Origin of the sequence: Limosilactobacillus panis DSM 6035 (assembly GCF_001435935.1) — a bacterium.
GTDB lineage: Bacteria > Bacillota > Bacilli > Lactobacillales > Lactobacillaceae > Limosilactobacillus > Limosilactobacillus panis.
Map to the genome: position 1 here is coordinate 1 of NZ_AZGM01000016.1, position 57671 is coordinate 57671.

The 57671-nt window shown below is 51.0% G+C and carries 56 protein-coding genes and 1 pseudogene (1 of these 57 running past the window's edge); 8 read left to right on the forward strand and 49 right to left on the reverse strand.

Annotation, left to right across the window (positions count from 1 at the left end):
* Window positions 1-68: 68 nt before the first annotated feature.
* From FD32_RS00760 to FD32_RS00770, 3 genes are read right to left on the reverse strand one after another with little or no spacing between them, the layout of a single operon-like run.
* Entirely contained in the window at window positions 69-332 is a 264-nt protein-coding gene (locus FD32_RS00760) for a hypothetical protein (protein WP_047768592.1), read from the reverse strand.
* A gap of 48 nt (window positions 333-380) precedes the next feature.
* The gene (locus FD32_RS00765) at window positions 381-809 is read right to left on the reverse strand and encodes a winged helix-turn-helix transcriptional regulator (RefSeq protein WP_235803731.1); all 429 of its coding nucleotides are present in this window, start codon (window positions 807-809) and stop codon (window positions 381-383) included.
* Between the two features lie 57 nt (window positions 810-866).
* On the reverse strand, window positions 867-1589 hold the full coding sequence (locus FD32_RS00770) for a hypothetical protein (RefSeq protein ID WP_056962082.1): 723 nt from the start codon (window positions 1587-1589) through the stop codon (window positions 867-869).
* Between the two features lie 216 nt (window positions 1590-1805).
* Between FD32_RS00770 and FD32_RS00775 the strand changes: the two genes are divergently transcribed.
* The 4 genes and pseudogenes from FD32_RS00775 to FD32_RS00790 all read left to right on the forward strand — a co-directional run bounded on the left by FD32_RS00775 (window position 1806) and on the right by FD32_RS00790 (window position 5009).
* Window positions 1806-2369, forward strand: coding sequence for a sigma-70 family RNA polymerase sigma factor (locus FD32_RS00775; protein WP_047768587.1), 564 nt, complete (start codon window positions 1806-1808; stop codon window positions 2367-2369).
* Window positions 2366-2611: a hypothetical protein gene (locus FD32_RS00780; protein ID WP_056962083.1), complete on the forward strand. Its 246-nt coding sequence runs from the start codon at window positions 2366-2368 to the stop codon at window positions 2609-2611. Before FD32_RS00775 ends, FD32_RS00780 begins: the two co-directional genes overlap by 4 nt.
* 67 nt (window positions 2612-2678) lie before the next feature.
* Window positions 2679-3656 (forward strand): linear amide C-N hydrolase, encoded by a 978-nt coding sequence (locus FD32_RS00785; protein ID WP_047768583.1) that lies wholly within the window; start codon window positions 2679-2681, stop codon window positions 3654-3656.
* A gap of 111 nt (window positions 3657-3767) precedes the next feature.
* Window positions 3768-5009: pseudogene (locus FD32_RS00790) on the forward strand (oxidoreductase).
* 81 nt (window positions 5010-5090) lie between these two features.
* Here the strand turns inward: FD32_RS00790 and FD32_RS00795 are convergent.
* The 4 genes from FD32_RS00795 to FD32_RS00810 all read right to left on the reverse strand — a co-directional run bounded on the left by FD32_RS00795 (window position 5091) and on the right by FD32_RS00810 (window position 9283).
* On the reverse strand, window positions 5091-5603 hold the full coding sequence (locus FD32_RS00795) for a hypothetical protein (RefSeq protein WP_047768581.1): 513 nt from the start codon (window positions 5601-5603) through the stop codon (window positions 5091-5093).
* A 20-nt stretch (window positions 5604-5623) separates the two neighbouring features.
* Window positions 5624-7129: a glycerol kinase GlpK gene (glpK, locus tag FD32_RS00800; protein WP_047768579.1), complete on the reverse strand. Its 1506-nt coding sequence runs from the start codon at window positions 7127-7129 to the stop codon at window positions 5624-5626.
* Between the two features lie 62 nt (window positions 7130-7191).
* Window positions 7192-7380, reverse strand: a complete 189-nt coding sequence (locus tag FD32_RS00805) for a 2-hydroxymuconate tautomerase (protein ID WP_047768577.1) — start codon at window positions 7378-7380, stop codon at window positions 7192-7194.
* A gap of 73 nt (window positions 7381-7453) precedes the next feature.
* On the reverse strand, window positions 7454-9283 hold the full coding sequence (locus FD32_RS00810) for a cation:proton antiporter family protein (protein ID WP_047768575.1): 1830 nt from the start codon (window positions 9281-9283) through the stop codon (window positions 7454-7456).
* A gap of 155 nt (window positions 9284-9438) precedes the next feature.
* On the opposite strand from FD32_RS00810, the gene FD32_RS00815 reads away from it, so the two are divergent.
* Window positions 9439-10845 (forward strand): C69 family dipeptidase, encoded by a 1407-nt coding sequence (locus FD32_RS00815; RefSeq protein ID WP_047768573.1) that lies wholly within the window; start codon window positions 9439-9441, stop codon window positions 10843-10845.
* Window positions 10846-10977: 132 nt separating this feature from the next.
* Here FD32_RS00815 and FD32_RS00820 read toward each other — a convergent pair whose 3' ends face one another.
* From FD32_RS00820 to FD32_RS00845, 6 genes are all read right to left on the reverse strand, one after another.
* Window positions 10978-12438 (reverse strand): glycosyltransferase, encoded by a 1461-nt coding sequence (locus FD32_RS00820; protein ID WP_047768571.1) that lies wholly within the window; start codon window positions 12436-12438, stop codon window positions 10978-10980.
* Window positions 12439-13992, reverse strand: a complete 1554-nt coding sequence (gene asp1 / locus FD32_RS00825) for an accessory Sec system glycosyltransferase Asp1 (RefSeq protein WP_047768569.1) — start codon at window positions 13990-13992, stop codon at window positions 12439-12441. It abuts the gene before it with no gap.
* Between the two features lie 218 nt (window positions 13993-14210).
* Entirely contained in the window at window positions 14211-15866 is a 1656-nt protein-coding gene (locus tag FD32_RS00830) for an FAD-dependent oxidoreductase (protein WP_047768567.1), read from the reverse strand.
* Between the two features lie 21 nt (window positions 15867-15887).
* On the reverse strand, window positions 15888-16451 hold the full coding sequence (gene ahpC / locus FD32_RS00835; protein WP_047768565.1) for an alkyl hydroperoxide reductase subunit C: 564 nt from the start codon (window positions 16449-16451) through the stop codon (window positions 15888-15890).
* A 205-nt stretch (window positions 16452-16656) separates the two neighbouring features.
* A complete protein-coding gene (gene rpsN / locus FD32_RS00840) occupies window positions 16657-16926 on the reverse strand; it encodes a 30S ribosomal protein S14 (protein ID WP_047768563.1) in 270 nt (89 codons plus the stop codon).
* Between the two features lie 125 nt (window positions 16927-17051).
* Window positions 17052-17906: a metallophosphoesterase family protein gene (locus FD32_RS00845; RefSeq protein ID WP_047768561.1), complete on the reverse strand. Its 855-nt coding sequence runs from the start codon at window positions 17904-17906 to the stop codon at window positions 17052-17054.
* A gap of 127 nt (window positions 17907-18033) precedes the next feature.
* Here FD32_RS00845 and FD32_RS00850 point away from each other — a divergent pair, with 127 nt between their 5' ends.
* Window positions 18034-19398 carry an MFS transporter gene (locus FD32_RS00850; protein WP_047768558.1) on the forward strand — a complete coding sequence of 455 codons (1365 nt, stop codon included), beginning with the start codon at window positions 18034-18036 and terminating at the stop codon, window positions 19396-19398.
* Window positions 19399-19443: 45 nt separating this feature from the next.
* The gene (locus FD32_RS00855) at window positions 19444-20661 is read left to right on the forward strand and encodes an MFS transporter (protein WP_047768556.1); all 1218 of its coding nucleotides are present in this window, start codon (window positions 19444-19446) and stop codon (window positions 20659-20661) included.
* Window positions 20662-20698: 37 nt separating this feature from the next.
* On the opposite strand, the gene FD32_RS00860 is transcribed toward FD32_RS00855, so the two are convergent.
* From FD32_RS00860 to gmk, 30 genes are all read right to left on the reverse strand, one after another.
* A complete protein-coding gene (locus FD32_RS00860; RefSeq protein ID WP_047768554.1) occupies window positions 20699-21370 on the reverse strand; it encodes a beta/alpha barrel domain-containing protein in 672 nt (223 codons plus the stop codon).
* Between the two features lie 385 nt (window positions 21371-21755).
* Window positions 21756-22421 (reverse strand): TMEM175 family protein, encoded by a 666-nt coding sequence (locus FD32_RS00865; protein WP_235803732.1) that lies wholly within the window; start codon window positions 22419-22421, stop codon window positions 21756-21758.
* A 186-nt stretch (window positions 22422-22607) separates the two neighbouring features.
* Window positions 22608-22973 (reverse strand): 50S ribosomal protein L19, encoded by a 366-nt coding sequence (gene rplS, locus FD32_RS00870; protein ID WP_047768552.1) that lies wholly within the window; start codon window positions 22971-22973, stop codon window positions 22608-22610.
* Between the two features lie 114 nt (window positions 22974-23087).
* Window positions 23088-24521 carry an APC family permease gene (locus FD32_RS00875; RefSeq protein ID WP_056962084.1) on the reverse strand — a complete coding sequence of 478 codons (1434 nt, stop codon included), beginning with the start codon at window positions 24519-24521 and terminating at the stop codon, window positions 23088-23090.
* Window positions 24522-24532: 11 nt separating this feature from the next.
* Window positions 24533-25291 carry a tRNA (guanosine(37)-N1)-methyltransferase TrmD gene (trmD, locus tag FD32_RS00880; RefSeq protein WP_047770345.1) on the reverse strand — a complete coding sequence of 253 codons (759 nt, stop codon included), beginning with the start codon at window positions 25289-25291 and terminating at the stop codon, window positions 24533-24535.
* On the reverse strand, window positions 25291-25797 hold the full coding sequence (gene rimM, locus FD32_RS00885) for a ribosome maturation factor RimM (protein WP_047770347.1): 507 nt from the start codon (window positions 25795-25797) through the stop codon (window positions 25291-25293). The genes trmD and rimM overlap by 1 nt, the downstream gene beginning before the upstream one ends.
* Window positions 25798-25879: 82 nt before the next feature.
* Window positions 25880-26140, reverse strand: a complete 261-nt coding sequence (locus tag FD32_RS00890) for a KH domain-containing protein (protein WP_047770349.1) — start codon at window positions 26138-26140, stop codon at window positions 25880-25882.
* Window positions 26141-26152: 12 nt separating this feature from the next.
* Window positions 26153-26428 carry a 30S ribosomal protein S16 gene (gene rpsP / locus FD32_RS00895; protein WP_047770352.1) on the reverse strand — a complete coding sequence of 92 codons (276 nt, stop codon included), beginning with the start codon at window positions 26426-26428 and terminating at the stop codon, window positions 26153-26155.
* Window positions 26429-26514: 86 nt separating this feature from the next.
* Complete coding sequence (gene ffh, locus FD32_RS00900; protein ID WP_047770354.1) at window positions 26515-27963, reverse strand: signal recognition particle protein; 1449 nt, start codon at window positions 27961-27963, stop codon at window positions 26515-26517.
* A gap of 3 nt (window positions 27964-27966) precedes the next feature.
* Complete coding sequence (locus FD32_RS00905) at window positions 27967-28308, reverse strand: putative DNA-binding protein (RefSeq protein ID WP_047770356.1); 342 nt, start codon at window positions 28306-28308, stop codon at window positions 27967-27969.
* 12 nt (window positions 28309-28320) lie between these two features.
* Entirely contained in the window at window positions 28321-29856 is a 1536-nt protein-coding gene (gene ftsY / locus FD32_RS00910; protein WP_056962085.1) for a signal recognition particle-docking protein FtsY, read from the reverse strand.
* 2 nt (window positions 29857-29858) lie between these two features.
* Window positions 29859-33431, reverse strand: a complete 3573-nt coding sequence (gene smc, locus FD32_RS00915; RefSeq protein ID WP_047768943.1) for a chromosome segregation protein SMC — start codon at window positions 33429-33431, stop codon at window positions 29859-29861.
* 18 nt (window positions 33432-33449) lie between these two features.
* Window positions 33450-34148 (reverse strand): ribonuclease III, encoded by a 699-nt coding sequence (rnc, locus tag FD32_RS00920; protein WP_047768941.1) that lies wholly within the window; start codon window positions 34146-34148, stop codon window positions 33450-33452.
* A 200-nt stretch (window positions 34149-34348) separates the two neighbouring features.
* Window positions 34349-34609 (reverse strand): acyl carrier protein, encoded by a 261-nt coding sequence (gene acpP, locus FD32_RS00925; RefSeq protein WP_047768939.1) that lies wholly within the window; start codon window positions 34607-34609, stop codon window positions 34349-34351.
* Between the two features lie 36 nt (window positions 34610-34645).
* Window positions 34646-35677, reverse strand: a complete 1032-nt coding sequence (gene plsX, locus FD32_RS00930) for a phosphate acyltransferase PlsX (RefSeq protein WP_047768937.1) — start codon at window positions 35675-35677, stop codon at window positions 34646-34648.
* A gap of 16 nt (window positions 35678-35693) precedes the next feature.
* Window positions 35694-37730: an ATP-dependent DNA helicase RecG gene (gene recG, locus FD32_RS00935; protein WP_047768935.1), complete on the reverse strand. Its 2037-nt coding sequence runs from the start codon at window positions 37728-37730 to the stop codon at window positions 35694-35696.
* 81 nt (window positions 37731-37811) lie between these two features.
* Window positions 37812-39521 carry a DAK2 domain-containing protein gene (locus tag FD32_RS00940; RefSeq protein WP_047768933.1) on the reverse strand — a complete coding sequence of 570 codons (1710 nt, stop codon included), beginning with the start codon at window positions 39519-39521 and terminating at the stop codon, window positions 37812-37814.
* A 24-nt stretch (window positions 39522-39545) separates the two neighbouring features.
* On the reverse strand, window positions 39546-39911 hold the full coding sequence (locus tag FD32_RS00945; protein WP_047768931.1) for an Asp23/Gls24 family envelope stress response protein: 366 nt from the start codon (window positions 39909-39911) through the stop codon (window positions 39546-39548).
* 170 nt (window positions 39912-40081) lie between these two features.
* Window positions 40082-40267 (reverse strand): 50S ribosomal protein L28, encoded by a 186-nt coding sequence (gene rpmB / locus FD32_RS00950; protein WP_047768929.1) that lies wholly within the window; start codon window positions 40265-40267, stop codon window positions 40082-40084.
* 129 nt (window positions 40268-40396) lie between these two features.
* The gene (locus FD32_RS00955) at window positions 40397-41053 is read right to left on the reverse strand and encodes a thiamine diphosphokinase (RefSeq protein WP_047768928.1); all 657 of its coding nucleotides are present in this window, start codon (window positions 41051-41053) and stop codon (window positions 40397-40399) included.
* Window positions 41054-41308: 255 nt separating this feature from the next.
* Complete coding sequence (gene rpe, locus FD32_RS00960; RefSeq protein WP_047768927.1) at window positions 41309-41962, reverse strand: ribulose-phosphate 3-epimerase; 654 nt, start codon at window positions 41960-41962, stop codon at window positions 41309-41311.
* A gap of 10 nt (window positions 41963-41972) precedes the next feature.
* A complete protein-coding gene (gene rsgA, locus FD32_RS00965) occupies window positions 41973-42845 on the reverse strand; it encodes a ribosome small subunit-dependent GTPase A (RefSeq protein ID WP_047768926.1) in 873 nt (290 codons plus the stop codon).
* Window positions 42846-42859: 14 nt separating this feature from the next.
* Entirely contained in the window at window positions 42860-44785 is a 1926-nt protein-coding gene (pknB, locus tag FD32_RS00970; protein ID WP_047768925.1) for a Stk1 family PASTA domain-containing Ser/Thr kinase, read from the reverse strand.
* Between the two features lie 2 nt (window positions 44786-44787).
* Window positions 44788-45534, reverse strand: a complete 747-nt coding sequence (locus FD32_RS00975; RefSeq protein WP_047768924.1) for a Stp1/IreP family PP2C-type Ser/Thr phosphatase — start codon at window positions 45532-45534, stop codon at window positions 44788-44790.
* Window positions 45535-45552: 18 nt separating this feature from the next.
* On the reverse strand, window positions 45553-46899 hold the full coding sequence (gene rsmB, locus FD32_RS00980; protein WP_047768922.1) for a 16S rRNA (cytosine(967)-C(5))-methyltransferase RsmB: 1347 nt from the start codon (window positions 46897-46899) through the stop codon (window positions 45553-45555).
* A complete protein-coding gene (fmt, locus tag FD32_RS00985) occupies window positions 46892-47845 on the reverse strand; it encodes a methionyl-tRNA formyltransferase (RefSeq protein ID WP_056962086.1) in 954 nt (317 codons plus the stop codon). Before fmt ends, rsmB begins: the two co-directional genes overlap by 8 nt.
* A gap of 17 nt (window positions 47846-47862) precedes the next feature.
* Window positions 47863-50292, reverse strand: coding sequence for a primosomal protein N' (gene priA, locus FD32_RS00990; protein WP_047768911.1), 2430 nt, complete (start codon window positions 50290-50292; stop codon window positions 47863-47865).
* Entirely contained in the window at window positions 50293-51501 is a 1209-nt protein-coding gene (gene coaBC, locus FD32_RS00995) for a bifunctional phosphopantothenoylcysteine decarboxylase/phosphopantothenate--cysteine ligase CoaBC (protein ID WP_047768909.1), read from the reverse strand. It abuts the gene before it with no gap.
* Between the two features lie 123 nt (window positions 51502-51624).
* Window positions 51625-51843, reverse strand: coding sequence for a DNA-directed RNA polymerase subunit omega (rpoZ, locus tag FD32_RS01000; protein WP_047768907.1), 219 nt, complete (start codon window positions 51841-51843; stop codon window positions 51625-51627).
* Window positions 51840-52460, reverse strand: coding sequence for a guanylate kinase (gene gmk, locus FD32_RS01005; protein WP_047768905.1), 621 nt, complete (start codon window positions 52458-52460; stop codon window positions 51840-51842). The genes rpoZ and gmk overlap by 4 nt, the downstream gene beginning before the upstream one ends.
* 166 nt (window positions 52461-52626) lie before the next feature.
* On the opposite strand from gmk, the gene FD32_RS01010 reads away from it, so the two are divergent.
* The gene (locus FD32_RS01010) at window positions 52627-52968 is read left to right on the forward strand and encodes a hypothetical protein (protein WP_047768903.1); all 342 of its coding nucleotides are present in this window, start codon (window positions 52627-52629) and stop codon (window positions 52966-52968) included.
* Window positions 52969-53062: 94 nt separating this feature from the next.
* Here FD32_RS01010 and recN read toward each other — a convergent pair whose 3' ends face one another.
* The 6 genes in view from recN to xseA are tightly spaced (at most 17 nt apart) and all read right to left on the reverse strand, a layout consistent with a single transcriptional unit that may run on beyond the window.
* The gene (recN, locus tag FD32_RS01015) at window positions 53063-54751 is read right to left on the reverse strand and encodes a DNA repair protein RecN (RefSeq protein WP_047768901.1); all 1689 of its coding nucleotides are present in this window, start codon (window positions 54749-54751) and stop codon (window positions 53063-53065) included.
* 3 nt (window positions 54752-54754) lie between these two features.
* Window positions 54755-55213 (reverse strand): arginine repressor, encoded by a 459-nt coding sequence (locus FD32_RS01020; protein WP_047768899.1) that lies wholly within the window; start codon window positions 55211-55213, stop codon window positions 54755-54757.
* 11 nt (window positions 55214-55224) lie between these two features.
* A complete protein-coding gene (locus tag FD32_RS01025) occupies window positions 55225-56049 on the reverse strand; it encodes a TlyA family RNA methyltransferase (protein WP_047768897.1) in 825 nt (274 codons plus the stop codon).
* 11 nt (window positions 56050-56060) lie between these two features.
* Window positions 56061-56936: a polyprenyl synthetase family protein gene (locus FD32_RS01030; protein WP_047768895.1), complete on the reverse strand. Its 876-nt coding sequence runs from the start codon at window positions 56934-56936 to the stop codon at window positions 56061-56063.
* Between the two features lie 17 nt (window positions 56937-56953).
* Window positions 56954-57232 carry an exodeoxyribonuclease VII small subunit gene (locus FD32_RS01035; RefSeq protein WP_047768893.1) on the reverse strand — a complete coding sequence of 93 codons (279 nt, stop codon included), beginning with the start codon at window positions 57230-57232 and terminating at the stop codon, window positions 56954-56956.
* Window positions 57219-57671, reverse strand: partial view of an exodeoxyribonuclease VII large subunit gene (gene xseA / locus FD32_RS01040; protein WP_056962087.1) — the final stretch only. 900 nt of this gene lie beyond the right edge of the window; the window shows 453 of its 1353 coding nt (coding positions 901-1353); the start codon falls outside the window, past its right edge; it ends in the stop codon at window positions 57219-57221. The genes FD32_RS01035 and xseA overlap by 14 nt, the downstream gene beginning before the upstream one ends.

Below are 57671 nucleotides of genomic sequence, written 5' to 3' on the forward strand. Positions count from 1 at the left end.
CCGAAAATTTCATCTAACTCCATTAATTATTTGGGACTTATGTCACAGCCCCTTTAGTTTAAACATGTTTAATTAAACGCAATCGCCAAAATCTTTGCCTGGGCGCTTTCCAGCTCGTCCGCCGTCAAATTGATGAAGCGGTTGACGACCCGCTGGTCTGCCCCAATATCGTCGACCAGGAAATCATGGATAGTCGTGATGGCTACCCCCGCATGGCGCAGGTGCTGAACCGTCATTGCTACAGCAAGCTCCTCGACCTTCGCTGCTGATAGTGAAGCCGGTGCCACTTCCACGACTCCCTGATAATAACCAGTCATAAATACCTTATTCATGAACAGGCCTCCTTTAATGGTTATTATAGGTCCTTTTGCGGTTAAGGACTAACCAAGGTACTTCTCCACGGTATCATTGTACTTAACCAGGTCCCTTAAACTGGCTGTATTCTCCGGTTCAACAACGTTTGCCGAAATTAGGTCCTCATTATCGTCTTGCTGCTGAAGTCCCCACAAACTCGACGAAACAATCAACTGTCGTAACTGGTCGCCGTCATCCGTTAGTGAATACTGGTCCTCGTCATTCTTGACTGGATTTACAATCCGGAGGTTTTGCAGAGTGTGTAACTCTGCCGACAGCTGATCGTTACTTAATTTAGGGAGTAGCATCAACAGTTCCTTCTTCTTCAATGGCCGAAAGCCTAACCAATAGATCATCGTTGGCTGCCATTGATTGGCCATGATATTAAGAGTGTAGGCCAAACCACTTTCAGTCTTCCCTTCAGTCATCTTTCCACTTCCATTCCCAAAATCCATTTCCTTATCTACCCCCTATTATACTTGATTAAAAGACAAATATTTAATTTTAGTATATTAGCCACGGAAGCGCCGGTTAACGCTCCGCTCCAGCTGGTGCCGGAAGTCGGCGTCCGGCTCCTCGCCAAAGGTATTGATAAAGGAGGCCCGGGCAGCATTGAGCAGCATCTGGAAGCGGACATCTTGATTCAAGCGGAGGCCATCCTGCCGGCTGCAGTAAGTATCACTGGCCCGAATTAGGTTGCTTTCCGTCCGCCACATCCCGTAGAGGGCAATCTTATTTTGAATATTCTGCAACTGGAGGACGCTCACCCGGTCCGCCGCATTGACAATTCGCTTGAAGGACTTCAGACTGGCATCGATATATATCTGCAGGTGAAAATCCTCAAATGATACCAGCAGGCGGTCGCGCTCGGTCGAGTAACAGTAGTTACCAAGAAAGTGGGCCATGTAGTAAACCACCCGGGCGTTGCTGGTCCCCTGGCTGGGCACGAGCCGGTTATGACCCGCGATGAGCCCCTGCGTCCGGCACTTAACCCGATCATAGTAGGCGTCCATCTCATACTGGTAAATCCCGTTTTGGATGCAGAAACTCTTCAAACACTCCCGCAGCGGCTGCTTGAGGGCCACTACCTGCCCCTCCGTCGTTAGAATCAAGGTCTGCTTATGGTAGGCGGTCATCGCCAACGTATTGTCGAAACGGGGCTGAAAGCACTCCGTTGTCACGTCAACTGTTAATGAAGCTGGGTCACTAAAATCAAAAACCCGTATTTTATTCACGTAAATTCCCCCAAGTCAAATTTAAAAATAACGGAATTCTCCCGAAAGCATGAAACCGTTTCCACAAATATTAAGATATCAATTGTCTTTATCCCCGTCAACACCTTTTTCCCGGTCTAAACGTCTGTTTTATCGTTCGTTTGCCCACCCTCTTTCCAGATAAAATGATGGTACTCAAGGGCCCCTGAGAATTTATCCTCAGGAATGATGTAAATAATGAATTGTGAAAAAATTACTAGCGGACTGAATTTCTTGGTTAGCGATAAGCGAATCACCGTTGTGTACGGTGCCTTGAAGCGTCTGCATGTTTCCTACTACAGCACCTGTTACGATGACCTCTTCCAGGAGGGCTGCTTAGCCTTTGGTGAGGCCTTTGCTGCCTACCCCGGCTGCCCGCAGTTGGATGACCGTTTCATGGCCTACGCTTACCAGCGAATCTACTGGCGCCTACTCGATATTCTCCAGCAATCTAACCAGCACACCCAGCAGGTGGCCCTCAGCGATGCGGACCAGGACCCGGTTGAGCTCGTCGTCGACCCCCGGCCCGCTTGTGAGGAGCAGCACCTCATCAATGCCGACTACTTCACTACCCTGGCGGCCCACTGCTCTTTTAACCAGCGGCGCTACCTAAATGCCAAACTCAATCGACAGTGGAGCGATAAGGAGATTGCCGACCATTATAAAGTCAGCCCCAGCGCCGTTCACCAGTGGAAGACGGGCTTGATTGCAAAGGCCCGCCGGCTCAGCTACAATGGGAATGAATTTGAGGTGAGAAAATGAGTAAACACCAAGTTAATGGGGACCAGTATTGGTTCCACTGTTACTACCGGGGTGAGGACCGGGACGACGGCTGCGCAAACGAGCTCAGTCTGTCCACTGATCCCGCAGCGGACCAACTCGACCTGCTCGTTAGCAACCCCGGCTTTAACAACGAAAGTCATGATGACACCTTTGCCCTGCAAAAGGGAGACGTGAAGAAGCTCAGTGCTTTTTTGCAATCCTGGCTAAAGCGCCATAGTTGAAGCAGATTGCTTTGGTAATCGCACGCTTTCCCTTACAATAATCCTAAGATGAAAGTGAGGGGTAACCATGTGTACAAGCATTTACCAAGTAACTGACGACCGGACCCACCTCCTGGCGCGAACGATGGATTGGCCAGTGCTGGCCGTTTCCCCGCTCTTTGTTCCCCGGAACTTCCGCTGGCAGTCGGTCTATAACCAGCGGGTGTACCAGAACAAGTATGCCCTAGTCGGTGGCGGCAGCCTCTCTGCCCACCACGTCGACGTTTCCGATGGGGTCAACGAGTACGGCTTGATGGCCCAGAAGCTGACCTTTGACAACGGGGCCACCCTGGTTGACCAGCCGGATGACTCCCGGGTGCAGCTGGCAGCGTACGAGTTTGCCTTCTATATTCTGGGCAACTTCAAGTCGGTGGCCGACCTAGCGGACCACATCGGGGAAATCGATCTGATGAGCGACGTCCATAACGACATTAAGTTTGGGAAGTCGGAGATGCACTTTGCCGTGGCTGACCGGACTGGGCGAATCGTGGTCGTGGAACCAACCAGCCAACCGATGCGAATCATTGAGAACCCGTTGGGCGTGGTAACCAATAGTCCCGACTATGACCGCCAGCTCAAGCAGATGGAAAAATACGTTGACTTTACACCCGCCTTCCAGGCCGGAAAAGTCCCTTTAAACACGCCACGGGTGACCACCGGACGCCTCTCAGGAAAGGCAAACCCACCGGGGTACTATTCACCAAGTGCCCGCTTCATTCGGGCGGCGTATTTACGTGAGCGTTCCGATGTGCCCGAGGATAAGACTAGTGGGATCACCAGTGAATTTCACCTGCTGGATAGCGTGACTGTCCCCCAGAATAGCCGCCACCAGCCGACCTACTCGGTTTACCGGTCCGTGACGGTCTCTGAGGGGCGGGAATACTATTTCCAGTCCTACCACCGGGGCGACACCACCAAGCTCCAACTGACCGACGACATGTTGGAATGGTCCCATCCCAAGATCTACCACGTCCCCGATCGATTAGCGGTGCGGGAGGTTAAATAGAATTTAAGGCCACTAACAATTCGTTAGCGACCTTTTTGTTTGCATCGGTAGCGTTTTTAAGTTACTATTTATTTGTAAGTAAGTGTCGAAGCTTTTTAGGAGGTTTTTGCTATGGCTAATTTGAATGATGCGCTTACCTTTCCAAACGGGGCAACGGTGGCCAACCGCCTTGTCATGCCACCAATGCTCACCAACAGCGGTGAAGATGGTTACGCCACCCAGGACACCCTCGACTACTACAACGCCCGGCCCAAGGCGGGTGGAATGATCATCACCGAATACCACTACGTTAGCGAAAATGGTGGGCCCGCCATGACCTGGAAGCGGGGTCGGGAACAATTGGCCGTCTATGATGACAAGTTCATCCCCCAGCTTAAGAAGCTCGCTAAAGCAATCAAGCATTCCGGCAACAAGGCGATTCTCTAGATTGCCCACACCGGCCGGGAAGCCAACTACCGGGCCATGCAGGATAAGCCGGTCTACGCACCGAGCGCGATCGACTTCCCGTTCCTGCCGTATAAGGTCCATGAATTCACCAATGAGCAGGTTAAGCAGGTCATCACCGACTTCGGTACTGCCGCCAAGCGGGCAATTGAAGCTGGCTTTGACGGTGTCGAAATCCACGGTGCTAACCACTACTTGATCCAGCAGTTCTTCTCCCAGTATTCTAACCGGCGGACGGACCACTGGGGCGGCAACCTGGAGAAGCGGATGAACTTCCCGATTGCGGTCGTTAAGTCAGTAACGGATGTTGTCAAGAGGTATGCTCCGAAGGACTTCATCGTCGGTTACTGAATCTCTCCCGAAGAAATTCACGGCAAGAACGTTGGCTACACCTGGCACGAGGCTACCCAGCTGATTGATCACCTGACTAAGGAATTCAACTTGGATTACATCCACCTATCAATGCTGAAGTATGACTCCAAGCCAGGGGACGCCCTCCTGATGGACCGAGAACAAGCCGACCAGAAGTTTGACGACTCGGCTAAGCCATATGCAACCCTCTTCAAGCCATACCTGAACGGTGCTAAGGAAATCATTGTCGGTAGCATCACCAGCAAGGAAGATGCCGAAATGGCCCTTGCTCTCGCGGACCTGGTTGCCGTTGGACGGGAAAATCTGATTGACCCCTTGTTTGCCGACAAGGTCTTAAACGGCCATGCTGATGAGGTGGTCACCACACTAACCGCTGCCCAGGCCAAGGCAAGCCACCTGACCCAAGGGCTGATTGATACCTTCTCAGCCCCGCAACTGGGCATTCCAATTAACCGGGCTGACGACCTCAAGGCCCTTCACGAAGGCTTCGGTGCCTGGACCGAAATGAAATATCCACAAAACGACCAGATGAAGTAAGGCAGAAGGCAAGCATCATCTTAGCCACATTCACTAATATCGAATACAACAAAAAGCTGGAGGAAAATTTCCTCCAGCTTTTTAATTCACTTCTTCATCTTGCAGCCCGACCAGCTGATAAAGCTCGTGCCAGTATTCCAGCAGGAGCTCAAAGTCTGCAGGGGTCAAACCGTCCCGGTTCAACTGGTTAAATTCCAGGAGTTCAGTCCGCAGACGGAAGGCAAAGTCATTGATCTTAACCACCGACTGCTTGGTCTGACCATCTGGCAACATCAACAGGATATCCGTTGCCATTTGCTTAGCCGTCTGTTCAAACAGGTTGAATAGTTCACGGTTATTAAAAGCCTGTGGTTCTAAGACCTTATCCTGCTGACGAATGAACTTTTTAAACCATGAGTTCATCCCCCGCCAGTAGTCTTTGGCAAGCCTTTGACTTTTAGGATCCGCCCAGGCCATGGAATACCTATTCAGGTTTTCCCACTGTTTTAAGATCTCGACATATAACGACTCGTGGGGACCAAACTGGTCCTCCCGATTTTCTTTTACAAACGTCCGGAGTGCCGCAATCATCTGGTTAGGTTGTTTTTGTTCCATTAAATTCACCTATTATTAATTTATTTACCGTGACTGAAAAACTGTGCGGCCTTAATGGCTTGCTGCCAGCCAGCATATATTTTATCAGCCTGTTCTACAGTCATCTGCGGATCAAATTTATCGCCAATCCTGGAAAACTGGCGTAATTCATCCTGGTCAGCCCAAAAGTCAACTGCCAGCCCCGCCAAAAAGGCGGCACCCAGGGCGGTCGTCTCTTCCATGGCCGCCCGCTTGATTGGTGTCTGCAAGATATCTGCCTGAAACTGCATCATGAAGTTGTTTCGGGAGGCCCCACCGTTAACCGTCAGGGCAGTTAACGGGAGCTTGGTATCCTTGACCATCGTATCAACTACGTCCCGAGTCTGGAGGGCAATTGACTCTAATGTTGCCCGGACCAGGTGTTTACGATTCGTCCCTCGGGTTAGGCCAAAGATGGCCCCCCGGACTTCCTGGTCCCAGTATGGGGCGCCGAGTCCGGTGAAGGATGGGACCACGTAAACGCCACCGGTCGTTTGGGCATCTAAGGCCATCTGTTCGGACTCACTAGCATGTTTAAACAGCTGCAATCCATCACGTAGCCACTGAACAGCGGACCCGGCAACAAAGATGCTTCCTTCTAGGGCATAATAAGTCTTACCGTTGACTCCATAAGCAATCGTGGTTAATAAGCCATTATCCGAGAGGGTCGGCTCAAGCCCCGTATTCATTACGATAAAGGCCCCAGTCCCGTAAGTGTTTTTGACCGACCCCTTTTCATAAGCGGCCTGGCCAAAGAGGGCGGCCTGCTGGTCACCGGCAATTCCGGCAATTGGAATTTGGACCCCATAGAAGTGGTAGTCACCAGTGTAACCAAAGATAGCCGAACTAGGTTTGACTTCCGGCAGGATGGCTCGTGGAATATCCAGCAGGTCCAAAATATCCTGGTCCCACTCCAGCTTGTGAATGTTGAAGAGCATCGTCCGGCTGGCGTTCGTCACATCGGTAGCGTGGACCCGGCGTCCACTCAGGTTCCACAAGAGCCAAGTGTCAATGGTCCCAAACATCAACTCACCCTTGGCAGCCCGCTTCCGGGCTCCCGGAACCCGGTCTAAGATCCACTTGATCTTGGTAGCAGCAAAGTAGGAGTCGATTACCAAGCCGGTCTTCGCATGGATCATATCCTTATACCCGTCCTTGATCAGTTGCTCCGCAATCGCACTGGTTTGCTTTGATTGCCAGACAACCGCATGGTAAATAGGTTTCCCAGTCTTTCTATCCCAGATAACGGTGGTCTCACGCTGGTTGGTAATCCCAATTGCGGCAATCTTATAAGGCTTAATCTGGGTCTTAATCATAACGTCGGAGATAACCGCCTGGACACTATCCCAAATCTCCATTGCGTCATGTTCGACCCAGCCAGGCTGTGGAAAGTACTGGGGAAATTCTTTTTGGCTCATGCCAATCTTCTTACCGGCGTGGTCAAAGATAATTGCCCGGGCACTTGTGGTTCCTTCGTCAATCGCCATTATATACTGTTGCTCATTCAAAGTTGTTCATCCTTTCCAGCAAAAAAGCCCCCTAGGCATTACCCCGGGTGGCTTTTAATTAGTTATTTTTTGTCACTTACCATCGTCCCGCCAACGCTGTAACGGTCCTTACGCATTTCATTTAAGACAATGTGCACCCGGTCTGCTGGAACATTGGCGTTCTTTGAAATCGCTGCGGTAACATCTTTAACAAGGCCCTTGAGTTGTTCTTCGCTCCGGCCTTCAATCAGGTCAATATGAACCAATGGCATGAGTAATACCCTCCTCGATTAATCTTTCTTCATCTTACCATAAATATAGTAATAAAGATATCCCTGAAAGCGATTAATTCCGCCGTCGCAACTGCCTACGGGCTTCTTCAGCAGCTGCTCTTTCGCCAGTATAGATCATGTGATCGCCCTCTTCTAAGACCGTATCACCATGGGGCGAGATTGCCTGGTGGTTGCGGTAGATCCGGCTAACCGTAATCTGGTCAATGAACGGCAGGGTGTGTAACTCACGTCCAATAAACCGCTGGTTGCGAACTACAGCTTCATATAGGCCAGCATCAGTATCCGTTAACATTTCCAGAATCGATGGCGTCTCAATCAGGGAACGGAGGACACTGATCTGGACGTTAAAGGTGTTATAGATTTCCACCCCGATATCGGCCAAGGCACTAACCTTTTCACGGTTTCGTCCCGGCGCATTTTGTCCGGCAATTACCCGGCTTACACCGGCCTTCTTGGCCATCACTGCCAGTCGGGCATTCTTCTTGTCACTTGGGAAAGCCAGGACCATCACGTCGGTATCAAAGAAGTGGCCCTTTTGTAATGCTTCCTCAGTTAGTTCTGGCAGGTAGGTTAAGGCACTAACCTCGCTATTATAGGTCTTATAGTTTTCTGCACTATCCGTCAGCATCCGAACTTCGTACCAATTTCTTGAAAGCTGCTGGGCAACCGGCACACTAAAGGTATTGGTGCCGACAAAGACAACCCGTTGCTTAATTAGGTCGGCTTTTTCTAGCTTGTAAAGTGAGTTGAAAATCACGGGTGCAATCAAGCAAACCACCACGGCCGCCAAAATGAAGGCATCCGATTGGGTACTAGTGATGGCGTGGAGGTTGCGAGCAACTGTTAACGAAGGCAGGACCAGGGTAATTGTGGTTACCACCAGGAAGCTGCCGGCAAAGGAATTGCGGGGTGAAAAGCGCCGTTTATAAATAAACATGATTGGTAACTTGGCAATGATAAAGCAAGCAACCAAAACCGGGATCAGTACTAAAGCTTGCGGGTGAGTAACCAAGGTCCGTAAGTCGAGGCGCACCCCAGTCATGATAAAGAAGAACGGAATCAAGAAGCCATAACCAATCGAGGTCAGCTTATCCTTTGTTGCCTCCGTCGGTTCCAATAGTTTCATGACCATCCCGGCCAAGAAAGCTCCTAGGATGTTCTCGGCCCCCACAGTCTCCGCAATCGTCACCAAAATAAAAATTAATGAGAAGGCCAACCGAATATCGAGTTGCGTTGTCGATTTAGAGATTCGGTTGAACCAGATATAGGGCTGCTTAAACCGACGTAAGAGGACGATAGCGGCCAAAAACAGGAGGAGGATCAGCCATAACCGGCCAGCGTTGCCACCATTAATGGAAGCGTAAATGGTAAGGGAAAGCATCGGAACAACTTCCCCCAGCACTGCCGTCAACAGGATAGTCTGCCCTGCTGGCCGGCCAAGGATCTCCTTTTCCTTCAGGGTAGCGATGACCACCCCGAGGGCCACCGTCGAGAAGAGGATGGTGGCCAAGAAGACGTCCGAAAAGAGGCCGATGAAGTGCAGAATTGAACCCAAGATTACTGCAGTAATAATTACTACAAGAAAGGACTGGCTCGCCAGACTAACCGATGACTTGCTATCGCGCTTTTTTCCCGGCTGACGTTTGAAAAGGTCAAAGTTGATTTCCATTCCCGAAAGAAACATCAACATGATCACCCCAAAGGTCGACATCATATTTAGGATTGCGTTTGGGGATACAATGTTAAGCACACTTTTACCGAGAATGATCCCCATTACGATTTCCGCAACCGCGGTGGGCACGTTTGAAACTTTGAAGCGGGCCATCACGATTGGAATGATCAGCGCCGCTACCATTATGATTAATACAGAGATTTGCTCCATAGTGTCTTGCTCCCTTACTTTTTATCTTCACTATTATATTATCGGCGCCTTTAAATGAAAACAATTATTTTGCTAGCATCCCAGTCGACTTCCGGTGATTTTCAATGTACAATTGATAAACGTTAATAATCACAAAAAAGGAGTTTCTAAATTCCATGACAAATAAGTTAAGTGCCTGCACAAGCATCTTAATTGGTAAAAACGCAAGTATCGACGGCACAATCATGATTGGGCGAAACGAAGACGCCAAAGCCGCCTGGCCCAAACACATGGTCGTCCACCAGCACGGGGCCCTTGGCAAACGCTTCATCTCCAAGGACTCGAAGTTTGAACTGGAGCTGCCCACAAACAGCGCTCGCTACACGGCCACCCCGGAATGGACGGACAAGGAAGGCCTGTTTGAAGAAGACGGCATTAACGAATACGACGTGGCAATGAGTGCGACCGAAAGTGCCTACGCCAACCCACTGGTCCTGGGCTACGACCCCTTAGTACCGGATGGGCTGAACGAGGAGGCCATGATCACCGTCGTCCTCCCCTTTGTTAAGACTGCCCGTGAAGGTGTCCAACGGCTCGGGGACTTGATTGCCAAATATGGGACCGGTGAAACCAACGGGGTCCTCTTCGCCGATAACGATGAAGCCTGGTACTTTGAGAGTGGCAGTGGGCACTACTGGGTGGCCCAGCGGATCCCGGATGATTCCTACGCGGTGGTCGCTAATCAGCTGGCCATCCAGGAAATTGACTTTAATGACTTGGATAATTTCATGTTCCACCCCGGAATCCAGGACTTCGTGGCCGCCAACCACCTCAACCCGGCCAAGGAAGGCTTCAACTTCCGGCAGATCTTCGGCACCGCCGACCGGTCAGACGCCATTTACAGTGAACCCCGGGTCTGGGTTGGTCACCAGATGTTCAGCCCTAACGCTGCTAAGGACGAGCACCCTGAGGATACCGACCTCCCCTTCATCATGAAGCCGGAAAAGAAGCTGTCAGTCTTCGATGCCCAGCAGTACCTGGCCAACCACTTTGAAGGCACCCCTTATGACCCACTAGGTAAGGGCCCGGATGCCCACAAGTACCGGCCAATCAGCCTGGCCAAGACCCAAGAGTCCCACGTTCTCCAGATGAACCGGCAGCCGGGAGCCAATATCCACTGGCTGGCAATGGGCGTGGCGGCACAAAGTACCTACGTGCCCTTCTTCAACGGCATTACCGATGTTCCGGCGCCTTACAAGCGGGGCAAGCTTCCCGCCCAACTTAACTCGGCCTACTGGATTTTCAAGCACGCCAGCGTCCTCGTTGACAGCCACCTCCATGACTTCTTGCCCCTCTTAGAGGATGTCCAAAAGGAGCGCAAGAGTGCCGCCATTAAGATGATCCAGGAAACGGACGCCGTTGTTGCTAAACTGGCGGCCGACAAACGGCCGGCCTACCTGACCCAGCAGAGCAACAACTTTGCGGTCGACACCATGAATGCCTACAAGAAGCTGGTCCTGGAACTGATCACCAAGATGACCGATTATTCGCCGTTAAACTTCAATACAGATGAAAACCTTTGATAATTTTAATTACAAGGGGGCCGGGAGAAATAATTTTCTCACCAGCCCCTTTTCGAATGTTAGAAAGTCGTTACAGGAAATAAGCGCTTCGAACTCGCCCGTTTAGAGGTTAATTCCAGGTGCTAATATTTTTCAACCCAATAGTTCTTCCCATTGCCTTACAAAGTCGGTTTCGTTATACTGGCCTGCAATCTGGTAGGCCTTTTTCGATAAAGCCGCGTACCCTTGTGAATCACTTAAAGTGGCTACTACCCGCTTTGCGAGGGCTGCTGGGTCCCCGTTTGCGACCAAATTATTATTTGGCAATAAAGTATTTACGTAAGGAACGTCATAGCTGATCACTGGGACGCCGTGGCTCATACTTTCCACCATGTTCATCCCCAGCCCCTCATTCTCACTGGCGTTAATGAAGAGGTCGGTATGGTCATAGATGGTTGGCTGCACCTTGTAATTCAGTAAATCGACGCTATCGTTAAGGCCCGACTGCTTAATCAAATTTTCAACCGACGATTGATAACCAGCGGTAAAGTAGCCCTGCATGACAAAACGGGCATTTGGTAACTGCTGGTGAATAAGTTGAAAGGCGGAGATGAGGTCCAAAATCCGCTTCACTTCCGTTAGCATGCCGCGGTAGACCAGCGTTGGTTTGGCACTTAATTGACGGTCCTTAGTTGTCACTTTGTAATAGCAGTCCATTACATGATGCAAGCAGTTAGGGTAAGTAACGAACCGGCGAAGGGCCCGTTCCTCCTGCTTAGTAGGTAGGGCCACCTTGTCAAAGTGAGTGGTTGTATTTCCGTTTAACGCCAACTGGTAATCGGCATAAATTCCCTGCTTATCTTTGGCTTGACTATGGATTACCGCAATCGTCTGAACGGGTTGATCAACCGCTAAGACATTGGCATCTAAGCTTCGCCGGTCACTGATAAAGGTTCCTTGCCGTTGACGATTTAACTCGTTTAGAAAGAAGGTAAAAATTGCCGACTCGGAATCAAAAATACGGTTATGTCCCCCATAATTAAGGAGCTTCCACATTGTCGGCCGGACCTGGCCGTCAATATTCATGTGGGTAATCTCTAAAACGACCTGCCCGTGTGGATCAAGAAAACGCTGGCTCCCAATTGTCCCGTCTGGATGATAAGATTCAACCATTGATTTGAATCCCCGCCAGTCCCAGTACTCACGGACGGCAGGATGGCCCAGGTCATCGAGGTATTCAACATCCCCAACCAGGCCGACTGTTGCGGGCATCACGTGAATGTTGGCAATTGTTTTTCCCTGGTAGTGGACTTCTGACCGGTTATTATCAATTCCCACAACATGGTAGTCCTGAAGGAGAATGCTCTCGAGGTAGCGAAGACCCTGCTTTTTTCGCGGCTGGTTCAGGGCCTTCTGGAAGAAATCATACATATTGATTGAATCTTGTTGGTCAAGGCCGTGCTGCTTTAAGTTCTGACTAAGAAAACGGTTATAGTTCCGGGTGACAATCTTTACCTCATGTCCGGCCCTCTTTAAGGCATGCAATCGTTGAAACTGGGAAAACTCGGTCCCCGAATTCAGGCTAAATACATTTTCGCCAATCAGATAAATCATCTACTCTACCCCTTTCAACCGTTCTTTAGCGGTATCAATCAGTTTTTTCCACCCCTGCCAAACATTATCTGGCGAATAACGACGGGCAGAATCGTACGCACCATCACTAATCTTTTGCATTAAGGCGGGGTCCTTGAAAAGGGTGATCAGCCGGGCTCCTAAAGCCTGGTAATCACCATAGTCAACCACGTACCCATTTTGGCCATCTTGAATGATATCATTGGGGCCGTAATTAACGTCATAGGTCACACCAACCACACCATGGGAGATGGCTTCCATGATGGAGAGATTAAATTCTTCCATAACCGAGGTCAGGCCAAATATCTGGGCCCGGTCTTCAACGGCTTCCACATTACTGGTGTAACCTTTAAAGGTCACTACATCTGTCAAGTTCAGTTCGTGAATAAGCTTAGTCAGCTTGTGCTTTTCCCCATAATTATTGGCTGAATCAGGATAGCCGTACAGGTCAAGGGTCACTTCTGGCACCCGGTCGTGGGCAATCTCAACTGCCTTGATCAACGCCCCCAGGTTCTTTTCACGGGCAATCCGGGCAACCGCAATAATCTTGCCAAAGATTCGTTGGCTTTCTGGAACACGGGGGGCTTTTAACTGACTTTCTGGGACAATCCCCACCGGAATCGTGTACATGTCACAGGTCGGGTGAAAGCGGGTAATGACATCCTTTGTTTGGCGAGCAGTCGCACAGATATAAGCCGAATACTTATTGATGTTGACGAGGGCGTATTCGTAATTATCATTAAGAACCGAATGGAGGGGGTCTTGAGCATTGCCCGCTTGAGAATTATGAAGGTGCATAACCGTATATGCTGGACGGTCAAGGTGAATTAGGGCATCATCGGCAAGTAAAGAGCGGTCCAGTATAAAGGTGTTTTGCCCCTTTTCATTAACTACATTCAAGAAGTAGGCAAATAATTGGTCCAGCGTTGCAAACTGGTGGACAAGCTGCTTGTGGTCTTGTAGCCACCAGCCAGTGGTGACCAATTTACCCTGAGCATTGAACTTATGAAAGGCACGCATCACCACTTGACCATCCGGGGTGACCCATTCCTCGTTGTCAATTTTATTATCAGGTGAATACCACTGCAAAAGGGTCCGGAAACCCCGGGAATCGTAAATATCGACCCGGTAAAGGTTGCCATATCCATCAAACAATTCAACCGAGGTTACCTGCTCATTATTTTCCTCATCGTAATTGACCCGCGCCAAAAGCCGGCCGTCCGGACGCGACACGAGGTAGCGGTGGTTGGGCCCATCCTTAACCAGTTGTGGATTACTGATACCAAGATCAATATCCGTGACCGTTACCCGTTGTTGGGGGACACTAACCGTCTTTTGAAAGTAGTCAAACATAGAGAGCAAGTGCTGGTCATCGACCCCCGCCCGGGCCGCAGTGGCGTGAAGGTCCCGACTCCAGTCATGAATAATGATCTTGCACGGGTAATCGTGCTGTTCAAACAAACGCAGACGCTTGAGTTCGGCATGCTCAATTCCGGACTTATAATCTGGCATTCCAAAGTTAATAAAGTAAAGCATTATTTATTTCCCCACTATTTAAAAAGTTGCGTAGCATTTACCTTCAAAATATAATTACGGTCAAAACAGATAAGGGGCTGGTGAAAGAATCGAAATCAGTTTATCAGCAAATATACGTTTTAAACAAAAAGCTTCACGCACCCGGAAGAATCCGCATGCATGAAGCCTTCATATTCAGCGAAGAGCTACAATCTCGCAACTTTTCGCTTTAATTTTACCTATTGATACTTTTCCACAGCCGCAACTAACTGTTCAAGTGATTGGCTACCAAAGATCACCGGTGAGTCATCAATCATTGTTGCTGGCACACTCATGATCTTCTTATTCTTCCGCAGTTCCGGGAAGTGTTGGAGGTCAATCATTGTCGCGGTAATGTTTGGATTCAGCGAAGCCATCCGTTGACAAGCCGCGACCACGTCTGGGCAGAAGTGGCAGGTCAAAGAAACCCCAATTCTGATGTTAGCAGCAGGTAGTTTCTTGATCCGATCCACCATTTCAGGTGCAATCGTCTGGCCCGGACCAGCCACGTTGTAGACCCCAAGAACCAGGGAGTTCAGTTCGTGACCGGTTGGAATCCCGACATAGTGCAAGCCGGTGTCGTTACCATCTGCGTCCAGGAGCTTCAACAGTGGCAGGCATTCACCGCTACCCTTCTTTGTCGTTACCGTGAAGTGGTCGTTGAGGCCGGCAAACTCGGTCACAAAGCTGACCAGCTGCTGGCTCAAATCACTGTCATTGGTGTTGACTTCCAGGGTGACATCCTTGGTCAGGCGGTCAAAGATTGGCTTCAGTTGACTGTCGATATCAGCACTCAGCCAGTTGCCTTCGTGCGGCGTTACCTTTTCCTGCTCTTCCAGGTTGGTGGTTTGACCAACTGTCTTAGCGGCCTTCTTGGCCACGTCAGCATGGATTGGAATCCCCTGCTTTTGCTTTTGGGTGGTGATGTATTGCTCCGCCGCCGTTGCTGCTACGGCCCCATCAGAAGCCGCCGTGATAATCTGGCGGAGATTCTTCACAATAACATCCCCAGCAGCATAAACCCCGGCAACGTTGGTTTCACCATTGGCATTGGCCTTGATGTAACCGCGGTCGTCCAAGTCAACGATGCCTTGCAGGTTCTTGGTGGCTGGCTGGGTCCCGACGTAGATAAAGATGCCAAAGGTATTGTCGCCTTCGTCAACGTGGTAGGTTGTCTCCCGACCCGTCTTGTTGTTGACCAGGGTGGCTTCCGTTACGTAGTCATCACCCTTGACTTCCTTGATCTCGGTATTGTATTCCACCGAGACCTTTGGGTTGTTCAAAGCCCGGGCCGCCATCAACGGTGGGCACTTGAAGTGGTCGCTGCGAACAAGGACGGTAACGTGCTTACCAAACCGGCTCAGGTAGTCGGCTTCTTCAGCAGCGGCGTAACCGCCACCGACAACGAAAATCTGCAGGCCGGTGAACAATTCACCGTCACAGGTCGAGCAGTATGCAACACCGCGTCCCCGGAATTCATCTTCACCGGGAAAGCCCACTTTGCGCGGCTTAGCACCGGTGGCAATAATCACGCTGCGGGCGTGGTACTTTTTGCCACTATTACCAACCAGGACCTTAATTTCGTCTTTCAGCTGGTACTTTTCAACCTGGTCGTGTTCGATGGTGACACCAAAATCAGCCACCTGCTTTTGCATCTGGTTCATTAGCTGGGTCCCGTCGACTTTTTCCACGGCGGGGTAGTTGTAAACCACGGAGGTTGTAGTGACCTGGCCGCCGACGGTATCGCCCTCAAGGACCAAGGTATCTAGGGTCGCCCGACCGGCGTACAGTCCGGCAGACAATCCTGCTGGCCCGGCCCCAACGATGATCAGGTCGTATAAGTGTTCATCTGCCATAACTAATCACCCATTTTCGGATTAAAGCTTACCAACAAGGTCTAAGCTTGGCTTGATGGAGTCTTGACCTGGCTTCCAGTTAGCTGGGCATACCCGGTCACCGTGTTCACGAACGAATTGAGCAGCTTGCAGGGTCCGCAGAATTTCGTCAGCGCTCCGGCCAATACCCATATTGTTGATCGTGTAGGATTGGATCTTGCCATCTGGGTCCACGATGAATACACCACGGTAAGCTTGGCCAGCATCTTCGTCTAAGACATCAAACATCCGGGCTAACTTACCAGCAGGGTCAGCAAGCATGTGGTACTTGATCTTACCAATCTTGTCAGATGCTTCAGCCCATGCTTTGTGGACAAATTCAGTATCTTCAGAAACGGAGTAGATCTCAGCGTTAGCCTTCTTGAAGTCTTCGTACTTGTCTTGCAAAGCCTCCAATTCGGTTGGGCAAACAAATGAGAAGTCAGCTGGGTAGAAGAAGAAGATGGCCCACTTGCCAAGAACATCCTTCTTAGTAACTTCCTTTGTTTCACCGTCTTGGTATGCATTTACCTTGAAGTCTTCAATTTCGTGTCCAACAAAATTCATAGATATCCTCTCCTTAAATTAGAATCATTCTTAACTACACTTATAAGTATAACCAACTTGTGGAATTAATCAAGGCCTTTTTAGAATTATTCTAAAAAATTATAGACAAAAAGCAGGCGTGGTGTTCCATTAACACCCGCCTGCTTTAACTAACTTTAATTGAGGAACTACCGCCCAGGTATGGCTAACGGTAGTTCTCCTTTTTCTACCAGCTAGCCTTACGGACACCCGGAATCTGTCCCTTATGGGCAAGGTTCCGGAAATTAATCCGGGACATGCCAAACTTACGCATGTATGCATGTGGTCGACCATCATACCGGTCACGATTGTGCAGCCGCACCGCACTTGAATTGCGTGGCAGCTTGGATAAGGCAATGTAGTCACCCTTGGCCTTCAACGCCTTCCGCTTAGCTGCATACTTCTTAACTAACGCTTCTTGGTGGTGTAATTTAGCAATTTTTGACTTTTTTGCCATATAAGTTGCTTTCGCTCCTTTTATTTAGAAATTACTTTATGTAACAAACAACTAACATTAAACATCTGCGAATTCATTCATTACCGATTATCTGACATTCATTGACCAAAAGCAACTAAAAGGGCTTACTTCAACTTTTCCTGGGCAAATTGGCGATATTCATCCGCGTAATTATATTTTTTATTGTAACGGGCGAGCAGGTCCTGGTCATGAGTGTAAGCTAAGCCAGTCTTCATCATCAACTGGTATAACTCGGCATACGGGATGGCATCCGTTTTTGCCCGGTCACTTTCGACCGTCCGGTCATAGGCAACATGACGGAAACTTGTCTCGGCCATCCCCCGGTCGTCAATCTCTAGAATCAAATAGTGGGCGCGCAGGTCTCTTTGTAAAGGCTGCCAGTGGTTAAAGGGTTCCCCGACCGCCCCCGGATTGAGGATAATTCGTTCATCATTTGAGTAACGGAGCAACTCGTGGTGAACATGGGCATAAATTGCCACGTCGACTGGCTGGTCAGTTTTGACCTGGAAAAGCTTGTCAAAATTACTAGTCGACTGGGTGGGAAAGAGGGCCTGGCCCATGTTTAAATTGGGCAAGTTATGAGAAATACCAAAATTCAGTGGCCCCACTTGCTTGGTAACGTGCATTGGCCAGTTGGCAATACTGTCAATCACCTGGACAGACGCGTGCCGCGCCACATATTGAGCGAGGCGGGCAAAATAGACGTGGGAAGGTTTGTCCAGGTCCATCAATCCCCGGGCACCACGGACCACCAAGTCATCCCAATTTCCCCGGACAACAACCGCTGGGTTCATCTTTTCAAAGAGCTTCCACACCCGGGTAACACTAGGGCCCGGCATCAAGAGGTCACCAATAAACCAATACTGGTCAACACCCTGTTTTAAGCTATCTTGATACATCGCCTGCAAGGCACTTAGGTTACCGTGGACATCCGAAAAAACGGCAATTCTTGTTTTCAAACCGTGATTCCTCCTTTTTATTCCTATTAATAGTATATTACCTTTTTACCCCGATTTTCATTAGCAATTTTCGTCGTAAAGGTGCTAAACTGGTTGAGTGAATTATCGTTTTGAAAGGAAGGATACCTTGTCATCGTCTAGTCCAACTATCTCAACTAAAACCCGCCGCTTAATCACCGCCATCCTCCTCTTATCAGCCTTTGTCAGCCTAGCCAGCCAGACAATGATGATTACGGCACTGCCGGTAATTGAACATGAGTTACACGTTTCCTTAAATGCTGTGCAGTGGCTAACGACTGGCTATACCCTTATCATTGGGATCGTTACCCCGCTGTCTTCTAATATGTACGAAAAATTTACTAATCGCCAGGTCTTCTTATGGACAATCGGTGCATTTATCGTTGGTACCACCATCGGTTGCCTGGCTACCAATTTCTATTCTTTATTATTAGCCCGGTTAATGCAAGCCGCCGCTAGTGGGATGCTGATGTCGTTTCAAATGACAACGATGATCTCCATCTACCCCATTAAGCAGCGCGGGGCAATTCTTGGCCTTTCTAGCCTGGTTATCTCAACTGCCCCAGCAATTGGCCCGACCCTCTCAGGGTTCTTATTACAAGTTCTCTCCTGGCGTTGGCTTTTCATTGCCGTCTTACCATTTATGGTCGTCATCTTCATTATTGGTTATTTTAAGCTTCAAAACTTCTCGGCAACCAGGGATATCAAGATTGACTACCTATCTGTCCTCATTTCCCTCGTTGGTTCAGCCCTGGCCCTCGGTAGTCTAACGGTTTTTGAAATCAACGTTTGGATTGGCTGGGCAATGCTGGCCTGCGGACTGGTCATTATTGCCTTTTTCGTCAAGCGCCAGCTCCATTTGGCAAACCCAATGCTAAAGGTGCAGATCTTCAGGTACCCGTCCTTTCGCTTGATGACCTTTGTCGGGATCTTCGCCTTCATGATCCTTCTCGGAACTGAACAGCTAATACCGATCTTCAGTGAAAATGTTCTGGGGATGGGGAGTTTCAAGTCCGGTTTAATCCTCCTCCCGGGCGCCATTTGTAATGGGGTAGCGGCCTCCTTTATCGGCCGCCTCTACGACGAATATGGTCCCAAGTGGTTGATCATCACTGGTGGGGTCTTGATGCTCGTTGCCTCTTATCCCTTCGTTACCATTTCTTCGCATTCGTCAATCCTGGTCTTAACGCTGGCCTACACTGTCCGGATGATTGGCAACGCCTTTGTCTTTAGTCCGGCCTTATCAGAAGCGTTCTCTGGTCTTTCTCAATTAGAGAATAGCCACGGGACTGCCCTTAATAACACGCTTCGCCAGGTTTCCGGAGCTGTTTCAGTAACGATGCTGGTTGTCATCGCGGGGATTCCGACTAACCTAATCGACGGGATCCGTCTCTCAATGTGGATCACCGTCCTCCTGGTTGTCTTAATGATGTTTACCTTTGCTCACTATCTAAAAATTAGTAAACGGCGCTAATTCCTGTTACAATAACTAATTGTTAACTTCAAAAGGAGATGAAAAATGGGAACAAGTAGTGATGACCAGTACCCCCAGGGCCGGCACCGCACCTTTTACACTCTCTGGCTAGGAGCCTTCATTACCGGGGCTGGCTACTCAATGACCATGCCCTTTATTTCGTTGTTTATCAACGAACTTGGTAACTTCAGTCACTTTCAGTTGAACATCTTCTCCGGGCTAGCATTTGGGGCCACCTTCGTCAGCCAGGCAATTGTCTCACCTCTGTGGGGCAACTTGGCGGACCGGAAAGGGCGGAAATTAATGTGCATGCGGGCGGCCGGGGTGATGGCCTGTACAATTTTCTGTATTGGCCTGGCACAAAATGTCTGGATGATCATTGCCCTCCGTTTCCTCCAGGGGGCCTTTTCCGGGTACATCAATAACGCAACCGCACTGATGGCCGGTGAAACCCCGCGGTCCCACTCTGGCTGGGTAATGACGGCGATGACCACGGCAGGGGTAGCTGGCAACCTGGTGGGGCCCCTCCTCGGGGGTGTTCTTTCGGGAGCGTTTGGTTACCGAATCCCGTTCTTTATCACCGGTATCTTGATGTTCCTCAACTTCTTGGGGACGACCTTTTTAACGACGGAACATTTTACCCCAATCAAGAAAGAGAAGATGAAGCCCCTTGGCCAGATCTTTCAGGAACTGGACAACCCAGCAACCATCATCACAATGTTTTTCACGACGATGGTAGTCATTTCATCATCAATGTCCATTACGCCAATCATCAGTCTGTACGTTAAGTCTCTGATGCATAACCAAGGAAACGTGGCCCTAGTTGCGGGAATCGTGGCTGCGACCCCGGGACTGGGGACACTGGTCTCTGCTTCAAAGGTTGGCCATACGATGGATAAGATTGGTCCTAAGGTTGTTTTGCGAACCGGACTGGCGGTTGCCTTTGTCCTATTTATCCCGATGACCTTCACCCATTCTCCATGGTCACTGGCCTTCTGGCGGTTCCTCCTGGGCCTGGCCAATGCCGCTTTGACCCCGGCCATCCAAACGGTCCTAACTTTAGATATACCGACTGAAGCCTTTGGACGGATTTTCAGTCTCAACCAGTCCTTCCAGGCAGCCGGTGCTGTTCTTGGGTCTATAATTGGTTCGGTAATTTCTGGACTGTTTGACTACCCGATGGTTTTTGCCGTTACCGGACTAACACTTCTAGTCAACTTCATTGTTGTCATGTTCGTCATGCAAAAGCGGCGAGAATCATAATCTAACAAAAAAGAAGCCGAATCTTCGGCTTCTTTTTTTAGTTAATAGCCAATTGATAGGTCTTGTGCGTCTTAACACTGCAGGCCTGACCAATTGATGGTTGATTTAGGCAAGTTAGCTGAGCATAGACTAAAGGCGTCATCACTGCCCCATCAAAATGAAGATGTTGCAGTGCCCATACCATTGCCGGAGTCATTGCGCAACCAATTACCTGGACTTGAGAAAAATGGTGCGCCAAGGCAACGCTGACAATTGTATCATAACGGGCCATCGCAGGGCTTAATTCTAACAGACATGGTGTTGAAAATCCTGCGATCTCTTGCAATGCGATCTCTTGCAAAAGGTGGTAACATTGCCGCTTACTGGCAATGCCAATCACAAGCAGCGGGACGCCCGCGGCCAACAGGTGACGAATTAAAGGACCACAGAATTGCCCGCCAATCATCACTGGCACCTGAACCCAGACATTATCACCGAGAAGAGTCAGCTGCTCTGCCTGTCGACAAACACCCGCGATTGTCTGGGCATCCGTGGGGATAATTACCCGGTTACTAACATTAATACTTTCTGACCGCCTTAAGCGGGAAAGTGCCTCCTCCCCCGCTACGCTCAACCTAAACCCATTGTTAGGGTTTTGCTGAGCACGCCAAGAGAGTTCGTTTGGCGCCACCTGGTCAATAAATATACCAATTGAAGCTAGCGTGGTCACAAATATCTTCCTTTCAGCATTACATTAACTAGACCAATTGCTAAATTCAGGTTATATAATGCACCATTTTGCTTAAATAGTCAAGACTTTTCATTAACTTTAGCCAGCATACCAATTGAGCTTATCGAATCCTAATTAGTGCTCCGAATATCAATAATTCAACGTCCAGTAAAATCATTATAATAACCTGATCACTGAACAAAGAAAAAGGGGCTGTGACATAAGTACTTTTACCAAGTTCAAATACGAACAGCGCGGTACGCAAATGGGCTCCAGTGTCCGGTATAACCGAACTCTGGAGCCCTATTTGCGCTCGCGGGGGCGTGAAAACGAAGTCATAAATGACTTCTGTCACGCTCCCTTTATTAATTATGGAGCAGGACAATCATTTAACTTTTTGGTCAACAGCCGTTTTTTCAGGATAAAAAAAGTTATAAATCGTCAACACGAGGTAGGCCAGCAGGACCCAGCGCGCCATTATGTAGGCCAAAAGAATCAGAATGAAGTTAATAACTAAAACAATCACAAGCCGGCGACCGAGCCGCATTGAGAACATCTTCGGGCTTCCCTCAACCTCATTGAAAAATTCCTCCCAAGCGGTGGCAGAAATGATAAGCTTCATCAGGTTGGCAATGAAGTAGGCAATTCCATAGTCAAAGACGGCTAACCCGGTTGGCTCCAACATCATCCACTTCGTCAGCATTGGGATCACCGAAAGCGCTGCGAGGAAAACAAAGTCGGTGATGATCATCTTCTTAGTGACACGGTTAAGAACCAAAAGCATCCGGTTAAGGTCATACCAGAAGTTAGCCACCACAAAGAAACTTACCAAAAAGATAAAAATCGAACCCATAAAATTTCGGTAGGAAACGCCAGCTTGGTTCGGGAGCGGTACTTCCAGGACCATCACGGTTAAAATGATGGCAATAACCCCATCGTTTAGATTATCAAGGTGTTCTTTAAATTCCGTAGCGCCCTTTTGCTTCATTCTGATGAGGCGTTGCTGAATCTGTTTACGCGAAGCTATTTTGTTATTTTCGTTTTTTCTCACTTTTAAATCACCAGAGGCTATTTTAACCAATTTTGGCTGGAATAAAAAGTGGCTAGTTCAACAGTATAAAATGTTATTGCTTAGATTTCTGTCCTCGCTACCTGAGTATATAGACAATCTACCTTATTTTAGTTTTAAACCAAAAAGAACCCCTGCCTAAGCAAGGGTTCTTTTACTGCAATTAGATTACTTTTCTTCGTCGCGACGCTTTTCAGCAATCCGCGTAGCCTTACCAGTACGTGCCCGCAGGTAGTACAGCTTAGCACGACGTACACGACCATGACGTAGAACGTCAATCTTAGCAACCCGTGGTGAGTGAACTGGGAAAGTCCGTTCCACACCGACACCGTTACTGATCTTCCGAACGGTGTAAGTAGCGCTGATACCAGCACCGTGGCGCTTGATAACAACCCCTTCGAACATCTGGATACGTTCGTGGGAACCTTCCACGATCCGGGCGTGAACACGAACAGTGTCCCCAGCACGGAAGTCTGGAATATCATCACGTAATTGACTTGCCGTAATCTTTTCGATTAACTTATTTTGACGCATAAAATTTCTTTCCTTTCGCCGACATTCATGTCCTCAAGCGGGCAGCGGAATACCGTTATTCACAGCTAAACAGCCAATAACTACTATACATGCTTTCCCTGCGACTTTCAAGGGTTAATCCCGATGTTCCTGGTTAATTATCGAATGGCGCAGCCCGTAGGCAAAGTAAATCACCAGGCCGACCACAAACCAGCCAACCATCAGGATCTTTGCGTCCCGATTCAGTCCCCAGAAAATCACCGCTGAAAAGAGGGCCGAAATCGTCGGTAACACCGGGTACCAGGGCATCTTAAACTGCGCGTCCGGCAGGTCCTTCCCTTCCCGGGGGCGCAGGGCGTAAATTCCCAGCGAGACGAAAATGAAAGCCACCAGGGTCCCCGCCGAGACCAACGTTGCCAGGAAGGTAAACGGAAAAACTGACCCCAGGATCATCGCCAAAAAGGTAATCACCCATAGGGCATGGTTGGGCACGTGGCGACCATCCACCACACCTAAGGTCTTCGGCAACAACCCGTCCCGGCCAAAGGCGTAAATCAGTCGTGACGACGCCAGCAAAATCGCAATCAAAGCCGAGAAGATGCCGACAATTGCCACGATTGACAACAAGTTGGCCGTCAGGTAGTGACCGGACTGACGGAGGGCCCAAGCGGCCGGCTCCGCGTTGTTGGCGTAGCGGGAGTACTTAAACATCCCCACCAGCACGAGAGATACGGCAATAAAGAAACCGGTTCCCAGTACCAGGGTCCCAATCAGCCCCCTAGGCATCGTCTTCTGCGGGTTCTTCGTCTCCGCCGTATTGGCCGCAATTGCGTCAAAGCCCACGTAGGCGATAAATATCTGGGCGGTCCCAGCAATGATTCCATGCCAGCCACCAAAGCTCGTGCCCGGCTTATGCGGTGGGATAAAGGGGACGTAGTTTTTCGTCTGGATTGCCGTCATCCCGACAACCACAAACATGATAATCACCAGGAGTTTGATGGAAACGATGAAGTTCTCGATCCGGCTCACCTGGTGAACCCCCCGTGAGATTAGGATGCCGACCACCAGAATGGCCAGGGCCGCCAGGATGTCAACGTACGACCCCTTCGCTGGGTTAAAACCCCCGGTCAAAGCCACCGGTAGTTTAATCTCTAGACTGGCTAAGAAGCCTTGCATATAGGCCGACCAGCCTGAGGCAACAAACGCCACCGAGATTAAGTACTCCGCCAAAAGCGCCCAGCCAGCTACCCAGCCAAAGAATTCGCCGAAGAGGACGTTGATCCATGAAAAGGCCGACCCGGCAAAGGGCAAGACCGAGGACATTTCAGCGTAGGCCAAGGCTGACAAGCCCGCACCAATCGCCGCCACGATGAAGGCCAACGGCACGGCCGGTCCGGTGTGCTCGGCGGCAACGATCCCTGGCAAAGTGAAGATGGCGGTCCCAACCACCATCCCTGTTCCCAGGCCAATTAGGTCAATCGTCCGCAGACTCGGCGTAAGCTTAGCATCCTTTTGCTGGTAGACACCCGGGTTCTGTTTCCAAAATAGTCGTTCAATTAGCTTTCTCATCGCTACCACCATTAGTCAGGAACGTCCGGGTTCTCGTCCAGCTTGATATCCTGGAGCATCAGCTGCTGTTTTCGGCTCAACTTCGCTGACTTGAGGAGGTCCGGCCGGCGGTGGAGGGTCCGCCGCAGGGACTCCTTCATCCGCCATTCCTTAATTTTCTGGTGGTTGCCAGAGGTGAGGACTTCGGGGACCTTCATCCCCCGGAAGTCAGCTGGTCGGGTGTATTGGGGGTACTCCAAAAGACCATTAGAGAAGGAATCACCCATCGGTGAGGACATGTTACCTAAGACCCCGGGAACGAAGCGGACCGTAGCGTCAATCATTACCATCGCCGCCAGCTCGCCCCCAGTCAGGACATAGTCACCGAGGGAGGCCTCATCGGTCACCAGCTGGCGAATTCGTTCGTCGTAACCCTCGTAGTGACCGCAGATAAAGGTCAGGTGCTCTTCCTGTGACAGCTCCTGGGCGTACTCCTGGTCAAAGCGCCGACCAGCTGGATCCATCAAGATAACCCGGCCCTTAGGGTACTTACCCGCGTTCTCCTTATCGATTGCCGCCATGGCGTCAAAGATTGGCTGCGGCTGGAGGAGCATCCCGGCACCCCCACCAAACGGGGCATCGTCAACGTGATTATGTTTATCCGTTGTGTAGTCCCGGAAGTCCGTCACCTTAATATCCAGGAAGCCACTTTCCTGGGCCTTACCAATGATTGACTCGCCCAGGGTAGCCTGGAACATATCCGGGAACAGGCTCAAAATATCAATTTTCATTATTCCAACCCCTCCATCAATTCAACCAGGACCTGGTGATTCTCAAGGTCAACCTTCTTAACCACGTCGTCAATCACTGGCAAGAGGAGGTCCGCCTTGTCCGGCCGGTCCACAACCCAAACGTCATTGGCTCCCGGCGCCATGATTTCCTTAATCGTACCCAGCTCTTCACCTTCCAGGGTCTTTACGGTCAGACCGATGATTTGCCGGTAATAGTACTGGCCGTCTTCCAAGGGCTGCTGGTCCTTTTCAGTGACCATTAACTCATGGTCCCGAAAGTTCAGAACATCGTTGATGTTGTCATATCCCGCAAACTTAACTAAAAGGAAGCCCTTATGCTGACGGGCCCTCTCAACGGTTAATTCCAGCGGTTCCTCCTTCATGTCCAGGTAGAGCCGGTGACCCGCCGCGAACCGTTCCTTCACGAAGTCGGTGGTTGGCATGACCCGGACCTCACCGCGGATGCCGTGGGTATTGACGATTTTTCCAACATTAAAGAAATTCAATTTTTGCCTCCTTATCGTACAAAGTGCAGAAAAGCTGAAAGAGGCTGGAGAAAACACAAGGTTTTTCCCCAGCCTCTTTTTATTAGTGACGATGATCATTAATCAGTAACCGGACTTTTTTAGAGTTAGAACGCCGAAAACGGGCCCCCTCAACAACGGTACGTAACGCCGCCGCAACATGTCCCTGCCGACCAATCAGCCGACCGACATCCCCCGGGTCAACATCAACAATGTACTGATGATAACGGCCACTATCGTCTTGGGTAATGGATAGGGCATCCGGACGGTTTAAAAGTGGGGTTACTAAACTACGAATCAGCGCCTCTATATCTGTCTCAGTCATGATAACTCATCACTACTTCTTTGCGTACTTAGCTTCGTGGTACTTCTTCATAACGCCAGCCTTTTGAAGCATGTTACGAACAGTGTCGGATGGTTGGGCACCCTTTTGAAGCCAATCCATAACAGCGTCTTCATCAAACTTGACTTCCTTAGGAGTAGTCAATGGGTTGTAAGTACCTAAAGCAGTAATGAAACGACCGTCACGTGGTGAACGTGAGTCGGCAACAACGATCCGGTAGAATGGACGCTTCTTAGAACCCATACGCTTTAAACGAATTTTAACAGACATTTTTGCACCTCCATGAATTCTTTTAACAGGTAATAATATACCAGTCTTAGAAGAGAATGTAAAGTAGTTTTTCTTGACAGTCTAAATTATTTTCTCTTCTTGCGGAGCTTGCGCAGTTTCTTGATCTGCTTGGCCTTGTCCTTCTTCATCTTCCGCGCCATCCGGTTCATTGCCATCTGGCCCATCTTACCACCAGGCATCTGGCCACCAAACATATTCTGCATACCACTCATATTGCCATTCGTGACCTGCTTCATCATCTTCTTCATCTGGTTAAACTGCTTGATCATCCGGTTAACTTCCACAATTGGCCGCCCCGCACCAGCAGCTAACCGCCGGCGCCGGCTGGGGTTCATCAAATCAGGGTTCTCCCGCTCTTCAGGCGTCATTGAGAGAATAATTGCCTTGATGTGGGCAAACTGCTTTGGATCAATATTAATATTCTTCAATGCGGGGTTGTTCGCCATTCCCGGCATCATCTTAATAATATTTTCAATCGGCCCCATCTTGGTTACCTGGTCTAATTGAGCGAGGAAGTCATTGTAGTCAAAGGTATTTTCCCGCATCTTATCCATGGTTTCCTGGGCCTGCTCTTCGTCAAAGTTCTTCTGGGCCTTTTCAATCAGGGTCATCATGTCCCCCATGCCCAGGATCCGCGAAGCCATTCGGTCAGGGTGGAAGACGTCCAGGTCTTCCATCTTTTCCCCTTCACCGACGAACTTAATTGGCTTCCCAGTGACCGCCCGGATTGACATGGCAGCCCCACCACGGGTGTCCCCATCTAACTTGGTCAGGACAACCCCGGTGATATCGAGCTTATCGTCAAATCCTTCGGCGGTGTTGACTGCATTTTGCCCGGTCATCGAGTCGATTACCAGGAGAATTTCGTTCGGGTTGACCAGCTTCTTGATGTTGGCCAATTCGTCCATCAGCTGTTCATCAATCTGCAGGCGCCCGGCCGTATCGATGATCACGTAGTCATTATGGTTCTTCTTGGCAACTTCCATCCCCTCGCGGACAATCTCCACGGGGTCAACGTCCGTCCCCTTCTCAAAGACCGGCACGTCGATCTTCGATGCCACCTGTTGCAGCTGGGTGATGGCGGCTGGCCGATAGACGTCGGCCGCGATGAACAGTGGCCGGGCGTGGTCCTCGTTCTTTAGGCGCAGGGCTAACTTCCCCGCGGTGGTCGTTTTACCGGCCCCTTGGAGTCCGACCATCATAATAACGGTTGGGATATGCTTGGCCTTGTTTAGGGGAACGGCTTCTTCCCCCATCAGCTTAGTCAATTCCTCGTTAACAATCTTGACGATTTGCTGGGCAGGGTTCAACCCCTTCAGTACTTCGGCTCCAGCAGCTTTTTCCCGGACTATCTTTACAAAGTTCTTGACGACCTTAAAGTTAACGTCGGCTTCCAGGAGGGCGAGGCGAATTTCCCGCATCGTTTCCCGGAGGTCCGCTTCCGTGACCTTAGGTTTGCGCCGTAGTTTTTCCATAGCCTTTTGCAGGCGCTCAGTTAATCCTTCAAATGCCATTGTTTATTCTTCCTCCAAACTTTCCAAATGGCCAACCAAGTTGTTCAGCTTGGTATCGTCTGGGTAGTGGGTACGAACGTAATTTTGAATCTCGTCCGCCTGCTTGTTGCGCGCCTGAAACTCGGCGTAAAGGTGCAATTTGGCTTCGTAGTCTTCCAAAATGTTCTCTGTCCGCTTGATATTATCATAAACCGCCTGGCGACTCACGTGAAAGTTCTCGGCAATCTCGCCGAGAGAATAATCATCCCCATAATAGAGCTCCAAGTAGTCGTTTTGCTTCTTGGTCAAGAGCGGCTGGTAAAACTCAAAGAGGGAGTTGATCCGGTAGTTCTTTTCAATTTCCATCGCGGTATCTCCCTAGTCGACTTCAACCAGGCCCTTGAAGAGGCCGTAAACAAAGTCACTGGCGTTAAACTTCTGCAAGTCATCGACCTTTTCACCAAGGCCCACGTACTTGACGGGCAGGTGGAGTTCGTTCCGGATTGCCAGGACAATCCCCCCACGAGCCGTCCCGTCGAGCTTGGTCAGGACAATTCCCGTGACGTCGGTACTCTGCTTGAAGAGTTTAGCCTGGTTGAGGGCGTTTTGCCCCGTCGTGGCGTCTAAGACCAGCAGGACTTCATGGGGCGCGTCCGGAATCTCCCGGGTCAGAATCCGCTTCATCTTGGCCAGCTCGTTCATCAGGTTGACCTTGTTCTGCAGCCGACCAGCCGTATCAACGAAGAGGATGTTATAGTCCTCCTTCTTCGCCTTTTGGACTGCATCGAAAACAACCGCCGCCGGGTCGCCGTTCTCTGGTCCGGTGACAATGTCGATACCGTCCCGCTTAGCCCAGACATCCAGCTGTTCCGTAGCTCCGGCCCGAAATGTGTCGGCGGCCGCCAGCAGGACCTTCTTACCCTGCTTTTTGAAGAGAGCCGCCATCTTCCCGATGGTGGTCGTTTTGCCGGCCCCGTTGACGCCGACAAACATAATCACGGTTGGGCCTTCCTTAGCCATCTGCAGGTCTGGGTTTTCGTCCTTCCCGGCCTCGTCGTAGAGATCGACCATCTTTTCGATGATGACGTTAGAAACGTCCTGCTTGCTCTTGGCGTTCTCCAGCTTAACCTCTTCGCGGAGCTCGTCGCTGAGCTTCATCGCCATGTCGTAACCGACATCGGATTCAATCAGCATGTCCTCCAGGTCGTCAAAGAAATCTTCATCGACGTGGCGGAAGTTAGCCAAGAAACGGTTCAGCCGGGCACCAAAACCGGTCCGTGACTTCTCCAATCCCTTGTCATACTTTTTCTCTGTCCTGTCTTCCGTATCCGCTGCCGGGGCCTCACTTGCCGCCGGTTCGGGCGTTGTCGGTTGAGTTGGTGCAACGCTGGCCGGTGCCGGCTCGGTAGTACTTGTCGATGCCGGAGTGGTTGGGGCCGCACTGGCAGATTTTGGCTCGGTTACGCTCGTCGATGCTGGGGCAGTCGACTGGACACTGGTAGATACCGGTTCAGTAGGCGCAGTCTCGCTAGCAGACACTGGTTCTTCACGCGGTGCGGTTGGGGCCGCACTCACTGCTGGTTCCGGTGTCGTTGGTTCGGCACTGCGGGCCTTAGTTGGCTGTGGCTGCTCACTAGCCACACTGCTTGGCGCGGTCGTCGACTGGGTCGATTCTGGAGCTGTTGTTGGCTCAGTGGGTGCTGAAGTGGTTTGTGTTGTTTGGGCCGCTGATTCCTCTTCGGCAGGCGTCGGTTGCGTTTCCGCAGGTGCCGGCGTCGTTGGTTGGGCCGCCTCGCTAGTGGGGCTCGTTGGCTGGGCACTAGCCGCTGATACTGGTGTGGTTGGGGCGCTAGTGGCCGCTGATTCTTCCTGTTTTTTCTTTTTATGACGGCGGAAAATATCAAATAATCCCATGACTATTCCTCCTTGTTTTCTTCATTCAAATTTTCAACGACATCAACGGAGACCATTTTGGAGACCCCGGATTCCTGCATGGTGACCCCATATAAAACGTTAGCCCCCATCATTGTTCCCTTTCGGTGGGTAATAACGATGAACTGTGGCCCTGTCTTGCCGAAGCGGTTGAGATAGTTGGCAAAGCGCTGCACATTGACCTCATCAAGTGCCGCTTCCGGTTCATCCAGGATGGCAAACGGCACCGGCCGAACCTTCAAAATTGCAAACAAGAGGGTGATTGCGGTCAGGGCCCGTTCCCCACCGGAAAGCAAGTTCATGTGTTGGTTCTTCTTGCCTGGTGGCTGGGCCATAATGTCGACCCCCGTGTTCAAGAGATCGTGATGGTCGGTCAAGACCAGCTTGGCCTGGCCGCCCGCAAAGATCTGCTGGAAGGTCTCATTAAAGGCCGCCGAGACCTTTTTAAAAGTTTCGGTAAAGCGCTGCTCGACCTGGCCGTCCATCTCGGCCATCGTTTGTTGGAGTTGGTCGCGAGACTCCAGGAGGTCGGTCTGCTGCCCTTTCAGGAAATCATACCGCTCCTTAACCCGGTCATACTCTTCAATTGAACTGACATTGACTTCGCCCAGTTCGGCAATTCCCCGCCGTAAAAGCTTCAAGCGGATTGCCAGCTGAGAATCGCTGATCTCCTTGTCAACCTTTTGGCGGGCCGCGTCAATTGTCATTGAATAGTTATCGTTCAGGCGGTTAAGCAGCTGGTCAATCTTGCCCTCACTGCGAACCCGTCGTTCGTTTAAGTCATTTAAGTCATCCTTGGCCGCCCGCTCGAGTTCTTGGAGACGCTGGTGGTCATTTTCGGCCGCCGCCACCTGGTCCTCGACCTGGCTGACCTGCCGGTTTAAGTCCTTTAGCTGGGCCTGGTGGGCCATTAGCTTCTTCTTAGCCATTGCCAGGGCCGCCGCCGTAGACTCCGTAGTATCATCTGCCGATTGGAGTTCCCGGGCGAGCTGGTCGCGTTGGTTGCGGAGCTGTTCAGCCGCTGCGTTCAGTTCGGCCAGCTGGTGGTCAAAATTCTGCTTTTGCCGGTCATACTGCTGACTGCGTTCCTTGGCCACCGCGAGCCACTGTCTGAGCTGGTGAATCCGCTCGCTCTGGCTATCGGCGTCTGTCTGAAGAGCCCGAATCTGCTGGTTAACCTCTTGGGTATCCGCTTGGACCTGGGCCAACTGCTGGTCAGTGGTCTTCTGGGCTGCCTGGTTATCGGCCAAGGCGGACTGGAAGTCCTGGTGTTGGTCATCTTGGAGGGCAAACTGACGCTTCAAGGTGCTAATCTGACTTTCAATTTCCGCCCGTTGGTCTTCTAAGATTCTGGATTGCCCCTGGGCATCTTGTAGTTGACCCTGGTAACTGTGCAGCTTCTCCTGGAGGGCGGTTACCTGGGCCTGCCACCGCTGGTGGGAGGCCTGTAAAGCCGCCACCCGCTTTTCTAATTGTTTAGCCTGGTCCTGCTGGCGCTTCAAGAGGGCATCTAGTTTCTTACCCGATTGCCTCTGACTCAGCAGACCGTGTTGGTGGTGGCGGTTCGCTCCACCGGTCATTGCCCCGCTAGCGTTGATTAGCTGGCCATCCAGGGTGACTACCCGTAACTGATGGTGACCAGCCCGGGCCACCGCCGTAGCATGGTCAAGGTTATCCACGATGACCGTGTTGGCTAAGAGGTGATTAACGATGATCTGGTAGCGGTTTTCGTACTTGATCAGGTCGGTTGCCCGGCCAATGTAGCCTGGCAAGTTAACCACCGTCGGGTTGACCATCACCGGCTGCCGAGAGCTCAGAGTATTCAACGGCAGGATGGTCACCCGGCCAGCCCGCTTGTTAATCAAGTAGTGGATGATTTGCTTTCCCATTGTCTGACTGTCAACCACCAGCTGCTGGAGCTGGCCGCCAAGGACGGTTTCAATCGCCGTCGTCAGCTTGGCCGGCACCTCAACCAGCTCACTGACCGCCCCGGCAAGGCCTGGGAACTGCTGGCGGTTTTTCAGAACCGCCTGGACGCCCCGGTAGTAGCCGGCATACTCTTCCTCCATTGCCCGGAAGTTCCTGATCTGGGATTCGGTCGAATGGGCATCTCCGAGGGCCTGGTACCACTGCCGCTGGGTCTCCTGATATTGGTTCGTCAGGTCGGCTAATTTCTGCTGGGTATCAGCTAGTTTTGCCTGGCAGTCCTTAACTTTGGCCGTCAATTGGTCAATTTTGTCCTGGGCCAACTGTCCCCGCTTTTCCAGTGCCGCGTGCTTCTCCTGTCTAGTGGCCAGGTCAGCATTGCTCTGCTTTTCCTGGCTCAAACGCTGCTGGTGACCCTGCTTCAGGAAGTTTTCCTGGTTGTGGAGAGTCGTCTGCTTCTGGAGGAGGTTAATCTGCTGGTCGCGCAAGTGATTAAGGCGGCCCTGGAGCTTAGCAATCTGCTCCTGGCCAGTCAGTCGTTCGGCATCCGCCAGGTCCGTCTGGTGGCTTTCCATAGCCGCCTGGTGGCTGGCTTCTTGCTTCTTGAGGTCTGCTAGCTGGTCCTGGATTGAACTAGCAGCAACCTTATTCTTGGCTAGCTGGTCCTGGAGGCGGTCGCGCTCACGTTGCTGCTGTTGATGCTTGACTGTGGAGACCGACTGCTTGCTATTGTAGCCGGCAATCAGCTCGGTCTGCCGAAGAATTGCCTGCTGGAGGCGGTCCTTCTCGTTCAAAAGGTCCGCCCGCTGCTTCTTCAGTTTCGTCAGCTTACTGGCGGCCACTTTGGCCTGGTCTTGGTACTGATTGGCCAACCGTTTCGCCTGGGCAACCTTGCCCGTCGTGGCCGTCAGTTGCTCGTGCACGCGATCATAGCTGCGGACCAGCTGGGTGCGGTCAAACAGGTCCAGCTGCTTTTTCTGCTCAAGATAATCCTTCGCCAGGGCACTCTGGTCAGCAAGGGGCTCCAACTGACTATTTAGCTCGCTGATAATGTCATTGACCCGGTTAAGGTTATCCATCGTAGCGGACAGCCGCTTTTCGGCAGTTTCCTTATTTTTCCGGTACTTGGCAACTCCGGCGACCGCCTCGATGATGGCCCGCCTGTCAGCTGGTTTCCCGTTGAAGACCGCTTCGATTCGGCCCTGGGAGATGATGGAAAATGACTCCCGACCCAGACCCGAATCAATAAAGAGGTCGACAATATCTTTTAAGCGGACCTTTTGCCCGTTAATCAGGTACTCACTGTCTCCATTACGGTAAAGCTTCCGGGTAATTGTCAGCTCGGTAAAGTTACTGGCCAGGTAGTGGTCGCTGTTATCAAAGGTAATGGAAACCAGAGCCCGATTCAGCGGAGCCCGGTCAGTCGAACCGTTGAAAATCACGTCGGCCATCTTATCCCCACGAAGATGGCGGGCCGACTGTTCACCCATCACCCAGCGAATGGCTTCGATGATATTGCTCTTTCCACTACCGTTGGGGCCAACAATCCCCGTCATTCCTTCTTCAAATTTAATCGTGGTTTTGTGCGCAAATGATTTAAAACCATCTAAAGTTAACGACAATAATTGCATGCTTATCTTCTCTCAACGTTACTTCGTAGTGCGGAGCTTTACCAACGCCTTCTTCGCCGCCTGCATCTCTGCCTGCTTCTTCGAGGACCCGCGCCCTTCAGCAATGACCTTGCCATCTGCTGAAACATTAACGTGGAACTGTGGATCGTTTTCCGTCCCCTGTTCATCCAGGAGGTGGTATTCAATCAAGACATCCCCATCGCGTTGTAGGAATTCCTGGAGACTGGTTTTGGCATCAACGGCATGGTCAAACCAACCCATGTCAAGCTTTGGAAAGATCACCCGGTGAACAAACTTCTCCACGGCTGGCCGCCCCTGGTCAAGGTAGAGGGCACCAACGAATGATTCAAAGATGTCACAGAGAAGGCCCGGACGCTGACGAGCACCTGCCATCTCCTCCCCGTGCCCCAAACGGATATACTGGTCAAAGTGGCACTCCTTGGCAAATTTAGAGAAGCTATCTTCGCAGACCATCGCCGCCCGCAGACGGGTCAGCTTTCCCTGGGGTAGTTGGGGGTAACGCTTATAGATGTATTCAGAGACAATTAATTCCAACACGGCATCGCCAAGAAATTCGATCCGTTCGTAAAACTTCAGGTGCTGGTTGGGGTGTTCATTAACGTAGGAAGCCTGGGTAAAGGCTTCTGCTAATAAACTCGGGTCAGCAAAGTGAATATCAAATTCCTTGGCCAAGTAATCTTGCAGTTCGTTAATCATAAACCTATTCCTTTCTTATCTTTCATTAAAATATTGATTCTTTCCTATTATACTAGACAAGTCTTTTCCTGCGCAGCCTTTTTCTAAAAGAAGCTGGGGAAAAAACACTAGAAACGCGCTTTTCCCCCGCAATTACTGCCTAATATTCAAGAATCGAAAGGAGGGTGGGAAAACTGTAACTTTCCCACCCTCTTTGGTGCTTAATCAGCTGTGTGCTGGTCGATGTAATCAACCACTTCACCAATGGTACTCAGCTTTTCGGCTTCGTCATCGGCAATCTCAGCGTTAAATGTATCTTCAAGTTCGAGAACGAATTCAACAAAGTCAATTGAGTCGGCGTCCAAATCCGTCTTGAGGTTCAAATCATCCGTAATTTTGGCCCGGTCGATATCAAAATGATCGGCCACGATTTCAGAAACCTTATTAAAAATTTGGGTACGATTATTATCATTTTCAGTCATGGTAAATAACCTCTCTTTATTAAGTACGCTCCTATTTTATTCGTTTTTGCCCTGCTTGTCTACTACGGAAGCTTGACTAAAGAATTCTACCGTCTTTTCAATAACTCCTGAAGTGAGCATCTTCCTAATCTGTCCAATGGTATTCTTAACCGCCTTAGCATCCGAAGCACCGTGCGTTTTTACAACTGGCGCCTTTAAGCCAAGTAAAACGGCTCCTCCGTAAGTGGAGACGTCCATCTTCTTACCAATCTGGTAAAAGACCGGCTTTAAGAAGAGGTAACCTAACTTAGCCCGAAGACCACCATTCAATATTCCACTCTTAATCAAGGTTAGTAACATTCTAGCGGTTCCTTCGGTCGCCTTCAAAGCAGCATTGGCTGTCCAGCCATCACTGACGACAACGTCAGCTTTTCCGTATAGGAGGTCGCCGGACTCAATATTACCAACGAAATTTAACCCCTCTTCGGCATTTAAATCCTGCCAAACCGCCTTATGGAGTTTATCACCCTTATCTTCTTCGGCCCCGTTATTTAAGAGCGCTACCCGTGGATTCTTAACCTTCAGAACGTTTTCGGCATAAAATTTACCCAGATAACCATATTGAACAAGGTTGCGCTCCTTGCTTTCGGCGTTTGCCCCACTATCTAAGTAAACAAAGCTATGGCGGTCAGCACCCGGCTTAGTAATTGGCAGAATACTAGTTAGTCCGGGACGGTCAATTCCCTTAATTCGGCCAACAATAAAAATTCCAGCGGCCAAAACCGCCCCCGTATTCCCGGCAGAGAAAAAGGCATCTGCTTGCCCATCCTTCACCGCGCGGGCCGCCCGGACAATGGAGGAGTCCTTCTTTTTCCGAATCGCCCGAACTGGTTCTTCACCCATTGAAATCTCCTCAGTGGTGGCTTTAATGGTCAACCGGTCATTGTTCTTAATCAAAGGCTTTACCTTAGCAGGGTCACCAAACAGGTCGAATTCAAGATCCGGATATTGGTCCCGTGCTTGTTCTACTCCTTCAATAATTGCTTGGGGAGCATTATCGCCACCCATTGCATCAACAGCAATTTTCATTTTATTTCCTCCTTGTTTAGTCAAAGTGTGTTTGAAGCTGGTGGCGTTGTAAGTACAGCACCAGCGGTTGATTATCATCTTGCTCATCCCAGTGCGGCGTCATTAATAAGTTAGCTGCGTCCTGACGGGCAATCTGAAGGATCTTCAGGTCCCCCACCGGGTCACCAACCTTAAAGTCGGGAACCCCCGACTGCTTGTTCCCCAGGACATCCCCAGAGCCCCGAAGTTCCAGGTCTCGCTGAGCAACCTTGAATCCATCCGTAGTTTCCACCATTGTCTTCATCCGGGCCTTTCCCTCGTCGGTTTTCGGGTCCGCCAGCAAAAGGCAGTAACTCTGCCGGTCACCACGACCAACCCGCCCCCGTAGTTGGTGGAGCTGGGCGAGACCGAAGCGGTCAGCGTTATAGATCATCATGACAGTAGCGTTCGGGTTATCGACCCCGACCTCGATTACTGTGGTAGAGACCAGGACCTGGAGCTTGCCGTCCTTGAACTGGTGCATGATGTTTTCCTTCTCCTCACCGGTCATCCGGCCGTGGAGAAGGCCTACTTGGTATTGGGGGGCGAAGTACTTGGCCATCTCCTGATAAAGGTCAGTGGCGTTTTGAACATCGAGGGCCGCCGATTCCTCAATCAAGGGGCTGACGATGTAGGCCTGGGCGCCATCAGCAAGCTGGGCCTCTAAGAAATGAAGGGCCTCACTCTGTTGGCTAATCTTGAGCCAACGGGTTTCAACTGGTTTCCGGCCAGCGGGCATCTCATCAATTATGGAAACGTCCATTTCACCGTAAGCCGTAATGGCCAGGGTCCGCGGAATCGGGGTGGCGGTCATCGCGAGAACGTCCGGGTTATTCCCCTTCTCCCGTAATTGCTGCCGCTGGTTAACCCCGAAGCGGTGCTGTTCATCAGTCACAACCAGGCCGAGGTTAGCGTACTCCACATTATCCTGAATCAGGGCATGAGTCCCGATAATGAGGTTAATTGACCCATCCTTGATTGCCGTGGCCAGCTGGTGATGCTGCTTGGCCGTCAAGGACCCGGTCAAAAGGCCAACGTGAACATGGGTCCCTTCAAAGACCTTCGATAGCTTTTCAGCGTGCTGGGCCGCCAGAATTTCCGTGGGGGCCATTAATGCGGCCTGGTAACCAGCACTAATGGTGGCGTATATGGCGATGGCCGCCACGATTGTTTTCCCGGAGCCAACGTCCCCCTGGAGGAGGCGGTTCATTTGGTAGGGCTCCCGTAAATCGCGGCAGATCTCGTTGACCACCCTTTTCTGGGCCCCTGTCAACTCGAAACCAATCCCGGCAATAAATTCCTTCAATTCGTCATTATGATAGAGAATCCGGTTCCCGTTCCTTTGTCGACGAGCCCGCCGCAGTGCCTGGAGGCGGAGCTGGAAGAGAAAGAACTCCTCGTAAGTTGCCGTCCGCCGCGCCGCCTTTGCCTTTCCCGCGTCTTTTGGAAAGTGGAGGTCATGGATCATCTGTTGGCGATCCAGCAGGCGGTAGCGCTGGCGAAGGGGCGTCGGAATCAGAGTAGGGATAACCGACCAGTAGTCGTCATAGGCCTGGCGAATCAAGCCCCGCAACGTCACCTGACGAATATGCTTATTAACCGGGTACACCGCCCCGGAGGACTTCTTCTTTTCGTCCGCCGCGGTCAGCAGCTTATTGGCCGTAACCTGGCGCCGGCGGGCATCCCACTTGCCCATCACCGTCACCTGTTCGTTTAGCTGGGCCTTCTTTGCCAGGTAGGCCTGGTTGAAGAAGGTTGCCATGATAACTTGCTGGCCGACTTGAATACGGAGACTGAGCCGGCTGCGACGGTACCCGTACCGAGTTAGGAGAGGCTCTGACACTATGGTCCCCTGGACCGTGACTTTCTGTCGATCCTTGACGGTTGCCAGGTCGACCGGAGTCACATCGTCGTAGCGACTGGGGTAATAGGTTAACAGGTCGCCGACAGTATCAATTCCCAGAGTAGCCAGGTCGGCAACCCGCTTGGGGCCGACCCCTTTTAAGTTTGCAACCGAATCCTGCAGGCTTTTCATCAATATCCCCCCTCGTTACAGAAAAGGGATGTGACAAAATGCCGACATCCCTTCGAAAATTTAATTTACAAATCCCGTTAATTATTCAACCGAGATCAGGTATGGGTAGACTGGTTGACCACCTTCGTAGATCTGGATATCGAGTTCGTCATCGACGTCTTCAACCGCTTCCTTGATTGCTTCAGCAGTTTTTTTATCGCCATCTTCACCATAGAGAATCGTGACAATTTCACTGTCCTCATCCAGCATCTTCTTGACCATTCCGATCGCGGTCGTCTTCATGTCTGGATTGGTGATTACAATCTTACCGTCGACGATTCCTAAGTAGTCGTTTTTCTTGATGTTTTGACCGTCAATCGTCGTGTCACGGACCGCGTGGGTCACCTCACCACTAGCAACCGTTGCCAGGTTGGCCTCCATGTTCCGCTGGTTGTCATCCAGGGAGTCTTCAGTGTTATAAGCCAACAGGGCTGACATCGCCTGGGCAATCGTCTTAGTGTGGACAACTTTGGTTGGGATATCAGCAACTTCTGCTGCTTGCTCTGCCGTCATGAAGATATTCCCGTTGTCTGGCAGGACCAGGGCCTTCTTGGCACCACTGTTGTTGATGGCATCAACAATGTCCTGGGTACTTGGGTTCATCGTCTGGCCCCCACTAATAATGTGGGTGACACCGAGACTCTTCAAGAGCTTAATAATCCCGTCACCGGAAGCAACAGCAATCAGGGCCGTATCGACAGTCTCTTCCTCCGCTTCCTTTGCCCCTTCAACGGGTGTTGGCTCCTGCTGGTCTTCTTCGCCATCGTGTTCCATGATCTCTTCTTGTTGCCAAACCATGTTGTGAATTTCAATGGTCTGAAGGTCACCGAACTCCTGTCCCCAACTGAGGACTTGTCCCGGGTGCTCCGTGTGAACATGGACCCGGACCACCTGATCATCATTTAATACCAAGAGGCTGTCGCCCAGCTTAGCCAGATAATTGTAAAAGGTATCGTAGTCGAACTTCTTCGTAACCTGCTTTCCCTTACCAAGACGGACCAGCATCTGGGTGCAGTAAGTGTACTTGATATCGGCCGGGTCGAGCTTACCCTGAACACTCTGGTGGTCCATGGCGTTGACCATTTCGTCGACTTCGGCCTTGTCCGGCTTGTATTCGGCACTCTTTTCAATTTTCTTACCACTCAACGATTCGTCAAAGGCTTCGAGGACGTAAACCAGTCCCTGACCACCGGAGTCAACCACGCCGACTTCCTTTAAAACCGGCAGAAGGTCAGGGGTCTTGGCGAGGGCCTTTTCACTCGCCGCGAAGATTGCGGCAATAATTTCAACCAGGTCGTCAGTCTCCTTGACCTTGTTCAACCCCGCCTGGGCGGATTCACGGACAACCGTCAGAATGGTCCCTTCCGTTGGCTTCATGACAGCCTTATAGGCGACCTTAGCCCCATTAGCGTACGCGTTAACAAAGTCCTGGGCATTCAGGGTGTCCTTACCAGCCGCAGCCTTGGCAAAGCCCCGAAAAATCTGGGATAGGATAACCCCAGAATTTCCCCGGGCCCCCATCAAAAGGCCCTTAGCAAGGGCGGCACTCAGGTCACCAACCTTGGTACTGGATTCCTCACGTTCATACTTAGCACCACTGGACATCGATGAAGCCATGTTCGTCCCGGTATCACCATCAGGAACGGGAAACACGTTTAGGGAATTAATGAAATCTGCCTTACTATTTAACTTGTCAGCGGCAGCTTGTACCATCTTGCCGAATTCAAGATTTGTAATTTCTGTTACAGCCAATTAAAAATTCCTCCCGTGGTCTAATTAGTCTTCTTCAATTGAGCGGACGCCCTGAACGCAAACATTAACCGCGTCCGCTGTAATGCCGAGCATTGATTCTAGGTTGTACTTAACCTTGGACTGAACGCTCTTTGATACTTCGGAGATCTTCGTCCCGTAGCTAACAATGATGTTAACTTCAACTGTAATCCCATTGTCTTGTTGCCGAACTACGACCCCCTTATTGAAGTTTTCCCGCCGCAGGATCTGGTTAACCCCATCACGGACCGGGTTACGGCTTGCCATTCCAACAACACCGTAATTATCAGTAGCAGCACCACCGACAACCGTAGAAATCACATCGTTGTCGATGTCGATTGTTCCTGCCTTCGTCTTAATTTTTACTGCCATCTTCATGGCCTCCCTGCTCGTTTAATGTTCTTTTTTCTATCTAAATTTAGCTAACACCATCATAGCATAGCACAGTGTTAATAAAAAGTGACCCCTTCGTACTATAGTTAACGGGGTTGATCTTTTTAAGATAAAAAATAAGCCGCCCTACTGGACGGCATCATTTTTAATTAAACCCGAGTCACTTTACCGGACTTCAAAGTACGTGCTGAAACGTAAACCTTCTTTGGCTTACCGTTAACCAAGATGGTTGCCTTTTGCAAGTTAGGCTTCCAGCTACGACGACTTGAGTTAAGGGCGTGAGAACGCTTGTTACCAAAGCGTGTCCGTTTACCGTTGATAAAATCTTTAGCCATTGGTGATACCCTCCTCTTTATTACAAGTATTGATATTACGCATAACTGCGATGTAACTCACCTAATTAATTTACCATAGCGATTCCGACAATGCAATAGTTTTCTTTCAAGTATTTTTCCTTGACAGTCCTACTGGGCCGGAATATCCCGGCAGCGAATGACCGCTACGACCCCTTCTTCAAAGGAAAAGTGGTTAATTGGGGCCGTGAAGCGGTTACTCGACCAGGAGAAGGGGATAGAACTCGACCAGTTCTTCAACGGGTACTTCTCGTCCAGAAGGGTTAAACCCTTAACGGGGGTTAGGGTGACAAAGGCTAGATAATCCATCCCCGGCGCCTGGTGGACAGCGTGCTGGCCGGGCAGGTAGTAGTCGACCAAATTGCCCCGATCAATAAAGTGAATCTTCTCCACATAGTCGTGGTAGGCTGCCTGCAAAGGCAGAAAAAGGTTAGCTAACAGGTGGTCAAGCCGGCCACCCGTGCCTCCAAAAATATCAATGCAATCTGGCTGATAATTATCAATCGCTAGCTTGACGCCCAACTGGGTATCAGTGAAGTTCTTAGCTGGTGGAAAGGTCTCGATGTCGGTTAGGTGGTCCTTGAGGCGGGCAAATTCAGCCTGGTTAGTTGAGTCAAAATCACCAATTGCCACCGCGGGAGTAATCCCCCATTTTAAGAGAACGGTCGCCCCGTGGTCGACGGCAATCCAGGCCTCTGCTTGTCGTTCCAAGATAGTTTCTTTAGGAACCAGGGTTAACGGGCCCCCAACAAGTAAGTTTACGCGCATAAATATCCCCCAAAATAAATAATGAGTGAGGCTGGTGAGAAAACAAAGTTTTCTCACCAGCCTCTTTTAGTACTCCGAATATTACACAATAATCGCGGAAAACTATAGGCGAACTTCACATCGAAGCGTGCTCCTTGTGTCTAGTGAAGCAAAGCAATCAATTGATTACGAACAATCATTGGACCGTTTCGTGCCAACGACTGTTCTATACTAGCCAAAGGCGCACTCTGATGCTTTTTTCCCAGCTTCCATTAATTACTTAGTAGCGTTCCGCAGTGCTTCAACCTGCTTTGCTGGGTCATCAGCATTGAAGACAAAGGAACCAGCAACCGCAACGGTGGCACCAGCCTTGTAGCAGTCGGTAACGGTCTTATCGTTAACCCCACCATCAACTTCGATGTCAAAGTCGTAGCCCTTTTGCTTCTTAATTTCGTTCAATTGGGCAATCTTTTCCACCGTTTCTGGCAGGAACTTTTGACCACCGAAGCCAGGGTTAACAGTCATGACCAGGACTTGGTCAACCATGTGCAGGACGGGTTCAATCATGGCTACTGGCGTACCAGGGTTGATAACAACTTCAGCCTTAACGCCGCCTTTCTTGATAATTTGCAGGGCCCGGTGAATATGCTGGGTGGCTTCTACTTGCACACCAATGATGTCGGCGCCGGCGTCAATAAACATTGGCAGGATATGTTCTGGATGTTCGACCATTAAGTGAACATCCAGGGTCATCTTGGTAATTGGACGAATAGCCTTAACAAAGCCAGGACCGTAAGAGATGCTTGGCACAAAAGTCCCATCCATCACGTCGATGTGGAGGTATTCAGCGCCCGCCTTGTCGACCTTTTCAATATCCTTTTGTAAATTTACGTAATCAGCACTCAAAATTGATGGTGCAACTTTAATCATTCTAATTCCCTCATTTCTTATAATTTGGCTTCTGGTTGACGATGATGTCGTGGAACTGGACATAGTCGTCATACCGACTCTTCATGATTATACCATGGTCTAGAGCATTCTTCACAGCGCAACGGGGTTCTTTCAAGTGTAGGCAGCCACGGAATTTACATTCCGGCGCCAGCCGCCGCATCTCTGGAAAGAGGTTCGGCAGCTCTTCAGCAGTCATATCAAAGGCTTCATAAGAAGAAAAGCCTGGCGTATCGGCAATCAGGGCCCCATTGACATTCAGGAGGCTAACCTTCCGGGTCGTGTGCCGGCCCCGCTTTAAGGCCTGGGAAATCTCCCCAGTTGCCAGGTCAAGCTCCGGGGCCAGGTGGTTGAGGAGGGTTGACTTCCCCGCCCCCGTCTGGCCCATCATCGTCACAACCTGACCAACCAAGGGTTTTTGCAGGCGGCTTAACTGGTCATTAGCAAATGGTTGGCGGTCAGCAAAGACCTGGTAGCCAATCTGGGAATAACCCGCCGCCACTTTTTGGATGTGGTCGTACTGGTCATCATTTAAGAGGTCGGTCTTTGAGAAGAAGATCAGTGGCGTGATCCCCTGCTCCTCCAAGCCAACCAACTGGCGGTCCAATAGGTTGGGCGAGAAGGTCGGTTGAATGGCGGCCGTTACCACCACTGCCATTGTGATGTTGGCGACTGGTGGCCGGACCATCTGATTTTTTCGGGGAAGGACCTTCAGGAGGTAACCATCACTGAATTCAACCTGGTCACCAACGACCGGCTTGATCTTCTTCTTGCGGAAATTACCCCGGCCCCTTGTCCGGTAAATTTTTCCGTCGGCAATGACGTCGTAAAAGCCACTTAAAGACTGTTGAATAATTCCTTTCACTTTACACCTCTACTTTATCCTGTGATATTCGTTGCGCTCATAATTGTCCGGCCGTTTCTGACAACCCGGTAGGCCCCCATCTGACCGTGCTTAAGGGTAAACGGCACGTTGATGGTGGTCTCCTGGTTGATCGTAATATCCTGGTACTCCATCGTCAGGTTATGGTTGGCATCACGGATGTAAATCTGGACCCGGTTCTCCCGCTGGCCACCATTCCCGTCAAACGGGATATTGATCTGGATATTAGTGGTCTTCGTCTGGTTGCCGGAGTTGGCCAAAGTCACCGTCAGGGTATCACCGTGGTTGAGGGTGCCCCCCGTTTTCGGCGTCTGACTGATGACGTGGTTAGTAGCGACCGTCTTGGACTTCTTCTCCTGGGTGGTCAACTGCAGCTTGTGCTCGTTGGCAAACTTCTGGACGACACTGACGTCCTGGTTACGGAAGTCCGGAATCTTGATATTCTGCTTGCCGGCACTAACCCGGAAGGTAATCGTGTCACCATTCGTGTTGACCGTCTTCCCCTTGGAGAAGTTCTGCTTCATGATGGTCCCCGGGTCAGCGGTGTCTGAATAGACCTTCTGCTGGCGAACCAAAAAGCCCTTGTTGCGCAAGGAGTTGGCAACGGACGAGTAGTCGTCACCCACGTAGTCCGCCATCTTCATGTTCTTTACCCCGGTGCTGACTTCGAGGTCAACACTGCCGTTGACCCGCTTCTTCGCGCTGACGCCGGGAGTGCTATCGATGACATGGTTCTTGGCTACCTGTTCACTGTTAACCCGGGTAATATTACCGACCCGCAGTCCCTGGGCATTCAAAAGACGCTCGGCCTGAATCGGAGTCTTCCCTTCAACGTCAGGCACAATGACCTGGCGGAACATAAACCACCAGGTGCAAATACCGGCGCCAATTGCCAGGATTGCGGCAAGGCCGCTAAGCCAGTACCAGAGGTGACGGTGCCCCTTCTTGGGTTGCTGATCAGTTTCCTGGTCGTCTTTTTCGTCCTGCTTGGCCGCGTGTTCCGCGTCGGCCTGCCTGATCTGCTTGGAGATCTCGGCGGCAGAAAGAACCTTGGTCTTTCCATCGTCGCACTTGACCTCCCAACGGGCTTCGTTGGCCCGCTTGGGATCAAGGCTGGTGGCAAGATCTTTTTCCATCTCCTTGACATTTGCGTAACGCTCATGGGGATCCTTGGCCGTGGCCTTTAAGACGACGTTTTCCAACGGTTGCGGGATCTTAGGGTTAGTCGACCGTACGGACGGGATATCCTCCCGGAAGTGCTTTAAGGCAATTGATACGGCCGTCTCCCCTTCGAAGGGCACGGAACCCACCAGCATTTCATAAAGGATGATCCCTAAGGAATAGATATCTGATTGTTTGGTTGCAATGCTTCCCCGCGCTTGTTCGGGGGAAAGGTAGTGTACCGACCCCATTAAGGTGTTGGTTTGGGTCAGTGAATTTTGGGAGGTCGCAACCGCAATCCCAAAATCAGTAATTTTTATGTTCTTGTTAGCATCAATTAAAATATTCTGCGGTTTTAGGTCACGGTGAATAATACCGTGCGCGTGCGCGGTCTCCACAGCCAACAGGATCTGTTTCATAATGTCGACTACTTGGGGGAGCGGAATTGGGTAGTGTTCCTTGATAAAAGCTTTTAAATCCGTTCCCTGGACGTACTGCATCACCATGTACTGCAACCCGTTATCCTCACCGACGTCGTAAACACCGACAATGTGGGGGTCGTTTAGTTGGGTTGCCGCCAGGGCTTCTCGGTGGAAGCGACGCTTGGTCTTGGGGTCGTCCCGCAAGTCCAAACGGAGCAGTTTGATTGAAACGTCGCGATCTAAAACCATGTCATGAGCTAAGTAAACGGTTGCCATTCCGCCCTCACCTAAAGAGCGGATAATCCTGTATCGGTGACCGATCGTTTCTCCAGGATTCATACTCAACCCTCCTGGCTATAATCATTAATTCCAATTAAGACGGTGATATTATCGGGGCCCCCCGCTTCGTTGGCCTTCTTAACAAGGCGTGCACACTTCTGGTCAATTGGAACCTGGTCGTCACTTAAGATTGCCTTTAATTCATCCTTTTCGACAGTCTTAAAAAGCCCATCGGAGCACATCAGAAGTTTATCGCCGTGAGTAAATTTAAAACGGTTTACTTCAATTTGTGCATCAGGTGAAATTCCAATTGCCCGGGTAATAATGTTGCTTTGGGGAAGTTTTAAGGCCTCTTCTTCTGTGATATCGCCACTCTTGACGAGTTCGTTTACCAAGGAATGGTCAATTGTGACCTGGGTCATCATGTCATTATGCAAAAGGTAGCCACGACTATCCCCAATGTTGGCCACGACGAGGCTCTTTTTAAACGCCACGGCGGCGACCATGGTCGTGCCCATCCCTCGGTAGATTGTTTGTTGTTTTGATTTCTTTAATAATTCATCATTAATAAGCTGGACTTCCCGGGCAAACCACCGAATTGCTTCGATTGGTTTCTCCGGTCCGTTCTCAATGAAGCGGTGACCGAGACGTTTAACCGTCATTTCAGCGGCAATATCCCCACTGCGATTTCCACCTATACCATCGGCAATCACCACTAGTTGATTCCCGCGTTTATCGGTAAATTGGGCCACTCGGTCCTGGTTTTGTGACCGGCGGTGCCCCACATCGGTTTGATAAGCAACCTTCATCTTGGTGCTAATTCCCTTCTACAGATTTCGCTGGAGACTACTGATAAAAAAGCCGTCAGACCCGTAGTCGGATGGCAAAATTGTTAACGTTGCCGTGAAGCGATCATCCTTCAACTTCCGTGCAGTCTGTGTTTTAACCAGAGTAAAGTCTGGGTGGGCAGCTAAGAAGTCCTTAACTGTCTGATCATTTTCTTGTTTCATGATTGTGCACGTACTATATGTGATTATACCGCCTTTTTTCAGTTTTGGGGTAACCGCATTTAAAATACTCAACTGAATTTTGTGCAAATTCTGACTATCTGTCAATTTCTTAGTATAGCGGATCTCCGGTTTGCGGCGTAGTAAGCCCATCCCGCTGCAGGGTGCGTCCACCAGGATTTTATCAAAGGTCCCATCAGCAAACACATCGTCAACCTTCCGGGCGTCCAATGTATGGGTCCGGACCCGGTCAGCGACATGAAGGCGCCGGGCGTTTTTCTCAATCAGCCGGGTCTTATGCTGGTGGATATCCAGGGCATCGACTTGACCGCCCACCGTAGGATCCAGGTATTCGGCAATCTGGACCGTCTTACCACCGGGTGCGGCACAGGCATCCAGGACCCGGTCGCCGGGCTGAACATTCATACTATCGACCGGCAACATGGCACTTTCATCCTGGATGGTCACCGACCCGTCACTAAAGAGGGTGGAATTAAGGACATCCCCACCGCTAATTACCAGGGCATTGGGGGCAACTTGACTTCCCTGGTAGGTTACCCCTTCCTTGGTCAACTGCGCTTTTACCGTAGCCAGGTTAGTCTTTGCCGTGTTGACACGGATGACCAGGCGTGCCGGTTCATTAATGGCCGATAGGACCTTTGCTGCCGTTGCTTGGCCATATTGGTTAACCAGCTCCTTGACGATCCATTCGGGCACGCTGGCGGAGATGGCTAGGCGCTTGATGGGGTCCTTAATCTGGTTGAGGTCGGTAACTCCCTTTTTGAGGATGGCGTGCAAGACCCCGGTGGTGAAGCGACGGATGCCTGGGTTCCCCCGGTGCTTGGCAATTTCAATCGTCTCATCGGTCACCGCCCAGTTGGGGACCCGTTCCAGGTAATGGTACTGGTAGAGGGCCGTCAACAGGAGGCTTTCTACCCAGGAATCGACCTTCTTGTCCTTGATGAAGGGAGTTAACCAGTATTCCAGTGTTAATTGGTGCTGCAAGACCCCGTAGACGATGTTGGTAGCCAGCCGCCGGTCCTGGTCATTCAGCTGGGCCCGATTAAGGAGCTGGTTCAGCTGAAGATTTGAGTAGGCGCCGTTTTGCCGGACCCGGTCAATAGCGGTTAGGGCAACCGTCCGGGCCGTTGCTTTTTCCTTAGTCATCGGTGACTGCTTGCCCTCCTTCGTGCAGGTCCTGGTGGCCGTTCAGGTAGGCGGTGATGTCCATCGCCTGCTTACCAGCCGGCTTCAGGCGGTTAATTTGGTAAGTTGTCCCCTGACCGGCTGCCAAAACTAGCTGGTGCTTGGTCAGGTGAACGACCTTACCGGGAGCCAGCGTCGTCTTTTTATCCAGGGGGGTCACGTCATAGATCTTGGTCCGCAGGCCGTCAATGATCATGTTCCCCAGGGGGGCCGGCCGCAGTCCGCGGACCTTATCGTCAATCTGCTGGGCAGTCATCCGGTAGTCAATCCGTTCCTGGGCCGTCGTGATGTTTGGCGAAAAGACAACTTTGGATTCGTCCTGCGGGGTCGCTTCTACGTCGCCCTGGACCAACTTAGGCAGGGTTTCTAGTAGGAGGTCCCGACCGAGGAGACTGAGTTTTTTAAACATCGTCCCGTTATCGTCGTCCTTTTCAATCGGGATGGCACGTTGGGCAATGACGTCCCCCGCATCCATCTTCTTGACCATGTACATGATTGATATTCCGGTCTCGGCATCCCCGTTAATGATTGAGTACTGAACGGGGGCCCCACCACGGTACTTCGGCAGGAGAGAACCGTGGACGTTGATAGCCGCAATCTTGGCCGCGTCCAGCATCTTGGTCGGTAGGAACTGACCATAGGCAGCCGTGATCATGAGGTCAGGTTGCATGGCGATGATCTCGTCCATCTCAGGACTCTTGTTAAGCTTGGCGGGTTGGAGAACTTTGATATTATTTTCTTGAGCCAGCTTCTTGACGGGAGATGGGGTCAGAACGTGTTTACGTCCCACCCGGTGGTCCGGCTGCGTTAGAACAGCCTGAACGTCGTATTCCGGCGCGTCAATTAAGCTTTGAAGAATTGGGACTGCAAATTCGGGTGTCCCCATAAACACGATTGAAGTTGCCATTATTTATCTTCCTTTCATCACATAAAGTACTGTGGGTCCGGGTCAATGCTGACCTGAACATCCTTAAAGCTCTTACTCTGAGTGTTTTGCAGAATTTCAAATAGTACCCGGTGTAAAGCCGGGTCTCTCTTATATTTAATTACAATCTGGTAGTAGTAACGCCGCTTCATCCGGGCAATTGCTCGTGGGGTTGGCCCCAGGATAATCGTCGATGGGGCCAGCGCTTTTTGTAGTTGATCATGGATTTTAGCCATCGCTTGGGCCGCGGTCCGTTCCTCGGGATGGCTGGCCATCAGCCGCACCGTGTAGTAGTAAGGCGGGTAACTGGCCTGGTGACGCAGGCTCATCTCCTGGTAGAAGAAGCGTTCGTAGTCGTGAGCCTGGGCGTCTTTAATTGCGTAGTGACCAGGGTTAAAAGTCTGAATGATTACTTGCCCCTGCTTGTTGGCCCGGCCAGCACGACCACTCACCTGGCTGAGGAGGTCAAAGGTCCGTTCACTGGCCCGAAAATCAGGAAGGCCAAGACCGGTATCGGCATTTAAGACCCCCACCAGGGTAACGTTAGGAAAGTCGAGTCCCTTGGCAATCATCTGGGTCCCTAAAAGGATATCCGCTTCGTGGTTACCAAATTTGCGGAGGAGCTTCTCGTGCATCCCCTTCCGCCGGGTTGTATCGACATCCATCCGGATGATCCGGGCAGTCGGAATCAGCTGGCGTAGCTCGGTCTCGACCTTCTCCGTCCCGGTGCCGTAGTAACGAATATGGCGACTATGACAGTGGGGACAGATCTGGGGAATCGGCTCCTCATGGCCGCAATAATGGCATTTCATCGTCCGGGTATCCATGTGGAGGGTCAACGAGATATCACAGTTTGGGCACTTCAGAACCTCCCCACAGTCCCGGCACATCATAAACGAGGAAAAGCCCCGCCGGTTGAGCATCAAGATACTCTGCTCCCCCCGGGCCAAGCGTTGGTTCAATTCGTACAGGAGGGGGGCCGAAAAGTTGCTCTCCCCGCGCTTCTTGATCTCGGGCCGCATGTCAACGATCTGGATCGGTGGGAGGGGCTGCTTGTTGACCCGGTGCGGTAACCTGAGGAAGCGGTAGACCCCCTTCAGTGCCCGCGCCCGGCTCTCTAGGCTAGGGGTTGCCGAACCAAGGACTACCGGCGCGTTATTATACTTACCACGCCACTTGGCCACTTCCCGGGCATGGTAACGCGGGGACTCATCCTGCTTGTAGCTGGATTCGTGCTCCTCATCCAGGATGATCAAGCCGAGGTTAGTCAGGGGGGCAAAGATGGCGGAACGGGCACCCACGACCACCTTGGCTTCCCCCCGTTCGATCCGCCGCCACTCATCATAGCGTTCACCACTGGAGAGACTACTATGAAGAACCGCCACCTGGCTACCAAACCGCCGGCGAACCCGGTTGACAATCTGGGGAGTCAAAGAAATCTCGGGCACGAGCATTAGGGCTGTCCGTCCCCGGGCCAGGGCCTGAGAAATGCTCTGTAAATAGACCTCAGTCTTGCCGCTTCCGGTTACCCCCTGTAAAAGAAAGGTGGTGGCCGTTTGGTCCTTAACGGCGGCGCCGATCTGGTCAACGGCTTCCTGCTGGTCAGGATTTAGTTTTAACGGTTTTTCAAGTTGGTGGTCATCAGGAAGGGCCACCTGGGATTCTGGGCGCCGGTACACTTCAACTGGAACCTTTTTGAGCCAGCCCTTCTTTGCCCCCTGGTTGAAGGTCGAAGAAGACAGCTGGGCCCGCCGTTCGGCCTCCTTTTGAACAACTGTCTTGCCAATGATGCTCTGTAGGTAGGACAGGAGGCGGTTTTGGGCATGGGCGTTGGCATGAAGAGATGTCCGCGCATCCTCTAATTCCTCAAAACTGAGTAAAGGGGTCAGACCCATCACTGTCTTTGCCCGGGCCCGGTCAGTAACTTCGTAGTCAATCCGGACCTTGCCTGCCCGCTTTAGCTTGAGGAGCTGGTTGATGGCGTCCGGATTATTGGCGAAATCAGTGTAGTCGCGCTCATCCTTGCCATTAAAGAGATCAAAGTAAGTCTGCTCATCGAGGTCGTCAATGACACGAACAATCCGCTTACTCTTCCCCTTCAAGAGGTTGGGAAGCATCGTGTACAGGCAGGCAATCCAAAAGGAATAGGTTGTATCTGCCAGCCACTTGCTAAGGGCTAATAGTTCCTGATTGACAACCGGCTGGAGGTCCATCACGGCCTGGATGGGCTTGAGCTTGCCCGCATAATCGGTCGAGTCTGTGAAGCCGACCACGAAGCCCTGGACCTGGCGGTGACCATTGCCAAAGGGAACAACGACCCGCATGCCAACCTGAAGTTTTTTCTCTAAAATAACCGGCACTTGATATGTATATGGCTGGTTGGTCTGCATTGTTGGAACATCAACCACAACCTGTGCCAATTCAACCATCTAATCACCTAATTTCAACTTTTGTCCTAAAAGTTTCATTATTCTTTGGGCAACCGCATTCTTGCTCATCTTAGGCCACCTATCCGGGGTCGCATCCGGGGTCAGAATCGTCACCTGGTCGTCCTCACTGGCAAAGGCACTGCTGGGTCCCCCCACCTGGTTAGCCACGATGATATCCGCCCCCTTGCTGGCTAACTTCCGTTGAGCATTGGCTAAGAGGTGCTGGGTCTCGGCCGCAAAGCCGACCACGACCTGGTCCGGCCGCTTGGTCTTGGCAACGGTTTGCAAGATATCGGGGGTCTCAACCAGTTTGATGGCCCATTCGTCGTGCTCCGATGTCTTCTTAACCTTTTCTGCGGCAGCCTTGACCGGCCGGTAGTCCGCCACGGCCGCTGCCATAACCAGGGCATCCGTTTTAGTGAAGTGGTCTTGAACAGCAGCCAGAAGTTCCTCAGTGCTTTCCACGTGGACAACTTCAACCTGTGGCGAATCAGGTAGGCCAACGCTGACCTGGCCGACAATCAGAGTCACCTGGGCACCCATGGCAGCAGCTGCCGTAGCCAAGGACACCCCCATCTTACCGGATGACCGGTTACCGATGAAGCGGACCGGGTCAATATTTTCCCGGGTCCCCCCCGCGGTAATTAGGACTCGCTTACCAGCAAGTTCTTGCGGGGCCGGCGCCAAGAGTGATTGAACCTGTTTCACAATTGCGGCTGGTTCTGGCAGGCGACCCTTACCAGAGTAGCCCTCCGCCAAAAGCCCATCCACCGGACTGATGATGTGAACCCCGTCACGGCGCAATTGTTTCAGGTTCCGCTGGGTTGCTGGGGCGGTAAGCATATGGGAATTCATGGCCGGAACCACCACCTTGGGCGCCGCGGTGGCCAGTAGGGTCGTCGAGGCAGCATCGTCAGCAATTCCCATCGCCATTTTGGCAATGATGTCCGCAGATGCCGGCACAACCACCGCCATTTGTGTCCAGTCCGCCATCTCAATGTGGGGAATTGGTGTATTGTCGTTATCCCACAGGGAGGTGAGCACCGGCTGTTTGGTTAGTGCCGCCAAGGTCGTGGGGTTAACCAGCCGGCAGGCAGCCGGGGTCATCACCGTTTTGATTTCGTGCCCGGCTTTTTGCAAGCCCCGGACAACTTCAATTCCTTTATAGGCGGCCACGCTTCCCGTCAAATACACTGTTATCCTTGCCATTTCTTCACCTCATTAAAAGTCATAATCCGTTATGATTATAGCATTTCCCTAATAAAAAAGGGGCTGAAGAACAGGTCTTCCAGCTCCTTTTACTGCTTCGGCCATCCCTGGTCGTTGCTTATCCTAGTCTTGTAAGTCTTCGGTATGGTTAGGGTCAATCGTTACCTTATCAGCTAAGATCTCCTCTAGGGCCTTACCAACTGACTTGCTAGATTCGTAGTGTTCCAGCAGCGGTGCGGCCCCATTATCTAATTCGTGGGCCCGCTTGCTAGCCAGCATCACGAGGGAATAACGGGAATCAATCCGCTTCAACAGTTCGTCAACAGATGGGTAAAGAATCATTTTTCTGAATCTCCTAACATTTCAAGATAACGCGGCATTACCCGGGGAACCCGCAGACGTTCCGTCCGGATGATATCCTTAATTTTTTCAACGGCACGCGGTACTTCATCGTTAACCACGGCGTAATCGTAGTTTTGCATCATTTGGATTTCACCAAAGGCCTTATGAATCCGCTTATTAATAACATCCATACTGTCGGTTCCCCGGTGAATCAACCGGTGCTTTAGTTCGTCCAGGTCAGGGGGAGTTAAGAAAATGAAAACACCGTCAGGAACCTTTGAACGAACTTGCATCGCACCGTTAACTTCGATTTCTAGGAAGACATCCTTCCCTGAATCCAAAGTCTCATTAACATATTTTAATGGGGTACCATAATAGTTGTCAACATACTTCGCGTATTCAAGCATTCCACCAGTTTGAATGTGGTGTTCAAACTCCTCTTTGGAGACAAAGTAGTAGTCGACCCCGTTGACTTCACCGGGCCGTGGTTTCCGGGTTGTCATCGAGACCGAGTATTGAAAATCATTATCATTTGAATCAAAAATTGCTTTCCGCACCGTTCCCTTACCAACACCGGAAGGACCAGAAAGGACAATCAACATTCCTCGATTTGCCATTTTGTTACTCCTATCAGAAATTTAACGTATTAATACTATAATGCAATAAATTACTGCCAAAATCAACCACTGACCAGGAGAAGGAAAATCACTTAAATTTAGGCTTGCATTTTTGAACAAACGTTCGTATACTTATTATTGCAAACAAATGTTCGGAGGGGATATCATGCAGCAAGTAAAATCATACTCATTTTTTAAACGCACACCACAGCTAGTAAACAAGGTGGTTGCCCAGCTCTTTGATGACGAGCCACTCATTAGCCACCACCATGATGTTACCCTCTTGAACCGCCAGCCGGCCTTTCAGCGGCGGTTGTTCCTAAAGCGGGTAATCAACCAAAAACTGACTACTTTCTTCCAGTTGACACCAATCAACGCGGCTGGTCACGTCGTCAACGTCACCGGGACAATTCGCCATTTGGACAGGGAAAAGTACCTCATCTCTGCCAGCCGGGTAAACTACATCGTTGACTTCAACCACATCAATTACATTGCTCGGCCAGAATAAGGTTAAAGCCGAATAAAAAGGACTTCAGGTATTCATTTGAACGCCTGAAGTCCTTTTTTGCAATATTATCGTGCTAAGTTAAACCGACATGTACCTATTTCTCGTCCTCGTGGGCCATGCGGAGGAGCTCAGATGCGTGCTCCTTCGTCAACTTGGTGACCTTTTCACCAGACAGCATCCGAGCCAGTTCGTTGACCCGCTGGTCAGCATTTAGCGCCGTCACCTTCGTAGTTGTCCGTTCGTTATGGACAGACTTTTTAATCAGAAAGTGGTGCTGGGCCACGGCGGCCACCTGCGGGAGGTGGGTAATGCAGAGAACCTGGGATTTAGCCGCGATCAAGCGGATCTTATCGGCAATTGCTTGGGCAACCCGACCGCTGACCCCGGTGTCGACTTCGTCAAAGATGATGCTGGTCACGCCCTCGTTCTGAGCAAAGATAGTCTTGAGGGCCAGCATGACCCGGGACAGTTCCCCACCAGAAGCAATCTTGGCCAATGGTCCCATTGACTCGCCAGGATTGGTCCGGATGTAAAATTCGACATCATCAATCCCCGTCGGCGTAAAGGTGGCTCCCGCCTGATTAGTAAAGTGGACCATAAACTCCGCCTTGGCCATGTATAGCTCCTTCAGCTGCTGGTGCACCCGTTTGGAGAGCGCATGAGCCGCCTGCTGACGCACCTGACTGAGCCGGCTACCAATTTCTTGAAGGCCCACCGCCGCTTTCTTTAAACGTTCCTCAAGGTCGCTATTAGAATCGGCCGCTTCCTCCATCGTGTCAAGTTCCTTCTTGATTTTCTGGTAGTAGGCCAATACCTTAGCAACCGAGTCACCATACTTGTGTTCCAGGTCACCGATAACCGTGAGCCGCTGGTCAATCTGGGCCAGGCGGCCATCGTCAAATTCGAGCATGTCCAACTGTTGGCCAGCCGAATTGGCAACATCTTGAAGGGCGTAGTAGGCATCATTCAGCGCTTTACTTAGCGAATCGTAGTCGTCATCAAACTCTGCAATTCCGTTAACGGCCTCCATCACGGTCGCTACTTGGTCAAGGACGGGTGCTTCCCCCTCATTGAAGGTGGTTACCACCTGCTGGAGGGCATTATTAATCTGTTGAAAGTGTTCCAGACGGTCCCGCTCACTGGTGAGTTCTTCCTCCTCGTTTTCCTTGAGCTGGGCCTCCTCAATCTCGTTCACCTGGTAACGAAGCATGTCCAAGCGCTGCGCCCACTGCTGCTCGTTGGCCTGTTTCTTGTCCACGGCCGCCTTGAGCTTAGTGTAACGGTGGTAGAGTTCCTGGTACTTTTGAAGGAGGGGGTGGACCTTTTTATAGGCGAACTGGTCCAACATCCCCAGGTGCTTTTCCGGTTGCAAGAGGAGCTGGTGTTCGTTTTGCCCCTGGATATCGACTAGGTAGGCCCCAATCTGCCGGAGCATCGTCGTGTTGATCAGCTGACCATTGACCCGGATGGTGTTCCGCCCGTTGCGGTGGATTTCCCGCATGATGATCAGGCTACCATCCTGGTGGTCAATTCCCATGGAGTCAAGCAAGACCGTTAATTCAGGGTCCTTAGTCAGGGCAAACTGCCCCTGGAGACGGAGCTTTTCCTCACCCCGACGGATAAATTCCTGAGAACCACGGCCGCCCGCTAGCAGGCCAACGGCGTCGATGATGATTGACTTTCCGGCACCTGTTTCCCCGGTCAGGACTGTCATCTGGTCAGCAAATTCAAGACTCAGGTGCTTAATAATTGCTAAATTATCAATCGTTAATTCCTGCAGCATACGCTACTCCCTCTGTGCCAACTCATTAAAGCGGTCCGCCAGGTGCTTTGCGGCACCCGCCGACATACAAACAACCAAAACGTTACTGTCGTCTCCAATGGTGGTGAAGACGGCTTCGTCCTTCAGACGCCGGATGAGGGTGGCAACCACCGGCCCATTTCCCGGCCGCACAGCCAGGGCAAGGAAGCGGTCGTCCTGCTTTAATTCCAAAAGACTGTCATGCAGGGTTGCCCCCAACTGGCCAGCATCATCATTATGCTGACGGGCGGGCAGGCCATAACGGTACCCGCCCCCCTCAGCGGGAATCTTCACCAGCTGCATCTCCTTGATGTCCCGGGAGATGGTTGCCTGGGTCACCTGGAGGCCGAGGTCGTTGAGTTTCTCAACGAGGTCTTCCTGGCGTTCAATGCTGTTGTCCGTGATGATCTCACGAATTTTCTTCTGCCGATCTGCTTTCTTCATTGAAATCCCCCCTACTTTTCCTTCTGGTTCAACTCCTGGTCAGCTTTGGCAATTACTTGATCAATGTCAACCTGGGATGCAATTTTACCTTCCTGGTCACTCAGCCGCAGGTGGGCCAAGAACTCCATGTTTCCCTGGCCACCCTTGATTGGTGAGAAATCCAGGCCCAGGACATCAAAGTGGTCGGCACAGGCAAAGTTCAACACCTTTTCCAGAACTGCCTTATGGACCTTGTGGTCGCGAATGATTCCGTGCTTGCCCACGTGTTCTTTGCCCGCTTCAAACTGGGGCTTGATCAAGGCAACGACTTCCCCACCGGACTGGAGGATTCCAGCTAATGGTGGAAGGATCAAGTGGAGGGAAATGAAGGAGACGTCAATGGAAGCAAAGGCCGGCTGCCCGTGGGTAAAGTCAGCTAGCTTACTGTAGCGGAAGTTGGTCTGTTCCATCACCACCACCCGTGGGTCCTCCCGCAGCTGCCAAACCAGCTGGTTCGTGCCCACGTCTAGGGCGTAGCTCAGCTTAGCCCCGTTCTGGAGCATCACGTCGGTAAAGCCCCCGGTCGAGGAACCGATATCTAAGACCACCTTATCCTGGACACTGATGTCAAAAGCCTTGAGGGCCTTGGCCAACTTTAATCCACCCCGGCTGACGTACGGCATTTTGTGCCCCTTCATGTGGAAGGTCGTCGTCACGGGAATCTTCTGGCCGGGTTTGTCCAGGCGTTCGTTGTTCTTTCCTAAGATCTCACCAGCCATCACTGACCGCTTGGCCTGTTCACGCGAATCGAACAGGCCCTGTTTAACTAGTAAAACATCAACACGTTCTTTTTCCATAGTCATAGTCCTTATAATTTAAAATACGCAAGAAATTGGTCATACCCCGCAAACGATTTTCTCGTTAGCTGGGCTAAGTTCTTCTGGGCCTGACGGGCGTGGGCCAACGCCAGGTGGAGTTGATCCTTGGCCCCATCAATGCCGAGTAATCCCGGATAGGTATTCTTATGCTCGCCAGCATCCTTGCCAACCGCTTTCCCCATCTGGGCAACGGTCCCAAGAACGTCCATCAAATCATCATAAATTTGGAAGGCCAAGCCGTAATGGTTTCCGAAGTCGGCTAGTGCCCGAAGAATCTCCTCATCCTGGTCGGTAATGATTCCTCCGGCCACTACCGCGTAATGGAGGAGGGCCCCCGTCTTTTCCCGGTGAAGATAACGCAACTGGTCAAGGTTAAGGTGCTCATGTTCGCCCTCAATATCCCGGGCCTGGCCAGCAACCATTCCAGCTGGACCCGCGGCTTTGGCCAAGGTCAGGGCCAAGTGAGCGCGCGTTTTTGCTGGCAGGTCGTTTTCAGTAATCCACTGGAAGGCCAGGGTTAAAAGGCCATCACCTGCCAAGGTAGCTATCCCGGCACCAAACTTGCAGTGGTTCGTTGGCTTGCCCCGGCGGAGGTTGTCGTTATCCATCGCCGGTAAGTCATCATGAATCAGTGAGTAGGTGTGCAGAAGTTCAAGAGCAGTGGCGGCCCGCATTACTGCGGGGGTAACCTGGCCACCAAGCATCTCAACGGTTGCCAAAGTCAGAGTCGGCCGCAGACGCTTACCGCCGGCCATGACGGAATAGTTCATCGACTGACTCAGCGTTTTTTGGTCAATATTCTTGGGAAGGTTAGCAGCTAAATAGTCGTTAACTTGTTTTTTTAAACTCGTTAATGAATCTACCATTTAAATGGTCCCCCTAACTATTCTTCACTGCCGAAGCCCCGGTTGCCCCCGCCATTATTGCTAGGGTCATCCGTGACCTTTTCATATTCCTTTTCTTCCCCGTTGTCGTCAATCAGGTGTCCCAGGGTCTTCTCAGCACTGGTCAGCTTCTTTTGGAGTTCCTTGGAGAGCTGAATACCGTCTTTAAACTGCTGGATGGCTTTCTCAAGAGGGACGTTGCCCTGCTCTAACTGGTTAACAATTCCTTGCAGCTTAGTAAGTTGTTCTTCAAAAGTTGGTTCTTTACTTGTTGCCATTATTTTTCTCCTTAATATTTGTGACTGTTACGGTGACGTTGCCATCTGCAAAGTGCAGCAACATTGTATCGCCTGCTGCCAATTGTCGGGCCTGGTTAATGACCCGCCCTTCCTTGGTTACGTAAGTGTAGCCACGTTCCATAATCTTCAATGGGTCAAGGGAATGCAACTGCTTCGTCAAGGCCGTCACCTGCTGATTAACCCGTTGGTCATAGCTCTGGGCGGCGGTTTGCAGGCGGGCTTGGAGTTGTTTCACTACTTCCTGGCCCTGCTTAACCTGGCGGGTTGGCGCATAGGCCAGGAGCTTGTTGCTCAGCTGGTCAACCGCGTTGTGAGCCGTTTGCAGGCGGCTCTCCTCCTGGTGCTGGAGTTCCTGGGTCAGTTGATCAACCTTCTGAGCGTAGTTTTCGTACAGACGGGTTGGCTGCTGGAAGATGTA

What these genes read in the sequence shown, in the direction of transcription:
- FD32_RS00760 (WP_047768592.1), bottom strand. Translation starts at nt 332, where the DNA reads ATGAATAAGGTATTTATGACTGGTTATTATCAGGGAGTCGTGGAAGTG.
- fmt (WP_056962086.1), bottom strand. Translation starts at nt 47,845, where the DNA reads ATGGCAACTTCAATCGTGTTTATGGGGACACCCGAATTTGCAGTCCCA.
- FD32_RS00795 (WP_047768581.1), bottom strand. Translation starts at nt 5,603, where the DNA reads ATGGAACAAAAACAACCTAACCAGATGATTGCGGCACTCCGGACGTTT.
- FD32_RS00975 (WP_047768924.1), bottom strand. Translation starts at nt 45,534, where the DNA reads ATGAAGGTTGCTTATCAAACCGATGTGGGGCACCGCCGGTCACAAAAC.
- rpsN (WP_047768563.1), bottom strand. Translation starts at nt 16,926, where the DNA reads ATGGCAAAAAAGTCAAAAATTGCTAAATTACACCACCAAGAAGCGTTA.
- asp1 (WP_047768569.1), bottom strand. Translation starts at nt 13,992, where the DNA reads ATGCTTTACTTTATTAACTTTGGAATGCCAGATTATAAGTCCGGAATT.
- plsX (WP_047768937.1), bottom strand. Translation starts at nt 35,677, where the DNA reads ATGAAAATTGCTGTTGATGCAATGGGTGGCGATAATGCTCCCCAAGCA.
- FD32_RS00890 (WP_047770349.1), bottom strand. Translation starts at nt 26,140, where the DNA reads ATGACTGAGACAGATATAGAGGCGCTGATTCGTAGTTTAGTAACCCCA.
- ftsY (WP_056962085.1), bottom strand. Translation starts at nt 29,856, where the DNA reads ATGGGATTATTTGATATTTTCCGCCGTCATAAAAAGAAAAAACAGGAA.
- priA (WP_047768911.1), bottom strand. Translation starts at nt 50,292, where the DNA reads ATGGTTGAATTGGCACAGGTTGTGGTTGATGTTCCAACAATGCAGACC.
- rpe (WP_047768927.1), bottom strand. Translation starts at nt 41,962, where the DNA reads ATGATTAAAGTTGCACCATCAATTTTGAGTGCTGATTACGTAAATTTA.
- coaBC (WP_047768909.1), bottom strand. Translation starts at nt 51,501, where the DNA reads ATGGCAAGGATAACAGTGTATTTGACGGGAAGCGTGGCCGCCTATAAA.
- rpsP (WP_047770352.1), bottom strand. Translation starts at nt 26,428, where the DNA reads ATGTCTGTTAAAATTCGTTTAAAGCGTATGGGTTCTAAGAAGCGTCCA.
- FD32_RS01025 (WP_047768897.1), bottom strand. Translation starts at nt 56,049, where the DNA reads ATGGAAAAAGAACGTGTTGATGTTTTACTAGTTAAACAGGGCCTGTTC.
- FD32_RS00775 (WP_047768587.1), top strand. Translation starts at nt 1,806, where the DNA reads ATGAATTGTGAAAAAATTACTAGCGGACTGAATTTCTTGGTTAGCGAT.
- FD32_RS00785 (WP_047768583.1), top strand. Translation starts at nt 2,679, where the DNA reads ATGTGTACAAGCATTTACCAAGTAACTGACGACCGGACCCACCTCCTG.
- FD32_RS00905 (WP_047770356.1), bottom strand. Translation starts at nt 28,308, where the DNA reads ATGGAAATTGAAAAGAACTACCGGATCAACTCCCTCTTTGAGTTTTAC.
- rpoZ (WP_047768907.1), bottom strand. Translation starts at nt 51,843, where the DNA reads ATGATTCTTTACCCATCTGTTGACGAACTGTTGAAGCGGATTGATTCC.
- FD32_RS00855 (WP_047768556.1), top strand. Translation starts at nt 19,444, where the DNA reads ATGGGAACAAGTAGTGATGACCAGTACCCCCAGGGCCGGCACCGCACC.
- FD32_RS00820 (WP_047768571.1), bottom strand. Translation starts at nt 12,438, where the DNA reads ATGATTTATCTGATTGGCGAAAATGTATTTAGCCTGAATTCGGGGACC.
- FD32_RS01020 (WP_047768899.1), bottom strand. Translation starts at nt 55,213, where the DNA reads ATGAAGAAAGCAGATCGGCAGAAGAAAATTCGTGAGATCATCACGGAC.
- FD32_RS00810 (WP_047768575.1), bottom strand. Translation starts at nt 9,283, where the DNA reads ATGGAGCAAATCTCTGTATTAATCATAATGGTAGCGGCGCTGATCATT.
- FD32_RS00780 (WP_056962083.1), top strand. Translation starts at nt 2,366, where the DNA reads ATGAGTAAACACCAAGTTAATGGGGACCAGTATTGGTTCCACTGTTAC.
- FD32_RS00875 (WP_056962084.1), bottom strand. Translation starts at nt 24,521, where the DNA reads ATGAGAAAGCTAATTGAACGACTATTTTGGAAACAGAACCCGGGTGTC.
- FD32_RS00830 (WP_047768567.1), bottom strand. Translation starts at nt 15,866, where the DNA reads ATGGCAGATGAACACTTATACGACCTGATCATCGTTGGGGCCGGGCCA.
- rnc (WP_047768941.1), bottom strand. Translation starts at nt 34,148, where the DNA reads ATGATTAACGAACTGCAAGATTACTTGGCCAAGGAATTTGATATTCAC.
- rpmB (WP_047768929.1), bottom strand. Translation starts at nt 40,267, where the DNA reads ATGGCTAAAGATTTTATCAACGGTAAACGGACACGCTTTGGTAACAAG.
- ahpC (WP_047768565.1), bottom strand. Translation starts at nt 16,451, where the DNA reads ATGAATTTTGTTGGACACGAAATTGAAGACTTCAAGGTAAATGCATAC.
- FD32_RS01010 (WP_047768903.1), top strand. Translation starts at nt 52,627, where the DNA reads ATGCAGCAAGTAAAATCATACTCATTTTTTAAACGCACACCACAGCTA.
- FD32_RS00765 (WP_235803731.1), bottom strand. Translation starts at nt 809, where the DNA reads ATGGATTTTGGGAATGGAAGTGGAAAGATGACTGAAGGGAAGACTGAA.
- FD32_RS00805 (WP_047768577.1), bottom strand. Translation starts at nt 7,380, where the DNA reads ATGCCATTGGTTCATATTGACCTGATTGAAGGCCGGAGCGAAGAACAA.
- FD32_RS00945 (WP_047768931.1), bottom strand. Translation starts at nt 39,911, where the DNA reads ATGGCAGTAAAAATTAAGACGAAGGCAGGAACAATCGACATCGACAAC.
- trmD (WP_047770345.1), bottom strand. Translation starts at nt 25,291, where the DNA reads ATGAAAATTGATATTTTGAGCCTGTTCCCGGATATGTTCCAGGCTACC.
- FD32_RS01035 (WP_047768893.1), bottom strand. Translation starts at nt 57,232, where the DNA reads ATGGCAACAAGTAAAGAACCAACTTTTGAAGAACAACTTACTAAGCTG.
- FD32_RS00815 (WP_047768573.1), top strand. Translation starts at nt 9,439, where the DNA reads ATGACAAATAAGTTAAGTGCCTGCACAAGCATCTTAATTGGTAAAAAC.
- recN (WP_047768901.1), bottom strand. Translation starts at nt 54,751, where the DNA reads ATGCTGCAGGAATTAACGATTGATAATTTAGCAATTATTAAGCACCTG.
- pknB (WP_047768925.1), bottom strand. Translation starts at nt 44,785, where the DNA reads ATGAATCCTGGAGAAACGATCGGTCACCGATACAGGATTATCCGCTCT.
- smc (WP_047768943.1), bottom strand. Translation starts at nt 33,431, where the DNA reads ATGCAATTATTGTCGTTAACTTTAGATGGTTTTAAATCATTTGCGCAC.
- FD32_RS00955 (WP_047768928.1), bottom strand. Translation starts at nt 41,053, where the DNA reads ATGCGCGTAAACTTACTTGTTGGGGGCCCGTTAACCCTGGTTCCTAAA.
- rsmB (WP_047768922.1), bottom strand. Translation starts at nt 46,899, where the DNA reads ATGACTAAGGAAAAAGCAACGGCCCGGACGGTTGCCCTAACCGCTATT.
- ffh (WP_047770354.1), bottom strand. Translation starts at nt 27,963, where the DNA reads ATGGCATTTGAAGGATTAACTGAGCGCCTGCAAAAGGCTATGGAAAAA.
- acpP (WP_047768939.1), bottom strand. Translation starts at nt 34,609, where the DNA reads ATGACTGAAAATGATAATAATCGTACCCAAATTTTTAATAAGGTTTCT.
- recG (WP_047768935.1), bottom strand. Translation starts at nt 37,730, where the DNA reads ATGAAAAGCCTGCAGGATTCGGTTGCAAACTTAAAAGGGGTCGGCCCC.
- gmk (WP_047768905.1), bottom strand. Translation starts at nt 52,460, where the DNA reads ATGGCAAATCGAGGAATGTTGATTGTCCTTTCTGGTCCTTCCGGTGTT.
- FD32_RS01030 (WP_047768895.1), bottom strand. Translation starts at nt 56,936, where the DNA reads ATGGTAGATTCATTAACGAGTTTAAAAAAACAAGTTAACGACTATTTA.
- rplS (WP_047768552.1), bottom strand. Translation starts at nt 22,973, where the DNA reads ATGCGTCAAAATAAGTTAATCGAAAAGATTACGGCAAGTCAATTACGT.